Here is a 55242-nt window from a genome sequence, read left to right as displayed (position 1 = left end):
ATCGACGGGCAGAAGGTGTGGACCTCGCTCGCCACCGAGGCCGACTGGTGTTTCGTCCTCGCCCGGACCGAGCCGGAGTCCACGCGACACCGCGGGCTGTCCTACCTCCTGGTGCCGATGGACCAGCCGGGCATCGAGGTCCGGCCGATCATCCAGCTCACCGGCACCTCCGAGTTCAACGAGGTGTTCTTGGACGACGCTCGGGCCGCCGAGGCGGACGTCGTGGGGGAGCCCGGGCAGGGCTGGAAGGTCGCCATGGGCACCCTCGCGCTCGAGCGCGGGGTGTCGACCTTCGGCCAGCAGATGGGCTTCGCCCGGGAGTTCGACGACGTTCTGGCCACGGCCAGGGCCAACGGCGCGGCGGAGGACCCGGTGGTCGCCGACCGCCTGCTGGACTCCTGGATGGAGCTGCAGGTCCTGCGACATTCGGCGGTCATGACGCTCGGCGCCCCGGCGGGAACCACCCCTGGCAGCGAGGCGAACGTGGCCAAGCTGATGTGGGCGCAGTGGCACCGGAACCTCGGCGAGCTCGCGATCGACGTGGCAGGCGCCGCGGGCGCGGTCGCGGCCGGCTTCGGCGACGGCGAGCTCACGGCCGCCCAGCGGCTCTACCTGTTCACCCGGGCCGACACCATCTACGGCGGCTCGAACGAGGTGCAACGCACCGTGATCGCGCAGCGGATGCTGGGCCTTCCCCGCGGGAGTGTGTGACGAGTGGACGTGACCTTCTCCACCGAGCAGCGGGACCTGCAGCAGGTTCTCCGGGACGTGCTGGCCAGGGAGGACGACGCGCAGCTGTGGAAGCGCCTGACGGCCGAGCTGGGCCTCGCGGGCATCTCCGTGCCCGAGGAGGTCGGCGGCGCCGGCGGGTCGACGATCGAGCTGGGCATCGTCGTCGGTGAGCTGGGTCGGGTGCTCGCGCCGGTCCCCTTCCTGCAGACGATGGTGGCGGGGACGGTCCTCGCGCGGTCGGCGGCGGGACGCGACACCGGGCTGCTGCCCGATCTCGCCGACGGCAGGCTGGTCGGCGGCCTCGCGAGCCCGGGCACGACCCCACCGGTCGCGGCCCGGACGGACGAGGGCCTCCGCATCGACGGTGTGCTCGACCATGTCGTCGACGGGCCCCGGCTCGATGTCGTGCTCACTCCGGTGACGGTCGACGGGACAGCGGTCCTGGCGGCGGTCCGCCGGGACGCCGACCGGGCCGAGACGACGACACTGCCCACATTGGACCAGTCCCGCCCGCTGGCGCGGATCGCGCTGCACGGTGCGCAGGCGACCGAGGTGGGTGATGCCGCCGACGTGGCCCGTGCACACGACCTTCTCCTCGCGGCGGTCGCAGTCGAGAGCGCCGCCGCCGCTCGCTCCTGCCTCGACATGACGGTGGAGCATCTGAAGGTCCGGGTGCAGTTCGGCGCCCCGATCGGGTCGTTTCAGGCCCTCCAGCACCGGTGCGCCGACCTCGCGGTCCTCGTCGAGGCCGCCACGTCCACGGCGTGGTACGCCCTGTGGGCGGTGGGGTCGGACGACGAGCCCCGAGGGGGGTCGGTCACCGCACCACTGGCGAAGGTGTACGCGGCCCAGGCCTTCCGCCGGGTCGCTGGGGAGATGATCCAACTGCACGGCGGGATCGGCTTCACCTGGGAGCACCCCGCCCACCGCTACTTCAAGCGGGCCACGTCGACCGGACTGCTCTTCGGAGGTCGGTCCTGGGCGCGTGGGCTGGTCTCGGAACGAGCTGGGCTCGGCTTGTGGGCGACGGGGCCGAGGGACCGTTCCTCGGACCGAGCGTCCTCCCGATGACCGGGAGGACGCTCGGTGGCGGGATGCCGGCGCTCTACGGTCATCAGACGTTCGACCGAGTCCGGAGCTCCACGATGTCCGTCCGCAGCCTCAACCACGCCGTCCTGTTCGTCTCAGAGGTCCAGCGAAGCGTCGACTTCTACGTCGACGTCGTCGGCTTCGACCTCCTGCCCGGGGGCTTTCCCGGCGTGGCCTTCCTCCGAGGCAAGGCGTCGCCCAACGACCACGACCTGGGGCTGTTCACGGCGACGTCGCCGCGTCCAGCAGACGGCGCGGTGGGGTTGTACCACCTGGCCTGGGAGGTCGCGACCCTCGGCGACCTCGCCGCCGCCAGGGATCGACTGCACGCAGCCGGTGCACTGACCGGGGCTGCGAATCACGCCGCGACCAAGGCCCTCTATGCGCGAGACCCCGACGGCAACGAGTTCGAGATGACCTGGCTCGTGCCGGACGAGCTCCTGAGCGCCGAGATGGTGCCGGGCACCCCGCCGACCCGGCCTCTGGACCTCGCGGCCGAGATCGAGCGCTACGGGGCGGCGACCCCGGGCGGACCACGCCGGGACCGCGAGCTGATCGCCCGGGTGGCGGCCGCGATGGCGGGCCGGAACTGACCGACGTGACGTCCGCGGGTTGCGCGGGCGCCACGTCGGTCGACCGGACGCCGTCCGGTGACGCCGGTCAGGCGAGCCACCGGTTGAGCGTCTCGACGACGCACGCGGGCTTGTCGACGCCCTCGACCTCGGCGGTCACTCGAATGGTGGCCTGCACGCCGCCACGCACGTCCTCGCAGCCGAGGATCTCGCCCCTCCCGCGAATCCGGCTGCCGACCCGGACCGGCGAGGGGAAGCGGACCTTGTCGGAGCCGTAGTTCACACCCATGCTCACGCTCTGCACCGTGAGCAGCTGCGGGAGGAAGAAGTTGCACAGCGACAGGGTCAGGTAGCCGTGCGCGATGGTGCCGCCGAAGGCGGAGTCCCGCGCCCTCTCGGGGTCGACGTGGATCCACTGATGGTCGCCGGTGACCTCGGCGAAGGCGTCGACGCGGCCCTGGTCGATGCGGAGCCAGGCGGTCGGTCCCAGCGGGGCGCCGACCGCCTGCCGCAGGCCGTCGAGGCCGTCGACGACGAGGGGTGCGGCGGGCTCCTCCAGCGGGGCGTGGTCGGTGTCGGCCGACGTCATCGGGGGCTCCTTCTCGGGTGGGCGGGTTCGCAGAGGCGTCAGATGACGCCGTCCTCGCGGAACCGGTCGATCTGGGGTGGTGTTTCCGAGGATCTCGCCGAGGACGTACTCGTCGTCCTCCCCGCAGCACGGGGCGCCACGGTCCACGGCTCCGCCGATGTGGGCGGGCGACTCGCTGAGCCTACCCGCCACCTCAGCCACGGGCCAGGTCCCGATCCTGGTCCCGGTGACCTCGGCAGCTCGGCGAGACGGGGGTCGGTCGGGCAGCGGTCCTCGGCGGTCTGACACACCCCGGCGGCCACGCCCGCGGCCTGCAACCGGTGCATGAGGTCGTACCGGTCGTGGCGCGAGGTCCACGCCGAGACCACGCCGTCGAGCTCCTCCTGGTGCTCGATGCGGTCGGCGAGGCGCGGGTCTCGCCGCCACTCCTCGTTGCAGGCGACGGCGGTGAGCGCCCGGCAGTCCGTCTCGGTGAAGCAGGCGATCGCCAGCCACCGGTCGGTGCCTGAGCACCGGTCGATGCCGTGCGGCGCCGCGACCTTGTACGGCGACCGGTTGCCGGTGCGCTCTGAGCTTGGTCTTTAACCTCGGGGTGCCGGTGTCGTCGAGTTGAGGCAGCTCGTGCGGCGTGTCGACCGGGCATGGGCGCGGCCACCGCTTGATCCTCTTCGGGTTCCTCTCACAGAGCTCGAAGACGAAGGCGGTGGCCGCGATGATGAGTGTGACCGATGAGTCGAGCACCGGCGCGGGTGACACCCGGGTCCGCCCGGGTGATCTGGGCCGGTTCCGGTGGGAGTTCTGCCGGTCGGCCACGGCGCGGGAGGATGCACTGTTCGAGCTGTGTGACGCCGTCCTGTGCGCGGACGGCCCGGTCCGGTCCCTGCCCGAGCTGACCTTGGTGGGCGAGCACCGCCGGGGGCACGGCGCGATGTACGACGCTCTCGCGTGCGGTCGGGTCGAGCCGCAGCGGCTGCGCCGGGCCCTGGCCGGGCTGGCGCTGCCGCGGGCCGCCGACGGGCGGATCGTGCTCGCCGTCGACGTCAGCCCGTGGCTGCGTTCGGATGCCCCGACCAGTGCGGATCGGCTGTTCTGTCATGTCTACGGTCGCGGGAAGGGCAACGCCCAGATGATCCCGGGCTGGCCGTACTCGTTCGTCGCCGCCCTCGAACCCGGCCGCACCTCGTGGACGGCGATGCTGGATGTGGTCCGGCTCGGCCCCGCCGACGATGAGACCGCGGTGACCGCCGCCCAGCTGCGTGAGGTCGTCGACCGGCCGACCGCTGCCGGGCAGTGGCGGGCAGGGGATCTGCCGATCCTGATCGTCGCCGACGCCGGCTACGACATCACCCGCCTCGCCCACGTGCTGGCGGATCTGCCGGTGGAACTGCTCGGCCGGCTGCGCTCGGACCGGGTGCTACGCGGCCCCGCACCCTGCGCGTCACCCGAGCGACGGGGCGTCCGCCGCGGCACCGCCCGGACTTCGCCTTGTCCAGGCCCGACACCTGGTGGGCTCCGACGCACACCACCCACACCGACACCACCCGCTACGGCCGGGCCGTGGCCACCGGCTGGGACGGGCTCTACCCCCGCCTGGCCCACCGAGGCGTCTGCGCCGATCACGTCGGCGAGTTGTCGGTCATCTCCGGTACCCTGATCCGGCTGCAGGTCGAACGGCTGCCCGGGGATCACGCCCCGAAACCGGTGTGGCTGTGGTCCTCGGGCGTCGGCGCCACCGCCGCGGATGTGGACCGGTGGTGGCAGGCGTTCCTGCGCCGCTTCGACCTCGAACATACGTTCCGGTTGTTCAAACAGACCCTGGGCTGGACCGTGCCGAAGATCCGCACACCCGACGCGGCGGACCGCTGGACCTGGCTGATCGTCGCCGCGTACACCCAGCTACGGCTGGCCCGGCCCCTCGCCGCCGACCTGCGACGGCCATGGGAGAGACCTGCCGACCCGGGCCGGTTGACCCCGGCCCGGGTCCGCCGCGGGTTTCGCCACCTCCGCGCGAACACTCGTTCAGCAGCTCGGCGGAGTTGCGCAGCTCGTCCTCGTAGCCACGGCGGCTGTAGCGCAGCACGCCGCGGTGCCAGGCCGAGCGCGAGAGCTGGGTGCGCAGGTCGGCGTCCTCCGGCGCCGAGGCGAGCGCGGTGCGGCGCTCGGGAGAGCTCCTCGGACTTCGCGATCTGCTCGTCGACTGCGGCGAGCTCGCCCTTCACCTGCTGGATGTGCTGTTCGAGGGCCTGCAGGACGAGATGGGCGTTGTCCGCTCGCCGTCCGAGCCAGAGCCGGAGGATCACGGTGTTCGTCATGAGCGGTTCCGTCTCCGACCGCTCCGCCCACTCGGCGAGGGCTCGCGAACCGGCCTCGGTGATGGCGTACTTGAGAGTGCAATTGACCCGGCCCTGCTGGAGCTCGACGGCGAAGGCGATGCTCCGGGAGGCACCGCGCGGTCGGAGTGTCGTTCGGCAGCGCCCCCTCGGTCTCGGCGGCACGTTCGGACTGGCGGGCGCCGGGATCATCGCCGAGGTCGGGGGGCTGAAGGCGCTGTTCCTCGTGCCGGCCCCCGTTGCGGTGGTGGCCCCGATGGCCGACCACCCGATGACCGACGTCGAGCGTGTGGGGGCGATCGCCCCGGCGGGACGGCTACACGCCGTACCCGCCGTCCACGTCCAGCTTCTGGCCCGAGATGAAGCCCGCACGGTCGGAGGCGAGGAACACGACCGCCTCGGCGATGTCGGTGGCTCTGCCGAACCGACGTAGCGGAATGTTGCCGCGGGTCACGGCCAGCGCCCGCTCGTCGAGCTCGCCGGTGCTGATGAGGCGGTCCGCCATCCCGTCCGTCAGCATGCCCGGACCGACGCTGTTGAGGCGTACGCCGAAGCGGCCCTCCTCGGCCGCGAATGCCCGCACCAGCGACTCGACCGCCGCCTTGGGACCCGCCGAGAGCCCGTCTCGGACCGGGTAGCGCGAGGTCGCCGCGGTGGTGACCGCGACGACTGAGCCCGCCGTGCGGCGCAGCTCGGGCAGAGCGGCGGTCACCAGGGTGAAGAACGCGGTCACCTCGCCGTCCACCGCCGACCGGAACTGCGCGGGCGGCACCGTCGACAGGTGCACCATGGGGATGTGCGGCCCGGCGGCGTGGACCACCGTATGGACACCGCCGAACGTCTCCGCGACGCCGCCGAGGTACTCGGCCGTGGCCTCGGCGTCGATGAGGTCGACCGCCGCGGCCTCCGCCCTGACCCCGCTCGAGCGGAGCTCCCCGGCCAGCTCGTGCGCCTCCTCGGTGCGGCTGCGGTAGGTGAAGGCGACGTCGACGCCCAGCTCGGCGAACTGGCGGCAGATGGCGGCACCGATTCCGCCGGTGCCGCCGGTGACGACGACGGCACCAGGCTTCCAGGTCGCTTCCGGCATGAAGGCCTCCGTAGGCTGTGAGGAGTAGGGAAGACGACTATATCAAGCGCTTGCTTGATCATCTGGGTGTGAAGCAGGGCAGTTCGGCGAGGGCATGGAGCTGCTCGACGCAGTGAGCCGCGGACTCGTGACGCAGTCGCGGAGCCACCACAGTGGCCCCCGCCTCGGCGAGCTCGGCGACAGCAGACTCGACCTCCTCGGGGTGGCCGCCGGGATCGAAGACGTCCACCGTCGCGACGAAGACCTCGAAGTCCGGGGCGACGGGGGTGGTGAGCGAGACTTCTCCTGAGCACGTCCGGTGTCACCCGACGTGGTCGCTGCAGGTCAGGTACTCGAAGTCGAGTCGGTCGGCGGCCACTGCGAACCCGGCGATCTCGGCGATGCCTGCCGTCTTCTCCCAGTCCCGGGACGCGCTGGGGATGTGGACGACGACGGGCGCGCTCAGGCCGAGTCTCACTCGCAGCTCCTTTTCGTTCAGGGCGGACCGTCGAGACAAGGTGACCAGGCTGCGCCTGCGTCCTCCAGCTCGAATCCACTCACCGGGAACGCGGCATCGTCGGCCTTCAGTCTCGCTCACTGGTACGCACCCCTCGAGGGCGGCGGACCGGTGGTGAGATGGCTCGGCCGCCGCGGACGTGGAGGGGATCGGCGCCGTCCTCGCCCGGCACCCGGACCTTCCCCATCCCTTCGCGGATATGAACGAGCTGCTCGGAAGCCTCGTGGACGCCTTCGGCTCCTCCCGGCTGCTCTGGGCGAGCGACGTCACGCGCTTCCAGGCAACATCGGGTGGGACGTGCATGCGAGACGGCACTACCCCGGGAAGGACACCTACGAGGAGTCCCTGGCGTTCGTCCGCGACAACCCCACCCTCAGGGAGGCGGCGAAGCGAGACCTGTTGGCCGGGACGGTGGCGCGGTCTGGTCGAGGCCAGGACGGACCCGGACCCGGTCGTCCTGAAGCAGGACGCCGACCTCGATCGGCGGATGAGGTCGCACCTGCAGACCGCGGTCCACAGGTCCTCGAGCTGCCGGATGGGCCCGAACGGCGACGAGGCCGCGGTCGTCGACCAGTACTGCCGGGTCCGCGGGGTGGAGGGACTGAGGGTCGTCGACACGTCGGTGATGCCGCACGTGACCAGCCGAGGCCCGGCCGCCACGGCGGTGATGATCGGGGAGCGAGTGGCTGCGTTCTTCCAGGACGCCGGCCGCGGGCAGTGCATCCCGGTCGTCGGGGCGCGTCGTCGAGGACTCCCCCTGGTGGGTGGCGCAGGTCACTGCTAGCGTGCGAACTGTAATTGATTTCAGTCTTCATTCATGGAGGAGTGGGGCATGAGCTCTGTACTGCAGTTCGGTGGTGCGGCCGCGGTATCGGCCGCGGAGCCGCCGTCATCCATGATCGAGCGCGTCACGCTCATCCTGGACCTGTTCGTCGAACGACCGGGCCAGCGGTTCATGCTGGAAGAGGTGTCGAGGCGCACCGGACTCCCGCGGTCCTCGGCACACAGGATCCTCGAACAGATGGTGCAGCTGCGATGGGCCTGCCGATCGGCGGCCGGCTATGGCCTCGGATCCCGGGTGCCGGGGATGGGGGACGTCGCCGGCGCGACCGCACTCCGCGCAGCGGCGGCGCCGCACCTTCACGAGCTGGCATTCGCCACCGGGATGGTCGCGCACCTCGCAGTGCTCGACGGTCCCGATGTCGTCTACCTCGACAGGGTCGGAGGGAGGTCGACCGCGGACGTCCCGTCGAGAGTGGGCGGACGCGCACTGGCGCACTGCACGGCGCTGGGCAAGGCGATGCTGGCCTGGCTGAGTCCTGACCAGGTCGAGGCGACGATCGGGGGGCGGCTCGACACGCCGACCCGGCAGAGCATCGGCGACCCGCAGAACCTGCATCGCGAGCTTCATCGAATCCGCGTGCGCAAGGGCGTGACGTTCGAACGTGGCGAATGCTTCCCGCACATCGGGTGCGTCTCTGTCGGCATCCGCGGATCGAATGGTTCGATGGCTGCCATGTCCCTCGTGGGAGAAGTGGATTCGTCTCTCGAGCGGGTGGCGCCCCCATTGGTCGCGGCCGCTCGGGCGGTGTCCCATGAACTGTTCGGGCCTATGATCGGTCGGTGGGGCGACCTGGCGCACGTGGAGTCTGAGCGGAGGCGGACGTGGCAAGGATGCCGACGGTTCTGAGGGCTCCGGCCGAGCCTGTCGGCCCGGTGCAGTCGAAGCGGCGACAGAGAGTGCTCTCCGTCGCAGCCGAGCTGGGGGAGCGGGACGGCTTCGACCGGGTCCAGATGATGGACATCGCCAAGGGGGCAGGCGTCGCCATCGGCACCCTCTATCGCTACTTTCCTTCGAAGTCGCAGCTGTACTCGATCGTCCTCTACGAAGAGCTTCACCGGTTTGCAGCGAGCTGGGTGTCGCCGCCGGGCCCGGACGCGGTCGGCGAGGTCGGCGAGCACCTCGTCCTCCTCACGCGGCGCCTTGCGACACGTCCGCGTCTGGCCGCCGCCATGATCCAGTGCGCGACGGCGGGCTACGTGACGGCGAGCCTCTCAGAGGTCGCCATGCAGCAGCTGCCGCTGAGACAGAGCATCCTCAGGGCCATCAACGCACACGACCCCACCGAAGAGGAATGCAACCGGGTCAAGCTTCTCCAGTACGCCTGGTGGGGTGTGTTCGTGTCGATCATCGACGGGAAGACCACGCCCGCCGAGGGCGAGGGGGAGATCCGGCTGGCAGCCCGTCTGCTGCTGGCGAACTGTGCCTGAGGCGAGAGCTTCTCGGCGGAGCCACCCTTCGACTGGTGAAGGCGCTGCGCTGTCCCCGGCCGCTGGCCGTCCTGGTCAGTGGGATCGGCGGTGCCACACGGTGGCCCACCGGCCTAGCGTCCGCTCCCACACGCGTGGTGGGGCGCCGGTGGCCTCGGAAACGGAGCGCTCCGGCGGTCCGGCGGGGCGGGACGGTGGCCGAGATCGAAGGAGCGGGATGGTCAGGGGAACGAGACGGGCGCCGAAGACCGCGGCAGCGGCCGGGCGGGCGAGCTGAAGGCGGTGGCCTCGGTCGCGCTGCCACGGGATCCCGGGTGGGCCCTGAACCCACCGGTGCGATCCTGGACCGGGTGCTCGCCGATCTCGACCCCGCGGGCGGCGTGCCGGCGCGGTCGGACGACCTCACACGAGTAGACGGACGGAGCTGACATGACCGACGACAACGGCTGGGCGAATGACCACGTCGCGATCCAGAGCCTTCTCGGCCGGATCGCCCACCTCGCCGACACCGGCGACCTGGCGGACTATCGCGATTGCTTCATCGACGACGCCGAGTGGTGGCCGCCGCGACAGCCGACGGTGGACATCTCCGAGGAGCCCATCAGGGGGTCGGCCGCCCTGGTGGCGGGCGCACAGCAGCGCCGCGACAAGGGCATCCAGGGGCCGGGGACGAACACCCGACACGTGGTCTCGACCTTCGACATCGAACCCGACGGCCCGGACAGGGCCCGCAGCCGGGCCTACTGGCGGTACTACGTCGAGACCGACTCCACGCCCCGGCTGCACTCCATCGGTCGGTACGACGACGAGCTCGTGCGCACTGCGGACGGGTGGCGGATGCGGATCCGCAAGGTGTCACGCGGCTAGGGGTGACCGCGCGGAGCACAGACCAGGCCCCCGAGCGGCCCGACACCGTAGGAGCGTGTGCTCGGGCGGCCGAACCGGCCTGACCGAGCACCCTCATGAACGTCTGGGCCGGTGGCGGATCGATTCCCCTCTCGGTGAGGGCGGTCGTGTGGTAGGTCGGACCCGTGACGTGGATCGCGTGCTGCAGCCCGACATGGACGTCTCGCCAGAAGCGCTGGACCGGGTCGTCGAGCCTGAGCGAGTTCCCACCGGACCGGGCGAAGATCCGGTCGGCCGCCTCGACCACCGATAACGGCGACCGACTCTGTCGACAGCTTGCCGCGGGGCCGAGCGGCCCGCCCCGCTATCCCGTGCGCACCGGCTCGCCCTGCCGCCGGACCAGCTCGAGACGGGGCTCGCCCGCCCGGACGACGTCCGCGACGGCCGTCATGTCGCGCGCGGCCCTACGGGCGGCGTCCACCACCAGTGGCGCGACCCGCTCGAGGGGGGCCTTCACCCCGCCGACGAGCGACAGCGCCCCGATGGGCCCCTCCGGACCCGGGATGCCGACGGCCACGCAGCCGATGTGGGGGAAACACTCGCCGCGCTCGAACGTGAGGCCCTTCCGCAGCCGGATCCGACCGAGTTCATGGTGCAGCGACCCCGGATCGGCCATGGTGTGCCGGGTGGGGGCGTCGAGCCGCCCCGCCAACCGGGCGTCGACCTGCTCCGGAGGCAGCAGGGCGAGCATCGCCTTGCCGAGTGCCGTGCAGTGGGCAGGCGCGCGTCCGCCGACACGCGAGGGGACGTCGGCGGCGTGTCGGCCGCCGACCTTGTCGAGATAGACGATCTCGGCCCAGTCCAGCACCGCGAGGTGGGTGACCATCCCGGTCAGCATGGCCAGTTCGTGGAGGATCGGGGCGGCGGCCGAACGCAGGGCGCCGGTGGTGCCCACCCGGACGTCGAGCCCGCGAACCCGGGTGCCGAGCCCGTAGCCGGACGGATACCGGTTCACCCATTGCAGGTTCGACATCTGCTCGAGGACGCGATGCGTCGACGATCGGGGCAGGCCCGTCCGCCTCGAGACCTCCTCGAGCGAGAAGCGTTGGGCGGGGTTGTCCGCGAAGAGATCCATGATCAGCGTGATACGGCCGATCATGGAGGTCGGCGGGCAGGGAGCCGGCGCCGGACCCGGCCTGGTGGCGCTGTAGTGCTCGACTGATGTCATGCCCTCACTCCTCCATGAATGAAGACTGAAACTGCTTCTAGTTCGCAGCGTAACAGTCGACTGTGACGCATGTCGCTATCTCTGACCGCCCCGAGGTCATCGCCAGCGACCTTACCAAGCGCTTGTTTCAGCAGCAATGGATGCGCCGGTCGTCGGCGGTGATCCCCGACGGGTGCAGTGGTCCCCGCGCGGCGTGTGGCGACCGGGTGTCTCGCTGAGCAGGATCGGGCTGGCCCCGTCGCTGAGGAGGGTTGACCATGGTGGTGCACTCGAACGACCGCAGACCAAACGCTTGCTTGATTGTGTACGGTCGCCTTCCGAGAGAGTGCGGAAGGAGCACGGGCATGGCCAACAAGCTCATGACCGAGGCCGATGTCGTCGCGCGGCTGAGGTCGGGGATGACGATCGGGATCGGCGGCTGGGGTTCGAGACGGAAGCCCATGTCGCTGGTGCGGGAGATCCTGCGCTCGGACCTGCAGGACCTGACCGTCGTGAGCTACGGGGGCCCGGACGTCGGCCTGCTGCTCGCCGCGGGGAAGGTCCGACACCTCGTCTACGGTTTCGTCTCCCTCGACTCGATCCCGCTCGAGCCACACTTCCGGGCGGCTCGCGAACGGGGTCAGACGCGGTTCACCGAGTACGACGAGGGCATGGTGCAGTGGGGGCTGCGTGCAGCGGCGAATCGCCTGCCCTTCCTGCCGACGAGGGCCGGTCTCGCGTCGGACGTCTTCCGCTCGAACCCGGACCTGCGGACCGTCCGTTCGCCCTACGGTGACGAGGAGCTGGTGGCGATGCCCGCTCTGGAGCTCGACGCCGCCCTGGTCCACATGAACCGCGCGGACACCGCGGGCAACGCCCAGTACCTGGGGATCGACCCCTACTTCGACGACCTGTTCTGTCAGGCCGCCGAACGCGCGTACGTCTCGGCCGAGCAGATCGTCCCCACGGCCGAGCTCCTGGCGGGTGGCCCGCCCCAGACCCTGCTCCTCCAGCGCTGGCACACCCATGGCGTGGTCCACGCCCCGAACGGCGCGCACTTCACGTCGTGTGAGCCGGACTACGCGCGGGACGAGGCCTTCCAGACCGCCTACGCGCAGGCCGCGCGTGACCCGGAGACGTGGCGGGCCTTCGTCGACGACTACCTGGCGGGCGACGAGCAGCACTATCAGCGGAGTGTGGAGGCGATGGCATGACCGAGACCGTCACGGCGTCGGCGTCGGCGTCGGCGTCGGCGTCGGCGTCCCTCGGCTCGGCCACATTGGCCGAGGTCTGTGCGGTGGCGTGTGCGCGGGCGTGGGAGGGCGACGGCGAGATCCTCGCGAGCCCGATCACCCTGATCCCCTCGATCGGGGCCCGGCTCGCCCGAGCCACCACCGACCCGGACCTGCTGCTCTCGGACGGCGAGGCGAGCCTGGCCGAGGGGGTGTGGGCCGTCGGGGACGCCCCGCCCGGAATCGAGGGCTGGCTGCCCTATCGGGCCGTGTTCGACATCTGTTGGGCGGGCCGCAGGCACGTGATGATGGGACCCGTGCAGCTGGACCGTTTCGGTAGCGCCAACCTGTCCGCCATCGGCGACTTCGATCGGCCGAAGCGGGCCCTGCTCGGCATGCGCGGGGCGCCGGGCAACACGGTCAACCACGCCACGAGCTACTGGGTCGGGCGGCACAGCCCCCGGGTGCTCGTCGAGCAGGTCGACGTGGTCTGCGGCATCGGCTACGACCGGGCGTCGGCGGCAGGCCGGACGGCCGCGGAGTTCCTCGACCTGCGGCGCGTCGTAAGCAACATGGCGGTGCTGGACTTCAACGGGCCGGACCGGGCGATGCGCCTGGTCACCACGCACCCGGGAGTGAGCATCGAGCAGGTCGTCGAGGCCACGGGCTTCGAGCTCGCCATGGCGGACGAGGTCGGCGTGACGCCGGCGCCCACGGCCGAGGAGCTCCGGCTCATCCGTGAGGTCATCGACCCCGCCGGACTGCGCGAACGCGAGGTCAAGGCGCCGTGATCTCCTCGCTGGGCACTCGTGTCACCGAGCTGACCGGGGTGCGCTACCCGATCGTCCAGACCGGCATGGGCTGGGTCTCGGGTCCCGAGCTCACCGCTGCGACGGCCGAGGCAGGTGGGCTGGGCATCCTCGCCAGCGGCACGCTCAGTCGCGAGGAGATGGTCGCCGGCATCCGCGCGATCCGGGAGCGCACCGACAAGCCGTTCGGGGTGAACCTCGTCGGTACCGCACCGGACGTCGAGGACCGTGCCAGGGAGCTGATCAAGGCTGAGGTCCCTGTGGCCTCCTTCGCTCTCGCGCCCGCGCAGTCGGTGTTCGGCCTGCTCAAGGACGCGGGGATCGTCGTGATCCCGTCCATCGGGGCGCGGCGGCACGCGGAGAAGGTCGCGGCGTGGGGAGCCGACGCGGTGCTCGTGCAGGGCGGCGAGGGCGGTGGGCACACCGGCGCCGTCCCGACGACCCTGTTGCTGCCGCAGATCGTGGACGCCGTGGACATCCCGGTGATCGCGGCGGGCGGGTTCTTCGACGGCCGCGGGCTCGTCGCCGCGCTCGCCTACGGGGCGGATGCCATCGCCATGGGCACCCGCTTCCTGCTCACCTCCGACAGCACGGTCCCGGACCGCGTGAAACAGGCCTACCTCGCCGCGGGGGTGGACGGCACCGTGGTCACGACCCTGATCGACGGCGTCCCGCAGCGGGTGCTGCGGACCCGGCTGGTCGAGCGGCTCACCGCGGAGGGCCGCGGCCCGCGTGCGCTCGCCCGGTCGGTGGGCAGCGCCGTCGCGCTGAAGAAGGAGGTCGGGTCCTCCTGGGCGGAGATCGTCAGGCAGGGTCTGGCGATGCGCCGCCAGCGCGACCTGACCTGGGGGCAGCTGCTGATGGCGGCGAACACCCCGATGATGATCCGGACCGGGATGGTGGACGGGAACGTTGAGCTCGGGAGCCTCGCAACCGGCCAGGTCGTCGGGCTGATCGACGAGCTGCCCTCGTGCGCCGAGCTGGTCGAGAGCATCGTCGCCGACGCGCAGAAGATCCTGTCGAGACTGGGAGAGCTGGCATGAGCATCGTCGTTCCCACCCCGCCCGCCGGGCACGGGCTGCTCACCGGCCGGACCGTTCTGGTCACCGCCGCGGCAGGCACCGGCATCGGGTCCGCCACGGCTCGCCGCTGTCTCGAGGAGGGCGCGCGCGTCGCGATCAGCGACCGGCACGAGCGCAGAGTCGCCGAGACCGCCGAGGCCCTCGCCGACGTCACGGGGGAGAAGCCCGTCACCGTCGTGTGCGACGTGACGGACGAAGACCAGGTCCAGCAGATGGTCGCCGCGACGGTCGAGGCCTTCGGCCGGCTGGACGTGCTGGTCAACAACGCGGGGCTCGGCGGGTCGGTCAACATTCTGGAGATGACGGACGCCCAGTGGTCGTCGGTGCTCGACGTGACGCTCAACGGCACCTTCCGCTGCACGAGGGCCGCGCTGCGCGTGATGGCCGAGCAGGGCTCCGGCGTCATCGTCAACAACGCCTCGGTGATCGGCTGGCGGGCGCAGAAGGAGCAGGCGCACTACGCTGCGGCGAAGGCCGGCGTCATGGCGCTGACCCGGTGCTCCGCGCTCGACGTCGCCCACCTGGGCATCCGGGTCAACGCCGTGTCACCCAGCATCGCCGCCCACCCGTTCCTGGCCAAGGTCACGAGCGACGAGCTGCTGGACGAGCTGGCGGGTCGCGAGGCGTTCGGTCGGGCGGCGGAGCCCTGGGAGATCGCGAACGTGATCGCCTTCCTGGCGAGCGACTACTCGAGCTACATGACCGGCGAGGTCGTCTCGGTCTCCAGCCAGCACGCCTGACCGGCGGCAGGCCCGGCCCGGACCGGTGGGTCCGGGCCGGGCCTGCCGCTCAGGTGACCCGGATCTCGTCGTCCCCGAGGTAGACCCGCAGGGACGTGATCCTGCTCCGCTCGTCGACGACGAACGTGTCGATGGGCTCGACGTCGATGGCCCGCCCGTCGGGCAGCTTCATCGCCACGCGGAAGTTCGCCGCCGCCTCGTTGTCGACCACCCGCAACGCCAGCATCTCGCTGTGGGTGTCACGGGCCGCAACGTCGGAGTAGTGGGCCAGGATCGCCTGGTGGCCGACTTTGGGCTCGGTCCCGATCGGGTCCTCGACGACGGCGTCGTCGGCGAACAGCGAGGCGAGCTCTTCACCGGTCCCCGACTGGAGGAGATCCACGTAGCGGAGGACCAGGGTGCGGATCTCGTCGGTGCTGGGCATGTCGTTCCTTTCGATAGGGGGTCTGCGGTGGACGGGTCAGCTGCGGCTGATCCGCCGTCTGCGCAGGCGCCACCCGTCCGGCGTGCGGACGGACGCCGGCGGCCCCCCGCCTCGGCCGGGTAGGTGCGGTCTCACGTGGAAGCGGGCGCCTGGTACTGGTGTCCCCAGTAGCTGTCCGCGGTGATCTCCTCCGCGGTGTAGGAGTCCTGGTCGACCATGACGCCCTCGCAGCCGACCTCGAGGTCCCAGCCTCCGGGGGTGGTGACGTAGAAGGAGACCATCTTGTCGTTGGTGTGCCGACCGAGGGTGACCGAGAGGTGGAAGCCGGCCCCGGTGACGCGGTCCAGCGCGCGGCCGACCTCGTCGAGGGTCTCGCACTCCACCATGATGTGGACCAACGCAGGCGACTTGAGGGCGTCGGTCGGGATCAGGGCGAGGCTGTGGTGGCGAGGGTTCACGCCCAGGAACCGCAGACGCCTGCCACCCCACTCCGGGGTGGGCGGCAGCCGGAAGGCACCCCGCGAGAAGAACCCCAGCGTGTCCGCGTAGAAGGAGAAGGCCCGGTCGACGTCGTCCACCGGAACGACGACGTGGCCGAGGCCGAGGCCACCGGCGATGAAGCGGTTGCCGTAGGGGGTGGCGAGGGGGGAGTGGTCCAGGGCGGCGCCGTGGAAGATCTCCACGGGGGTGCCGCCGGGAGCCTCGAACGCGAACGCCGCCTCGACCCGCCGGTTGTCCAACGTCTCCTGGTCCAGGGGCTTCGCGGGGATGCCCGCGCCCTCGACGACGGACTGGACGGCGGCGAGCGCCGCGCCGTCTCGGACCTCCCAGCCGATCGCCTCGACCCGGTCGTCGTCTCCCGGCAGCAGCACGATGCGGGCTGGGCGCTCGTCGAGGCGGAGGTGAAGCGCGCCCTCGTCGGCGCCGCTGCCGACGGCGAACCCGATCGCCGAGGCGAACCGCCGCCACGCGTCGAGATCGGTCGCCCGGACCCGGACGTAGCCGAGTGCACGAATGTCAGACATCAGTTCTCCTCGAGAGGGTTCTCGGTGCGGCGTAGAAGGAACTCCGACACGACACGCTCGAACTCGAGCTGTCGCTCCTGCATGGCCCAGTGTCCGCAGTTGGGGAACACGTGGAGCTCGGCGTTGCGGATGTTGCGCAGCGGGTGCAGGGCCCCCTCAAGCGGGGTGACCCGGTCGTCCCTGCCGTAGGTGAGCAGCGTGGGTTGGGTGATCTCGTGCAGCCGGGCCCAGACGGGAACCCCGGTTCCCGGCCCCTTGCTCATGGTGGCCATCGCCGCGCGGAAGAAGTCCCGCACGAAGTCGGTCCCCCCGGGCGCCGAGGCGGTCTGCCAGCGTCGCTCGACCCGCTCCTCGGTGAGGAACGCCTGGTCACCGACCATGGCGCGCATCCAGGTGACGAGCCGCTCGCGCGTCGGGTCCTCGCAGAACTCCACGAGGAGCCTGATGCCCTCGGTGGGCAGGGGGGCGAGCAGCGGCGGCGAGATGCCGCCGGGGCCCATCAGGACGAGCCTGCGCACCCGGTCCGGGTGGTCGAGGGTCAGCTGGGTGGCGACCGCGCCGCCGAGTGAGTTGCCGACGATGTCGACCCGGTCGATCCCCTCGGCGTCGAGCAGGCGGAGGATCGCGGCGATCGACGTGGTGGTGTAGGGAACGGACAGGTCCGGACGGTAGCTCTTGCCGAAGCCGGGCTGATCCGGGATCACCACCTGGAAATGCTCCGAGAACGCCGGAACGTTGGGCCCGAAGTTCGCCCATCCGGACACACCGGGTCCGGAGCCGTGCAGCAGGAGCAGAGCTCGGCCCGACCCGGCGAGGTGGTACTGGATCGGGTCCGGCCCGTCGAGGGTCCGGCTGGTGCCCTGTTCGGTGAGGTCGGGGGAGACCGTGGCGGTCACATGTCCTCCGTGTCAGATGAGGATGCGCTGGGCCGCAGCGGGCTCGATGCCCATCTCCGTGAGCGCAGTCGTGTGGTAGATCGAGCCGGGAACGTGGATCGCGTGCTGCAGACCGGCGTGCGAGTCCCGCCAGAAGCGCTGGAGAGGGTTGTCAGTGCGCAGGGCGTTCCCGCCCGAGCGGGCGAAGATCTGGTCACCCGCCCGCACCGCGCGCCAGGCGCAGCTGACCTGGTTGCGGCGGATGAGCGCCCGCTGCTCGAAGGTGACGGGTCTGCCGGCGTCGGCCAGGTCGTAGGCCCGGGAGATCCCGTCCAGAAGCTGGGTGCGTGCGGCGGCGATGTCGGCCGCCGCCTCGGAGATCGCGTAGAGCGAGTACGGGTCCTCCTTCACCTTCACCCCGGTCGCCATCGTGCGGCCCGCCTGGTACCCGTAATGCGCGGTGAGCAGACCCTCGGTGATGCCGACGACGGCGGCCGTGATGCCGAGGGGGAACATCGACCAGAAGGGCAGCCGGTACAGCGTTTCGGAGCGACCGGCACGCTGGGCGGCGATCTCGCCCTGGGCGACCTCGTTGGCATCGATGGTCCGGTACTCCGGGACGAACGCGCCGTCGATCCGGATGTCCTTCGATCCCGTGCCGCACAGTCCCATCACGTTCCAGGAGTCCTCGACGATCGTGTAGTCCCGCCGGGGCAGGATCACGTGCAGCACGCGAGGGGGCGAGAGGGGGTTGCCCTGCGCATCGCCGACGGCCGCACCGAGGAAGATCCAGTCGCAGTGGTCGGTCCCCGAGGAGAACTGCCAGTGCCCGCTGAGCGTGTAGCCGCCCTCGGTCGGCACAGCCACACCGCCGACCATGTACGGCGAGGCGATCCAGGTGTCCGGATCGTCTCCCCAGACCTCCTCCTGGACCCGCCGGTCACACAGCGCCATCTCCCACGGGTGCACCCCTCCGACGCCGCAGACCCAGCCGGTCGACCCGCAGACGCGTGCCACCGCCATCACGGCCTCGGCGAAGTCCCGGGGGTGCGCAGCGAAGCCGCCGTGGTCCTTGGGCTGCAGCATCCGCATCACGCCTGCCTCGCGGACGACGGCGACCGATTCGCTCGAGAGCTTGCCGAGGCGTTCGGTCTCGTCCGCTGCGGCGGCCAGCCGGGGCGCCAACGCCTCGACCTGCTGCACGATCTCGTGGGTCATCACGGCCTCCTGGCTGCACCTCGTCGACGTCCTGCGACCCGACCCACGGTAGGGAGGGGCGGGGCGGGCGCCCACCGATGTCTCGGTGAGCGGGAGCCTCGTGGAGTACGCGAGTTGTAGGCGGACCCGCCGACCGCGAGGACCACCGACCGCCTGGCCCGCAGGACCAGGCGGTCGCCGAAGACGGTGACGACCCACGCCGCTCATCGCGGCCGCGGCTCCCGCGACCCCGTACCCGAGGACGATCACGTCGGCGCTGTCCGCCCAGGTCGTGACCTCTGCCGCGCGGAGCGGCCGCGCCGTTCGCGGACATCACGCGACCTGGATCTGTGTGGCCGCGGCGAGACGCCCCAGCGACGTGCCGAGCACGCCCGCGCAACCGTGTGTTCGTGTCGGTCAGACGGTGACGGATTCGGTCGCCTTCAAGGACCGACTGATGTAGCGAGGAGCGAAGACCGTGAACAGCAGGAGCAGAGCGAGGGCCGCGAAGCCGGCCATCAGCAGCGCCGTGCTCTGGTAGCCGGTCTCGGCGTAGAGCGGGCCCGCCGCCGTCATGGTCGCGCCGGACGCGAGGAACGCGAACATGATGACCGGGGCGATGCTGGAGAAGGCGGAGGTCGCCACCTGCACACTGCCCGCGATCGACCCCTGGTCGTCCGCCGGTGCGTACTCGACCACGAGGTTGGGCACGGCCGCCATGGTCATGCCCGTCCCGGCCCCGGCGATCAGCGAGCTGATCAGGAGCTGGACGACGGTGTCGTTGAAGACGGTGAGCAGCAGGCCGGACACCAGCAGCAGCACGCAGCCGATGATCATCCACCGGCGACCGCCGAGCCTGCCTACGAGCTTGCCGACGAGGAACCCACCCACGACGACCGCGAGGGACAACGGCGTCGCGATCACGGCATAGGCGGTCGGCGTCAAGCCCAGGCCATAGCCGTTGCCCGGCGGAGCCAGCGAGAGCAGCGGGTACAGGGCCGACGACAGGGTGAACGCGGCATAGGCGAGCGCGCTGGTCACGGCGACCATCAGGATCGGGCGGCGGGTGAAGACCACCAGGTCCACGACCGGGTCGCGGTGTCGCCGCGACCAGAGGTAGAAGGCGCCGAGCACCAGCAGGCCTGCGATCACGAACCCGATCACGCCGACGGATCTCCAACCCCATGCCTGGCCCTGGCTGATCCCGATCAGGATCAGCGCGATCCCACCGCCGAGTAGGAACCCGCCGAGCACGTCGAGGGTGGCCGGCTTGCGCAGCGGCGACTCCGGGGTGCTGAGCAGGATGACGACGAACAGCAGGACGATCACGGCCACGTCGACCCAGAACAACCCGCGGAAACCGAACCTCTCCAGCAGGACCCCGACCAGCAGTGGGATGAACGCGCCGAAGATCCCCGTCCCGGTCACGCACAGACTGATGGCGAGCGGCAGGATCCTCTTCGGGAAGATGTCACGCATCAGGGAGTAGGACAGGAACATGCCTGCGATGGACAGGCCCTCCAGGCACCGGCCCGCGATCAGCACACCCATGGACGGCGCCAGCGCTGCGACGACACCACCGGCGCCCGCGAGGCCGAGGACGAGCAGCAGGATCAGACGCTTGCCGTAGATGTCGGCCATCCGACCGAGCAGTGGGCTCATGACCGCGCCCGTGAGGATGTAGCCGGTCAGCAGCCATCCACCCTGGGTGGAGGCGAAGTGCGCACTGAGTCGGGGAGGGCGATCGAGACGGTGGTGTAGCTGAGGGCCGTGTACTCCTGGACGAGGACCATGGCGATGAACGAGACGACGATCGCCGCCGTCCACCCCCCGCCACGGTCCTGAGGGCTCTCCGTCTCGGGCGTCTTCGGTGACGCTGCGGTCATGACGGTCTCCTGATGTGTCCGACGATGGGAACGGTGGCAGTGCGCTCGCGAACGAGGTCGAGGCGTCGTGAGGTCTCCGCCGGAGCCGGGTCCGTCGTCGCCGCTCCGACTCGGCGGCGGTCACCGCGGTATCCCGCGGCCGGGGCCCGTCCGCAGTGCAGGTGGCGGTGGCTCGTCGAGCGGGCGAACGCTAAACGCTGTGGTCTGGGTCAGGCCACTGGCGTCTCGATGACCGGGATGGTGCATGCGTAACAACGGTATGCCTGCCGACAGGACCCGCACACGGGCGATCCCGCTCAGCAGGGGTGGGGCCGGCTCAGGGGCTGGTCAGCTCGCGGAGTGACGCCTTGGCGACCTTCCCCGTGGCGGCCCGCGGCAGGGCGGGGAGCACGGACACGAACCGCGGGACCTTGAAGTTCGCCAACCGTTCCCGGCACCACGCGAGGATCTCCTCCTCCGACGGCGGTCCGACGTCTCGGCGCAGCGACACGAACGCGTGGCCGACCTCGCCGAGCCGCCTGTCCGGGGCGGCCACGACGGCGGCCTCCGACACGGCGGGGTGCGCGCACAGCACGTCCTCGACCTCGGCCGGGGACACGTTGAAGCCGCCGACGATGAAGATGTCCTTCAGCCGGCCGGTGACGTGCAGGTTGCCGTTCTCGTCCAGACGGCCGAGGTCGCCCGTGTGCAGCCAACCCGCCGTGTCGATCGCGGCGGCGGTGGCGTCGGGGTCGTCGGCGTACCCGGTCATCACGTTGTACCCGCGGACGAGGATCTCGCCGTCGGTGCCGTCGGGGGAGTCGATCCGCACCTGGACGTCGTCGACGGCGCGCCCGCTGGTCCGCACGACGACCTCGTCCGGGTCGTCCAGGCGGGACATGGTGGCGCACCCGGTCGCCTCGGAGAGGCCGTAGGCGGTGATGATGTCGGCGAAACCCAGGTCCGTGCGCATCCGGCGGACGAGCTCGGGCGGGATCGTCGACGCCCCCGTCACGGCGAGCCGGAGCGACGACAGGTCTCGCCCGGCCCGAGACGGTGCGTCCATCAGCTCCGTGTAGATGGTCGGCGGGCCGGGGATGCCGGTGATCCGCTCGCGCTCGACGATGTCGAGGACCCCCGCGGCGTCGAACCGACGGACGGGCACCGACGTCGCGCCGCGGATGATGCAGGAGACCAGTCCGCCCATCAGGCCGAAGCCGTGGAAGAACGGGTTGATCAGCAGGTAGCGGTCACCCGGCCGTAAGCCGATGATGTCGGCGTAGTTCCGGTACATCCGGACCACCTGCTCGTGGGTGTGCGGCACCCGCTTGGGACGACCGGTGGTGCCCGAGGTGAAGAGCAGCTGCAGGCGGGTCCCCGGGGTCACGCGCGCAACGGCGTCGGTCACCGCATCGGCGGGATGGGCCCGGCCCGCGGCGAGCAGGGCGTCCCAGCCGACGGTGCCCTCGGGCGCCACGTCCCCGATCGTGACCACGGTCCGCAGCCCGGGGACCTCCCCGGCCGCGTGCAGCATGCCGAGCTGGTCCTGACCGAGGAACCCCTGGTCGACCACGAGCCCGACCACGTCGGCGCCGACCAGCGCCTGCCGGGCCTCGTCACCGCGGTACCGGGTGTTCAGCGGCGCCAGCACCAGCCCTACGTAGTTGCACGCCAGCGCCGTGATCGTCCACCGGGCCGAGTTCGGAGCCCAGAGACTGACGACCTCGCCCGGCGTGAGGCCCTGCGCGAGCAGCCCGGCCGCCACCACCCCGACCTCCGCGAGCAGGCCGGGGTAGCCGAGCCGGAGCTCGCCGTCCACGATCGCCTCGAACTCGGCATACTCCTGCGCGGCGTACTGCAGCAGTCCGGGGATCGTGAAGGGGTACAGCACGTCCCGGTCCGAGTCCGAGTCGGTCACCCGGCGGTCCCTTCGTCGTCGCTGCCGGCGGCCGCGAGTGGGCCGGGTGGCAGGCTCGGTCATCCATTGACCCGCCGAGACTAGGCAGGCACTCCGCACCGGTCAAGCGCTTGGTTTGCAGCGTGGGGTCGGTCTCGGTCGGCGGACGGCCTGCTGGACGCGCCGTCCCACCGCTGATCGGATCCACCCGACGAAGCCCGGCGCGACCCCACGTGAACCGCGCCCGGACCGGATCTGGCTCGGCGGCTGAGCCCGACCCGGCACGTCGCGCCCCACTCGGCCCGGACGCCCGTTCCACTCAACGGGAACGGTGTCGTCTCGAACCACACGGTTCCCTAGCGTCGCCCGGCAGGTGCTCGGACCACCGTGTCCAGCTCGGTCCGCGGCCGGCGCCGGTCGCCGACGACTCGCCCACAACTTCGGAGGTCCTCCCCATGACGCGGAGTCCGCTACCCCCCGTCCCCGCTCGGGACATGGCCGTCGATCTCCTCGTCATCGGCGCCGGAACGGGCATGGGCGCCGCCCTCGCCGCGCACGAGCGGGGTCTGTCGACGCTGATCGTCGAGAAGACCGAGTTCGTGGGCGGGTCGACCGCCCGGTCCGGCGGGGCCTTCTGGATCCCCGCGAACCCGGTCCTGATGGAGAACGGATCCACCGACTCGCTCGAGCAGGGCGAGCGGTACCTCCGTGCCGCGGTGGGCGACAGCTCGCCCGAGGCACGCTGGCAGGCCTTCCTCGCGAACGGCAAGGCCGCCATCGACCTGCTGCGCCGCACGACGCCCCTGACGTTCCAGTGGACCAAGGGCTACTCCGACTACCACCCCGAGCTGGCGGGAGGCACGGCGGTCGGTCGCACCTGCGAGCCCCGTCCCTTCGACGTCTCCGTGCTGGGCGAGGAGCGGAACCGGCTGCGATCCGCGGGCGTGGAGGCCCCGGTGCCGATGCCCGTCACCAGCGCCGACTACAAATGGATGAACCTGATGTTCCGGATCCCGCACCGGGGCGTGCCGCGCGTGGTCAAGCGGTTCGCGCAGGGCCTGGGTGGTCTGGCCCTGCGCCGCGAGTACTCGTCCGCGGGCCACGCGCTGGCCGCGGGCCTGTTCGCCGGTGTGCTCGAGGCGGGCGTCCCCGTGTGGACCTGCACGGCGGTCGACCGCCTGCTGACCGGTGAGGGCGGGCGGGTCACCGGAGCGGTGCTCACCCAGAACGGGCGGGAGGTCACGGTCACCGCCCGGCGCGGGGTCGTGCTCGCCACCGGTGGCTTCGACCACGACATGGACATGCGCCACAAGTTCCAGCTCGAGGCCACGCAGCCCGGCTGGAGCCTGGGCAGCGAGGGCAACACCGGCGACGGCATCAAGGTCGGCGAGGAGGTGGGCGCCGCGACCGCGCTGATGGACCAGGCCTGGTGGTTCCCGGAGGTGGCGCCGCCGCCCGGAGGGGCCCCGTCGGTGCTGCTCGCCGAGCGGTCGTTGCCGGGACAGTTCATCGTCGACGGCTCCGGACGTCGGTTCGTGAACGAGGCGCTGGACTACATGTCCTTCGGCCAGCTGGTCCAGGAACGGGAACGGGCGGGCGACCCGGTCGGCGACATGTGGATGGTCTTCGACCGCGGCTACCGCAACAGCTACGTCTTCGCGGGCTCCCTGCTCCCGCGCATGCCGTTGCCCAAGGCCTGGTAAGACGCGGGGATCGCGCACCAGGCCACCGGCCCGGCCGAGCTGGCCCGGGCGATCGGTGTGCCCGCCGAGAACCTCGTCGCAACCTTCGCGCGGTTCAACGAGCTCGCCGGGCGCGGGGTGGACGACGACTTCCACCGCGGTGCGAGCGCCTACGACCGCTACTACGGGGACCCGACGGTCACCCCGAACCCGAACCTGCGGCCGCTGTCCGAGGACCTCTTCGCGGTGAAGATCGTCCTGGGTGACCTGGGTACCTGCGGCGGGCTGCGGGCGGACGAGTTCGGCCGGGTCCAGCGCAGTGACGACAGCGTCATCGAGGGGCTGTACGCACTGGGCAACACCGCGGCCAACACCTTCGGGACGACGTACCCCGGCGCCGGGGCGACGATCGGTCAGGGGCTGGTGTTCGGCTACATCGTCGCCCAGCACGCCGCGCGGCTCGCGGTCCAGAACTAGACCCTCGAGGGTCGGCACACCGAACACCGCGCCACGGTTCGGATCGTGGCGTGCGGAGGAGAGGCGAACACATGTCGGATTTCCCCACGCCCGGAACGTCTGCGGAGCTGCCTGCGGAGGTCGACGTCGTCGTCGCAGGCTCAGGTGCCGCGGCGCTCACCGGTGCCTACACGGCAGCCAAGCGAGGGCTGCGCGTCCTGGTTCTGGAGAAGACCGACCGCCTCGGCGGCACCAGCGCGTACTCGGGCGCAGGCCTGTGGCTGCCCGGCAACGACGTCCAGCGTCGTGGGGGAGTGCAGGACTCGGTCGAAGCCGGGCTGGAGTACCTGCGGGCGACCGTCGGCGACCGCACGCCCGCCGACCTGCAGCAGGCCTACGTCCGGTCGGGCCCCGAGCTGGTCGCCTTCCTCGAGCGCGACCCGGCGATCGAGTTCGAGACCATGCCCTTCCCGGACTACTTCGAGGCGCCCGGCCGGGCGAAGCCTGCCGGCCGCGCCATCTGTCCCGCGCCGTTGGCAGGCTCCGAGCTGGGTGACCGGCTCGCGCAGCTGCGGCCGACCATGAACGCCGACAAGTTCGGCGAGCAGGTCCCGCGGGACACCCTCACCCACGGGCAGGCCCTCATCGCCCGGCTCCTGCTCGCGATCGACGCGACCGGGAACGCCGACATCCGCACCGGGTGCCCCCTCGAGTCGCTCGTGAAGGTGGACGGCCGCGTGGTGGGTGTGCGCGCAGGCGGCCGGGAGGTCCGCGCGAGGGCGGGGGTGCTGGTCGCGGCGGGCGGCTACGAGTGTGACGGCGACCGGAGGCAGCGCTTCCATGGCCTGCCCACCGGGGACTGGACCGCGGCCTACCCCGGCTCCAACACCGGGGACGCGCTCGAGGCGTTGGAGGGGGTCGGTGCCGGGGTCGACCTGCTCGACGAGGCCTGGTGGTGTCCCGCGACCCTGTTCCCGAACGGGCGCGCGGTCTTCACCCTCGGCCTGACCGCCGGGATCTTCGTCGGCCCGGACGGCACACGGTTCGGCAACGAGTCGCTGCCCTACGACCGGATGGGCCACATCCTGCTCGACCGGATCCACGAGCTCGGGCCGGACGTCGAGTTCTGGTGGGTCTTCGACTCCCGTACCGAGACCCCGCCCGGGATCGTGTCCCCGGTCCCCGACAAGGAGGAGCTTCGAGCGGCGAAGCTCTGGCGCACCGCGGACACGGTCGAGGGGCTGGCGACGGAGATCGGGGTCCCCGCCGTGGCACTGCGCGAGACGGTGGACCGGTTCAACGGGTTCGCCGCCTCCGGCACGGACGACGACTTCCACCGCGGCGAGGACGACTACGACCGGTTCTTCGCCGTCGGGGACGGCCCGAACCCCGCTCTGGTGCCGCTGGACCGTGGTCCCCTGCATGCCGTCCGCATCGTGCTGAGCGACCTCGGTTCGAAGGGCGGCGCCCGGATCGGTACGTCGGGCGAGGTGCTGGACACCGACGGCAGGCCGATCCCGGGCCTGTTCGCCGCGGGCAACTCGTCGGCGTCGGTCACCGGGCACGTCTACCCGGGACCCGGCACCCCCCTCGGCTCGGGGATGGTCTTCGCCCACCGGGCGGCGAACGCGATGCACGCGGCCACCCAGCAGCCCGTGAGCGACGCGGCCCGGGGATAGCGGGCCCCCGAGGGTGTCTCCCGCAGCCGCGGGCGGCGTGCACACGGTGTATCCCCGACCGCGTAGCCCGCACGACCGAGCACCAGACCGACCGATCCGGCCCCGCGCCCGTGAGCGCGGGGCCGGGTCGTCGTCGCTCAGGGGTGCACGATCTCCCGCCGCCGCAACCGCCATCCGTCCGGGGTGCGGGCGAACTCGTCGTGGTACTCGCCCATCGTCACCAGCCGCGGCTCCGCGTCGAGACCGACGTAGTAGCGGAAGTAGGACCTGCTGGACGCCCGGTCGCCGGTGACGTCCACCATCGTCGTCGTCGGGACGTGGTGCGTGTGGGTGCCGGGGCCCTGGATGCCGGCGTCGCGCCGCTCCTGTGCACCCGAGAGGATGTCCGACAGACCCCTCCGGGCCTGCTGCGGGAGGCCGACGGCGGACGCGGCGGGCAGGTGCCACTCCGCGTCGTCGGTGAAGCACCGGCCGTACTCCGCGAGGTCGCCGGTGTCGGCGAGCTGAGCGATTCGGACGATCAGCTTGGCGATCTCATGCTCGTCCACGATCTGCTGCAGGCGTGGGTCATCCATGATCGACTCCTGGTGTCGTGGGGCACCGCCACTCGGGCGACGTCGGCATCCGTGCCGTGCCCTCGAATCTGGCAGTCCGCGGTGGTCGGCGGAACATGGTCATCCGGTGAGTGGGACCGATCGACGTCTCGCCGAGGTCACGTGCCGTCGACCGGGAGACAGGTCCCGGTCACGTCGGTCGCGCCGAGCAGGAGGCGCTCGATCGTCGCGGCGGTCTCATCCGGGTCCGCGGGGCGGCCCAGGGGAGTGCGGACGGCGACCTCCGACATGGCGTACCCCTCGTCCACCATCCCGCTGCACGAGCGGGGTCAGCGGGTGGCCCGGCCCGCCTCACCCGAGTCGCTCCAGGATCGTGACGTTGGCCTGGCCGCCGCCCTCGCACATGACCTGCATGCCGTACCGCCCGCCGGTCCGCTCGAGCTCGTGCAGCAGCGTGGTCATCAGCCGGGCACCGGTGGCGCCGAGCGGGTGACCCAGGGCGATGGCGCCCCCGTTGACGTTGACCTTGGCCGGGTCGGCCTTCGACTCGACCAGCCAGGCCTGCACCACGGAGGCGAACGCCTCGTTGATCTCGACGAGGTCGATGTCGTCGATCGACATCTCGGCGCGGGCCAGGGCGTGGGCGGTGGCCGGGATGGGGGCCGTGAGCATCCACACCGGGTCCGCGCCGCGGGCGGACAGGTGGTGCACCCGCGCCCGCGGGGTCAGACCGAACCGGCGGACGGCTTCGGCCGAGGCGACCAACAGGGCGGCGGCTCCGTCGGAGATCTGGCTGGACACCGCCGCGGTGACCGTCCCGCCCTCGCGGACGGGCGGGAGGGAGCGGATCTTCGCCCAGTTCGGTTCCCGCGGCCCCTCGTCCTGCCGGAGCCCGGCGACCGGCACGATCTCCCGGTCGAACCGGCCCTCGGCGCGCGCCGTGAGCGCCCGCTCGTGCGAGGTCACCGCGAACTCCTCCATGGCGTCCCGCGAGATGCCCCAGTGCTCGGCGATCATCTCGGCGGAGCGGATCTGGTCGACCTCCTGGTCGCCGTAGCGGGCGGTCCAGCCCGTCGAGCCGGAGAAGGGGTCCGGGAAGCCCATCGGCTGCGCCACGGTCATCGCGGAGCTGATCGGGATGGCGCTCATGTTCTGCACGCCGCCCGCGACCACCAGGTCGGCGGTACCGCTCATGACCGCCTGGGCGGCGAAGTGCACGGCCTGCTGGGAGGAGCCGCACTGGCGGTCGACCGTGACGCCCGGCACCTCCTCCGGCAGGCCCGCGGCCAGCCAGCTGGTCCGGGCGATGTCCCCGGCCTGGGGCCCGATGGTGTCGACGCAGCCCATGATGACGTCCTCGACCAGGGCCGGGTCGACGCCGGACCGTTCGAGCAGCGCGCTGAGGACGGCGGCACCCAGGTCGGCGGGGTGTACGGCGGCCAGGCCGCCGCCCCGCCTGCCCACCGGGGACCTGACCGCCTCGACGAGGTATGCCTCTGCCATGGGACTCCTTCGACTCGTGACCGGCGAGGGGCACCGAACGTCTGCACGCGGTGCGGCCGGAGCTTCCCCGAGAGTAGAACCCAAGCGCTTGGTCGGCCAGCGTCGCACCCGTTCGACGCGCCGGTGCGCCTGCCGGGAGGATCGACGGTGACGGCCGCTCCGTCGCCGCGGGGACCCGCTACCGGGGCGGACCGGCGGCTGCCGCTCGACCTGCCTTCCTGCCGAAGAAGGTGCAGTCGGCGAGGCTCAGACCGGAGCTGTAGGTGTGGCCGGTGCGCGGCAGGCCCGAGGTGACGCGGCCCGCCGCGAACAGGCCCGGGACCGGGGCTCCGTCGCGTCCCAGGACCTCGCCGGAGACGTTCGTCGCCAGGCCGCCGAGAGTGAAGTAGGTGAAGGTGCTCTTGGTGAAGTTCAGCTCCAGGGCGGCGAAGGGCCCGTCGTCGAGCACCTTCAGCCAGGCGGGAGCCTTGTGGTGCAGGGGGTCTCGCCCCTCGGCGGCGTAGCGGTTGAAGGTGTGCACGGTGCGCGCCAGGCTCTCCTCCGGCAGGCCCAGCTCGCGTTCGACCTCCTCCCACGTCTCCCCGACGGCCGCGACGGAGATCCGTGCGGCGTCGAGCGGACGGCCGAAGATCGCGTCGTCGACGAGCAGCCAGACCTTGGAACCGGGCTGGTCGAGCATCGCGCGGCTGACCCGCCCGTGGTAGCAGTCCTCGTTGACGAAGCGCTGCCCCGCCTCGTTGACGAAGATCCCCTTGACCAGGTCGGGCGGCACGATCCAGGGGCACGTCGTGAAGAACTCGTCCATGTGCACGGCGTTGCCCCCGGCGCCGACTCCCATCTGGATGCCGGACCCGTTGTCGTTCTCGCCGATCGGCGTGGAGAGTCGCAGGGTCTTCGGGGCGTGCTGGGCGAGCATGTCGCGGTTCATGCCGAACCCGCCGGTCGCGAGGACGACGCCGCGCCGTGTCCGGACGTGCACGGGTCGGTTGTCGATCCGTACGACGATGCCGATCACCCGCTCGTCGTCGTCGAGCACGAGACACTGTGCCCGGGCGTTGAGGCGCACGTCCACTCCGGCCTCGCGGACACGGGCCTCGAGGATGTCCATCAGTGCGCGGCCGCCACCGACCCCGACGTACTGGATGGTGTGCCCACGGGGGGCAGGCGTGGCCGCCTCGGCGAACGGCCAGGCCTGCTCGCTGCCGGACCAGATGAGCGTGTCGTCGGTTTCCGGCTCGATGATCTTCCCCGGCAGGAACGTCCCCTTGTACGGGACGCCCTGCTCCTTCAGCCAGGTGAAGTGGTCGGGGCTCTCGTTCGCGTACACCTCGCACTTCTCGAGGTCCGGGTCGTCACCCCCGACCATGGTCAGGTAGGAGCGGAGGGCCTCGGTCGTGTCCTCGAAACCGGCGTTCCGCTGGACCTCGGTGCCGCCGAGGTAGATCTCGCCGCCCGACAGGGCGGAGGCGCCGCCGCTGCCTGCGCCGGACTCGAAGAGCGCGACCTCGGCGCCGGCGTGCGCGGCCTCCAGGGCGGCGCACGCCCCGGCCGCGCCGAACCCGACGACGGCGACGTCCGTCGTGAGGTCCCACGAGGTGACGTCCGTGGCGTGCAGGGGTCGGTACGGGGTTCCACGCATCGGGGCCCTCCGGGGTCGTGGTGGCTGTCGGGCGGGAATGTAGGGCGGGCCGCTCCTGTCGGGGTCCGGTGTCCCGACCACCGGGAGCGACCTGGACGGGTGGGTGGGACCGGGCTGAGGTGTGCCTGTCGGGGACGTCGCCGTCGGTGTACGGTGCAAAGCAAGCGATTGGTTGGTCTAGGGAGGCGAGATGGCGACTGCGGTGGACGGGCCGGACGCGGTGATCGTGGCGGCAGCGCGGTCGCCGATCGGCCGGGCCGGCAAGGGCTCGCTCCGCGAGCTGCGGCCGGACGACCTCGCCGCGCAGATCGTCCGCGCGGCGCTGGACCAGGTGCCCTCGCTCGACCCGAGCGGCATCGACGACCTGCTGATGGGCTGCGGGCAGCCTGCGGGCGAGCAGGGCTATGGGATCGGTCGCGCCGTGGGTGTCCTGCTCGGGCTCGACACCGTCCCCGGCGCGACGGTCCAGCGCTACTGCGCCTCGAGCGTGCAGACCACGCGGATGGCGATGCACGCGATCCGGTCCGGCGAGGCGGACGTGATCGTCTCGGCGGGTGTCGAGTGTGTCTCGCGGTACGGCGCCGGGAAGTCCGACGGGATGCCGGACACCCGCAACCCGCTCTTCGCCGAGGCCGCACGGCGTGCCGAGCAGCGTGGGGCGGGCGGGGAGCCCTGGACGGACCCGCGGGCGGACGGTGCGCTGCCGGACCTCTACATCGCGATGGGGCAGACCGCGGAGAACGTCGCGGACATGTACGCCGTCTCCCGCCAGGCACAGGACGAGTACGCGGCGCTGAGCCAGAACCGCGCGGAGACGTCGATCAAGTCGGGCTTCTTCGAGCGCGACATCACCCCGGTGACCCTGCCGGACGGGTCGCTGGTGACCGCGGACGACGGGCCCCGCCCCGGCGTCACCGCCGACAAGCTCGCCGCCCTCTCGCCCGTGTTCCGGGAGAACGGCACGGTCACGGCGGGCAACTGCTGCCCGCTGAACGACGGGGCCGCGGCCCTGGTCGTGATGTCGGACCGGCGGGCCGCCGATCTCGGGATCACCCCGTTGGCCCGGGTCGTCGCCTCGGGGGTCTCCGCGCTGAGCCCGGAGATCATGGGTCTCGGCCCGGTCGAGGCGGTCCGCCGGGCGCTCGGCCATGCGGGGATGTCCGTCGGCGACGTGGATCTGATCGAGCTCAACGAGGCCTTCGCCGCGCAGGTGCTGCCCTGCGTCGACGAGCTCGGCATCCCCGTCGACCGGGTGAACGTCCACGGTGGCGCCATCGCGCTGGGCCACCCCTTCGGTCAGACCGGTGCGAGGATGACCACGACCCTGATCCACGCCCTGCAGGATGCGGACCGGTCGGTCGGGGTCGTCACCATGTGCGCCGCGGGCGGGCAGGGTATGGCCCTCGTCCTCGAGCGGACGAGCTGACCACGACCATGCGGATCCCCGCGGCAGCCCCAGGAGGCACCAGATGAGCACGGCAGTCCCGGCCACCCACGGTGTCTCCGTCGTTGACGACGGCGGGGGTGTCGTCGAGATCGTGATGGACGCCCCGCCGGTCAACGCACTGAGCGCGGCGGGCTGGTTCGCGCTCGCCGACGCGCTGCGCACCGCGGGGGCGGACCCGGCCACGCGCGTCGTCGTCCTGCGCGCCGAGGGTCGCGGTTTCAACGCGGGCGTCGACATCAAGGTCATGCAGGCCTGCCCGGACAACTCCGAGCTCATCGGGGTCAACCGCGGCTGCTACGCGGCCTTCGAGGCCGTCTACGACTGCCCGGTGCCGGTGATCTCCGCCGTGCACGGGTTCTGCCTCGGCGGCGGGATCGGCCTGGTGGGCAACTCCGACATCATCGTGGCGAGCACCGACGCGACCTTCGGGCTGCCCGAGGTCGACCGCGGCGCGCTCGGCGCGGCCACCCACCTCTCCCGCCTCGTGCCGCAGCACCTGGCCAGGGCCATGGTGTACACCGCGAAGCCCGCCACTGCGCAGCAGCTGCACGCCTTCGGCTCCGTGCACAGCGTGGTCGCCCGCGAGGAGCTGCGGGACACCGCGCTCGAGCTGGCGGGCGACATCGCGGCGAAGTCCCCGACGATCATCCGAGCGGCCAAGGAGTCGCTCAACGGGATCGACCTGTGGGACGTCAAGCGCAGCTACCGCTACGAGCAGAGCTTCACCTTCGAGCTCAACCTCTCCGGCGTGGCGGACGAGGTCCGCAACACGTTCGGACGCTGAGGCGCGGACATGGACCTGAGCTGGACCGACGACCAACAGGCCTTCCGCGCGGAGGCCCGCGAGTGGCTCACCGCGAACGTCCCCGCACGCCCCCTCCCGTCCGGGGACACCCGAGGGGGCTTCACCGCACACCTCGAGTGGGAGCGCACGCTGTTCGAGGGCCGGTGGGCGGTGGTCTCCTGGCCCGCGGCCTACGGCGGCCGGGACGCGTCGCTCTGGGAGTGGCTGATCTTCGAGGAGGAGTACTACCGGGCGGGGGCCCCGCAGCGGGTGACCCAGAACGGGATCTTCCTGCTCGCGCCCACACTCTTCGAGTTCGGCTCGCAGGAACAGCAGGACACGCTGCTGCCACGGATGGCGGCCGCCCAGGACCTGTGGTGCCAGGGCTGGTCCGAGCCGGGCGCCGGGAGCGACCTGGCCGCCCTGACCTCGCGTGCGACCGAGGTGGACGGGGGTTGGCGGCTCTCCGGGCAGAAGACCTGGACGACCCGGGGGGCGTTCTGCACCCACCTGTTCGGGCTGTTCCGCTCGGACCCGGAGTCGGAACGGCACAAGGGGCTCACCTACTTCCTCGTGCCGCTCGACGCCGAGGGCGTCACCGTCCGCGGGTTCGGCAGGCTGGACGGCGACGAGGGCTTCGCCGAGGTCTTCCTGGACGACGTCTTCGTGCCGGACACCGCGGTGCTGGGTGGGGTCGGGAACGGCTGGCGGGTGGCGATGGCGACGACGGGGTCCGAGCGCGGGCTCACACTCCGCTCGCCCGGGCGGTTCCTGGAGTCGACCCGCAGGCTCCGCGAGCTGGCGGCGGAGCACCCGGAGCGGCTGTCCGGCCGGGTGCGCGAGGACGTGGTCGACGCCTCGATGCGCGCGCAGGCCTACCAGCTGTTCACCCTGGCCCAGGTCAGCGACCTGGTCACTGGGACCCCCGCGGGGGCGGAGTCCAGCCTGAACAAGATCTTCTGGTCGGAGCTCGACATCCTCACCCACCGCACCGCCCTGGCCCTGCGCGGCGCCGAGGCCGCGGTCGACGAGTCCTGGAGCCGCGGGTTCCAGTTCTCCCTCGCCGGCCCGATCTACGCGGGCACGAACGAGATCCAGCGCACGATCGTCGCCGAGCGGGTCCTCGGCCTGCCGAGGGTGGGGAGGTAGCGGTGGACTTCCGCCTCTCCGAGCTGCAGCGCGAGCTGGCCTCCGCGACCCGGGACCTGCTCGACGCCCGCTGCCCGGCGTCGGTCGTCAGGGCGTCGCGGGAGAAGCCGGACGGCGTGGCCGACCTCTGGTCCGCCCTCGCCGAGCTGGGTCTGCCCGGCGCCCTCGTCCCCGAGGACGCGGGCGGGCTGGGGCTCTCGACCACCGATCTCCTCCCCGCCCTGCAGGAGACCGGACGGGCCGCCGTGCCCGCACCGATCGTGGAGACCGCGCTCGTCGCCGTGCCGCTGCTGGCTGCGGCCGGGAACGCCGAGCTGGTCGCCGCGGTCGCGGCGGGCGACGCCGTCGTCACGGTCGCCCCGGCGGGGGAGCCGGTGCCCTGGGCGGCCGCCGCCACGCACGTCGTGCTGTTGGGCGAGCACGTCTCCCTGCTGACCCGCGCGGAGCTGCGGGGGGAACCCGTGCCCGCGGTGGACGGCTCACGGCCGCTCACCGTGCTCGGCGGGGAGGCCGGCCACGGCGAGACCCACGGCGAGGCCCTCGGCACCGAGCCCGCCCTGGGGCGGTCCGCCCGAGCGCGGGCGGCGGTGGGCCTGGCGGCACAGCTCGTCGGGCTCGCCGAGCGTCAGCTGTCGATCACCGTCGAGTACGTGGCCGATCGCCGTCAGTTCGGTGTGCCGGTCGGCAGCTTCCAGGCTGTCAAGCACCACCTGGCCGACGCCCTGCTCGCCGTCCGGTTCGCCCGGCCCGCGGTCCTCGCCGCCGGGCTGGCGCTCGACGCCGACCCGGTCGCCGCGGACGCGGCGACCGCGCGGGCGGTGGCGTTGGCGAAGGCGACAGCGTCGGACGCCGCGGACCTGGTGTCGACGACCGCCGTCCAGTGCCACGGCGCGATGGGCTACACGGACGAGTACGACCTCCAGCTGTACGCGAAGCGGGGCTGGGCGTTGGCTGCCGCATGGGGCACCGCGACCGAGCACCGCGCCGCCTACGGCGACGCTCTCGGCCTCCCACGTTCGCACTAGAGACGCCATCGAGTACGGAAGAGGACCACGATGACCGCAACCCAGCCGGTCCCCGCGGAGTCGGACGAGGCCACCGAGCCGGTCGTCCGCTACGAGACCGAGGGCGGCGTCGCGTACGTCACCATGAACCGGCCGCAGTACCGCAACGCCCAGAACTCGGCCATGACCTACGCCCTCGACGACGCGTTCTACCGCGCCGCGGAGGACGACGGGGTCACCGTGATCGTGCTGCGCGGCGAGGGGACGCACTTCAGTGCGGGGCACGACATCGGCACCCCCGGACGGGACGTCGACACGTCGTTCCCGCGGCGTGCCGGTCTGTGGTGGGACCACGTCGGGAAGTCGGGCGGCGAGTCCCGCTTCGCCCGTGAGTCCGAGGTCTACCTCGGGATGTGCAGGCGGTGGCGGGAGCTGCCCAAGCCGGTCATCGCGCAGGTGCAGGGGGCGTGCATCGCAGGCGGTCTGATGCTGGCGTGGGTGTGCGACTTCATCGTCGCCTCGGACGACGCCTTCTTCGCCGATCCCGTGGTCCGCATGGGCATACCGGGCGTGGAGTACTTCGCCCACCCGTGGGTGATGGGTCCCCGGCAGGCCAAGGAGTTCCTGTACCTCGGGGAGCGGGTCGACGCCGCGCGGGCGCGGGAGTGGGGCATGGTCAATCACGTGGTCCCGCGCGCCGAGCTGCCCGAGTTCACCCGGTCCATCGCCGAGCGGATCGCGGCGATGCCGCGCTTCGGGTTGGCGCTGACCAAGAAGGCGATCAACCAGGCGGAGGATCTGATGGGGCAGTCGTCGGGCGTGGACTCCGTCTTCGGGCTGCACCATCTCGCGCACGCCCACAACGCGGAGATCGGCGTCGACTCGCTGGCCGGGCAGGACGCGCGCAGCATGCGGGACTCCCGGCGCGGGGCCGAGGGTGGCCCCGCAGGCACGACGGGGGAGGGGGCCTGATGGCGCGCGTCGCGATCGTCACCGGGGCGGGTCAGGGTCTGGGACGGGCGCACGCCCACGCCTTCGCCGCCGAGGGCTACGCCGTCGTGGTCAACGACGTCGGGGCGGCCGCGGAGACCGTGGCCGCGGAGATCGCCGCCACGGGCGGCACCGCCGTGGCCTCCACGGGGGACGTCTCGAGCTGGGAGTACGCCGAGCAGCTGGTCGGCACGGCGGTGGAGCGGTTCGGGCGGCTGGACGTGCTGGTCAACAACGCGGGTCTGGTGCGCGACCGGATGCTGGTCGGGATGAGCGAGGCCGAGTGGGACCTGGTCCTGCAGGTCGACCTGAAGGGTCACTTCTGTCCGCTGCGCCATGCCGCCGCGTACTGGCGGGCACAGGCGAAGGCGGGGGCAGGCTCCGGCGGGCGGATCGTGAACACCAGCTCGGGCGCCGGGCTCATGGGCAGCGTCGGGCAGGGCAACTACTCCGCCGCGAAGGCCGGGGTGCTGGGGCTGACGTTCGTCGCCGCCGCCGAGCTCGCCCGCTACGGCGTCACCGTCAACGCCCTGGCGCCCGCCGCACGCACACCGATGACCGAGTCGGTCTTCGCCGAGATGATGTCCACCACGGACGCGGAGTTCGACGCGATGGCCCCGGAGAACGTCTCCCCGCTGGTCGTGTGGTTGGGATCCGAGGAGGCCGGAGGGGTCACGGGTCGGGTCTTCGAGGTCGAGGGCGGCCGGATCGGGCTGGCGGACGGCTGGCGTTACGGGCTGCGACGTGAACAGCAGCGGCGCTGGGAGGTCCCCGAGGTGGGCAAGGCCGTATTGGACCTGATCGCCGAGGCGGAGCCGCCGACTCCTGTCTACGGGGCGTAGGCGTGAACGTGGCGCTCCTGGGCGGGGGTGGGGCCGGGCGACCCGCCGCCGCCGTCTCGGTTCGGTACCTGCGTCACGTGGCCCGGCCCCGGGGAGTCGGGACGTCAGCCGCGCCGGATCGTCCGCCTGCGCGCCGGTCGACGCCCACCCATTCCTCCATGAGGAGACCGCGGCTCACCTCGAACCAGGGGTCCTGCAGCGGGCCCCACAAGCCGTCGGCCGCCAGAAGCGTCGCGCCTTCGTCCTCGTCGAGCCGAACACGCAGGTAGCCGACCATCGTGGTGGGCGGGAGGTCGGCCGCGGTGGGGAACTGGCCCTCCTCGGTCATGGCTTCGGCGATGCCCTCCGCCGTCACCTCGTCCCGGACCGCCATCCCCACACCCGGCCTCTCCGCCGCGGCGGCGGCGAAGCCCTGCATCAGCTGGTGGAAGCGGCCGGTGGACCTCGGTGTAGTGGCGCTCCGACTCCGGCACGGGCCTCCCGGCCAGGGGCTCGAAGCAGCTGAGTGATCGCACGATGCTCACCGGGGTCGGTCCGGGTACTTGGTGGCGATCTCGTCGAGCACCGGGTTCAGGGCCTCCATGAACACCTCGGGGTTCTCAGACGGCTGGAATTGACCCAGGCCCTCGCCGATCTCGAAGTGCGCGGCGTTGATGGCGTCGGCGAACTCCTGGCTGCCTCCCGTGAGAGCCAGCCTGTCGTACCGCCCGGTCAGGAGGTAGACGCCCGTCCGTGCGGTGTCGATGGCAGTCGCCTGCTCCGCGGTGAGGGCGTGGCTGTGCATGTAGTACCTGGAGCTGACCGGGTCGGCCCCGGCCCGTGGGCGCCGGACCCGGACTCGCGGACGCTCAGCCGTCGGAACCGTCGTCCTCGCCCACCACCGACCGCCGGACGAGCGCGTAGACGGTCTCGGTCAGGTCCTCGATGGTGCGGTCACCGAGTCCGGCGATGCCCTGGACGAACGGGCCGAAGAGCCTCCAGCCGAGCGCCATCGCCGTGAGCGCGGCGACCTGGACCTGCGGGTCGGTGCCCGGCTTCGGCTCGATCTCGTCCGTCAATCGCCTGCTCAGCTCGCCCAGCGCGGGGGGGCCAACAGCTCCGCCGAGGTGTGCGAGCCCGCGGTCGACATCCCTCCGTCGTCAGGGCCCGGCGCGGGCGTGCCGTCAGGTGCTCAGCGTGGGCCGCAGCGGTGACAGTGCGGCCATGTCGACGTGGATGACGGTGGGACCGGCGTACCGGAGGGCCTCGACGAAGGCGTCCTCGAACCGCTCGGCGCTCGCGACGCGTGCCGCCCGGGCGCCGAACGCCACCGCGACGTCGTGGAAGTCCGGCGTGGCCAGGTCGAACCCTGCGCGGGTCGAGGGCCCGACCCCCTAGTCCCCCTGGTCCACCTGGCGCAGCATCCCGTAGCTGCCGTCGTCGAAGAGGCAGACCACGGTGTGCGCGCGTTTGGACCTCGGTGGCAGCCGGCAGGCGGAGGTCGGCGAGACCACGTCGCGGCAGACGGAGCGGAGCATGGCCGCCTGGTTCTCCGCCTCGTGGACGTAGCCGCGGCCCCGCCCCAGATGGGTGGCGGCGACCTGGCTCGTGATCAGCAGCACCGGGGAGACGCGTGGTGCGCCTCGTACAGCCCGCCCATCGCGTTCGTGGTCCCGGGTCCGCCGCTCACGACGCCACCTCGAGCTCTCCGCGCGTCCGTGTCCGCGGCGCGCCCGACCCCCTGCTCGTGCCACCAGCCGACGACCCGGTGAACCCGTGTTGTGGGCACTGGCGAGCGCGAAGGCGTTCCGCACCCCGAGCGCCTCCAGCGCCATTGCGATCGCGTCGCTCGCAGGCATCGTGGCCTCGGCGGCCCGCCCGTCGGATGGGACAGCCGGAGCCGTCGGCACGACCCGGACCGAGCGGTCATCATCGGAACTCCCCTTCCGAGCGGGTCTAGCAAGCGCTTGGGACACTATTCGGCCGGCCACGGACTCCGGGCGGTGTCGTTCGGGTCGCGGAGAGCCTGTTCGGAGCTGCTTGACGAGTGACCTCGCTCTCATTACGGTGGCTAAACCAAGCGCTTGATCGGCAGTGTCGCCGGTGTGGAGAGGGATTGACATGACTCGAAGGCTGGCCGCCGCTGCGGTGGCCGCAGGAGCCGCGCTCGTCCTGGCCGCCTGCGGTGGCGGCACCGAGGCGGCGGGTGGGGATTCCCAGAAGCCGTACCGCGTGCTGGTGACCGGCGGGGTGAGCGCCCAGGGGGTCCTGGCGGCCAACTCCGGGACCTCGATCCTCTCCACCAAGGCGGGGGCGGACGTCGTGAACGCGGCGGGCGGGGTCGGAGGTCGGCCGGTGGAGGTCACGGTGGTCGACGACGCGGGCGACCCGACGCAGGCCCTGACCAGGATCCGCGAGGCCATCAACTCGGACGCGAAGCCGGACCTGGTGTTGATGTCCGGACCGTCCACGATCTCGGCGGCGATCCTGCCGGTGCTGAACCAGCACGACATCCTCTCGTTCTGTGGGGCCCCGACCGCCGACTCGGGGGACCCCGGGAAGTTCCCGCTCAACTTCGACCTGTCCTCGCCCGCCGACAGCGTCGCGGCCTACGTGGCCGAGGTGAAGAGGCGCGACTACACCTCGGTCGGCATCATCCACGGCAGCTCGGCGTACGGGGTCGGCATCGGAAACGGGTGGGAGAAGGCCCTCACCGAGGCGGGCGTCACGGTCGTCGGCAACGAGGAGTACGACGTCGCCGCGCTGGACATGACGCCGCAGCTGCAGTCGCTGCAGAGCAGGCAGCCGCAGGCGTTGCTGGTCGACGGCTACGGCGCGCCCGTCGGGTACCTGTTGCAGAGCAAGGACCGGCTCGGGTGGTCGGTGCCCATGATGGGCGACCTGTCGGTCTCGGCCACGAGCCTGGTCACCAACCCGCCGCCCAACGGTGTGCTGGGCACGCCGCAGGTCGCGGACCTGACGATGCAGGTCCCCAAGGGTGCGGTGAAGAACCAGGGTGCCCCGCCTGCCGATGAGATGGTGGCGGCGATGACGCGGATCGGCCCCATCCCGACCAGCCTCCTCAACGCCGTCAACTACGACGCGGTGAAGCTCGCCGCCGCGGCCGCCGCGGACGCGGGCTCGACGGACCCCCAGGCCATGGCGGAGTCCGTGACCAAGGAGTCGGTCCAGGAGGCGGCGAAGACGGCCGTCTACTCGCGGTACGCCTTCACCCCGACCTCGCACGCGTCGAACGCGCTGCCGACGGACTACACCTTCATCCCGCCGTCGACGCTGAAGGACGGTCGGTTCGGCAGCGGTGCCGGGAGCTGAGGCGTGACACTCGTCTGGTCCGGGCTCGCGCTCGGTGCCGTGTACGCGTTGGTCGCGATCGGCTACAACCTGGTCTACCTGTCCTCGCACACCTTCAACTTCGCGCAGGCGCAGCTGATGATGGTGGGCACGTTCGTGGCCTACACCGGGCTCGTCGTGCTCCGGCTGCCCGTGGTGGTCGTGGCGATCCTGGCGATCGTGGTCGTGGCCCTGGCGGCGGCCATCGAGGAGCGGGTCGCCGTGCGCCCGGTCCCGGACCACCAGACCCAGCTCGTCACCACCCTCGGCGTCGCGACCGTCCTCAACGGCCTCACCCAGCTGATCTGGGGCGGCCAGCCGCTGACGGTGCCGTTCTTCGGGTCCGAGGACCTCGTGTCGCTGCTCGGCGGCCGCGTGTACCCCGTCGAGCTGGTGCTGATCGGCCTCGCCGTCCTCCTCGTCGTGGTGCTCGCGTGGCTGGCCAACCGGTCGATGCTAGGGATCGCCCTGATCGGCATGGCGGAGGACCGCGACGCCACGCAGCTGCTCGGCATCGACGTCCGGAAGATCGCCTTCTGGGTGTTCGCGGCGTCCGGTGCGCTGGCCGGTGCGCTGGGACTGTTCGTCGGTCCGAAGACCTACGCGGTGGCCACCCTGGGGGCGGCACTGGCCCTCAAGGGCTTCGTCGCCCTGGCGATCGGAGGCTTCGGGTCCCTGCCCGGGGCGCTCGTCGGCGGCCTCGCCGTGGGGCTCGTGGAGAGCCTGGCGGCCCGCTACCTCGGTGCCGAGTTCAGCAACCTGGCCGTGTTCGTGCTCCTGCTGGTGGTGCTGATGACACGTCCGACCGGCCTCTTCGGCCGGCTTCGAGAGCGGGTGGTGTGACCGATGGGTGCCCCCTTGGTGGGTCTGTGGCGCGGGGTTCGGGCGCTGCCCTCGTGGGCCCTGCCACTGGCGCTCGCGGTGGTCGTGCTCCTGCTGCCGTTCGCGGGCCTGGGTTTCTCGGCCACCCGGCAGATCCAGCTCGCGCTCATCCTCGCCCTGCTGGTCTCGGGCCTCAACCTGTCCCTCGGGTACGCGGGCGAGCTCGCGCTCGGCCAGCCCGCCATGTACGCGGCGGGCGCCTACACGGCCGGGATCATGTCCGTCGCCGGGACGACCGACGTCCTCGTGCAGCTGGTGGCGGGCGGTGTCGTCGCCCTGGTGGTCGGCCTGGTGACCGGGGTGCCCGGCCTGCGGCTGGGCAGCTGGTCGCTGGCGATGACGTCGTTCTTCCTGGTCCTCGTGCTGCCGGACGTCATCGCGATCCTCGAGCCGATCACCGGTGGCCGCAACGGGCTGTCCGGGATCCCCGGCCCCACGCTGCTCGGTCAGGTGCTCGACGACACGGGCCTGTACATCCTGCTCGTCGTCGTCGCGGCGCTGTGGTTCGCCTTCATGCGCAACATCGTCGTCTCCCGGCACGGCGTCGCGTTCCGGGTGCTCAAGCAGAGTCCGGTCCTGGCGTCGTCGGTGGGCATCTCGGTCTTCAGGATGAAGCTGGTCGGCTACGCGCTCGGGGCGATCCCCGCGGGTCTGGCGGGCGTGTTGTTCGCCAACCTGGACCTGTACATCGCGCCGGAGGCGTTCGGGTTCACGATCGCCACCACGGTGCTGGCCGCCTCGATCCTCGGCGGGACTGCGAGCGTGTACGGCGCTCTCGTCGGGGCCGCCGTCATGCAGTTCGGGCCCAACCAGTCATCGGCCTTCCAGGAGTACGCCCTCGTCTTCTACGGGGTGTTCCTCGTCGTCGGCGGTGTGCTGCTCAGCGGCGGCCTCTCCGGCCTGGCCCGCAGGGCGGCTGCGCGCCTGGACCGGTCCGCGGACATCCGCCCCGCTCCGGTGCCACGCGGGGACGGCCCTTCGCCGGACGGCGAGCTCAGCGGCTTGGCGGGCGCGTCGCTGGAAGTCGTCGGGCTCGAGAAGAGCTTCGGCGGCAACCGGGCTCTGCACGGCGTCGACTTCGCGGCGACACCCGGGCGGGTCACCGCGCTGATCGGGCCGAACGGTTCCGGCAAGACGACCATGCTGAACATGATCTGTGGCTTCTACAGCACGGACGCGGGCACGATCACCTTGGACGGCGAGGCCGTCCAGCACCTGCCGTCGTACCGGGTCGCCCGGGCAGGCGTCGCGCGCACGTTCCAGACCCCGAACATCCCCGGGGGGCTCACGGTGGAGCAGGCCGTGGCGGCCGGTCGGTACAGCACGGAGCACGTGTCCATGGTCGGCAGCGTCGTGCACAGCAGGAGGTTCCGCCACGTCCGTCGGGCGGACGCGACGGAGGTGGCCCGCGCGCTGGCCGTCGTCGGCATGGAGCACCTGGCCGACGCCGAGGCGGCCGCACTGCCGCTGGGCATGCGCCGACAGCTCGAGGTGGCCCGGGCGCTCGTGGCGCGGCCGCGGGTGCTGCTGCTGGACGAGGCGGCGTCGGGCCTGGACGAGGCGGAGGTGGCGCGCCTCGCCCTGGCGATCCGCCGCATCCGGGACGCCGGCGGCACCGTCGTGCTGGTCGAGCACAACTTCCGGCTGGTGCTCGAGCTGGCGGACCAGATCGTGGTGCTGGCCCAGGGTGCGGTCATCGGGGCGGGACCGCCCGAGGTGATCGAGCACGAGCCCCGGGTCCTCGCCGAGTACCTCGGGGTCACCCCCGAGGACGTCGCGGGCAGCGCGCTGGGAGCGGCCGCGGTTGTCGTCGAGGAGCCGGTGAACTCCGACAACCGCACGGGAGGCACGTCATGACGGAGCCTGGACGGGCGGCGCTGGCGGTGCGCGACCTCGCCACCGGCTACGGGGACCTGCGCGTGGTGCGTAACGTCTCCTTCGAGGTGCACCCCGGCCGGGTGACCGCCCTCCTGGGACGCAACGGCGCGGGCAAGACGAGCACCCTGCGTGCCGTGGCCGGGCTCAACCCGGTGTCGGCGGGGACGGTGCAGCTCGACGGGGCGGACATCTCGAAGCTGGCCACCCATCGGCGCATCCGGCTGGGCATCGCCTTCGTGCAGGAGGGGAAGCGGGTCCTGCACCGGCAGACCGTCGAGCAGAACCTGCTCCTGGGCGGGTTCGGGCACAGCAGGCGGCGCAGCGCGCTCGCGAGCTCGGTCGACGAGATCTACGAGCTGTTCCCCATGCTGGCCGACCGCCGGGGTCTGCTCGCCGGAGCGTTGTCCGGCGGGCAGCAGCAGATGCTGGCGATCGGGACCGCGTTGATGACCCGCCCGCGGGTCCTGCTGCTCGACGAGCCCTCCGGCGGGCTGGCGCCGGTCGTCGTCGCCGAGGTGCTCGACCGGATCACCGAGCTCAAGACGACGGGGCTGGCGATCCTGCTCGTCGAGCAGGCCGTGGAGGCGGCCCTGAGGGTGGCCGACGACGTCGCGGTCCTCGAGAGCGGCCGGGTCGCCCTCGCGGGGAGCGCACCGGACCTCGACGACCTCGAGCTGCTCCGAGGGGCGTACTTCGGGACGACTCCCTCGACCGGACCGTAGCCCGCCGGCTCCAGCGGGCCGCCGGTCGAGGCTGACGCGGCCGATGCCCGGCGACAGCTCTGGTCACCGCGTGCGCCGGCGCGGTAGCGGACGGGTACCGTCCTGAGTAACGTATCAAGCGATTGCTTGGCTACGGGGTTCGTCGTTCGGGATCGAGATGACGTGGAGGTGGCAGTGGCGGGTAACCGTGCGCAGTGTGAGGTCCTGGTGATCGGCGCCGGTTTCGGCGGGCTGTACGCGGTCCACCGGCTCCGGACCGCGGGGTTCGACGTCCAGGCCGTCGAGGCCGCGGGCGGGGTCGGGGGCACCTGGTACTGGAACCGGTACCCGGGGGCTCGGTGCGACGTCGAGAGCCTGGACTACTGCTACACCTTCTCCACCGAACTCGACGAGGAGTGGGACTGGTCCGAGCGGTTCGCGACCCAGGACGAGGTCCGCCGCTACCTCGAGTTCGTGGCGGACCGACTCGACCTCGGTCCCGCTTTCACCTTCGACGCCCGCATCGCGACCCTCCGGTTCGACGAGCGCAGCCGGACGTGGGCCGCCGCCACGGCGGACGGCCGTGAGTGGGAGGCGCGCTTCGTCGTGACGGCCGTCGGCGCGCTGTCCGCGCCGCTGTCGCCGCGGATTCCCGGGCTCGACACCTTCGAGGGCCGCGTGCTGCAGACGGCGACCTGGCCGAAGGATGTCGGCCCGGACGATCTGGCGGGTCTGCGCGTGGCGGTGGTCGGCTCCGGTTCGTCGGGGGTGCAGGTGGTCCCGGCGATCGCCGACCGGGTCGCGGCACTGCACGTGTTCCAACGCAGCCCGAACTTCTCGGTGCGCGTGGCCCACCGCGGGCTGGACGAGGAGGAGCGGGCCGCGGCGCGGGCGGGGCGGGACGAGCGCCGTCGGGCGCGGTTCACCACGCGCACCGGTACCGCCCTGGCGGGTTCGGGCCGGTCCGCCATCGGTCTGTCCGACGCCGAGTGGGCGGACGAGTGCGAGCGGGCGTGGGACGCCGGCTACGGGTACGCCTTCCTGAGCCACTTCACCGACACCGGCCGGGACCTCACCGCCAACGCCCGGCTCGCGGACTTCGTGCGCGGCAAGATCCGCACCACGGTCACCGACCCGGAGACCGCGGAGCGGCTGGTCCCCACCGACCACCCGATCGGCGCCAAGCGGATCTGCCTGGACGACGGCTACTACGAGTGCTTCAACCGCGACCACGTGGCGCTCGTCGACCTGCGCACGGCGGGCGGGCTGCGCGCCACCCCCCGGGGGCTGCAGACGGACGACGCGGACTACGAGGTGGACGTCGTCGTCCTGGCCACCGGCTTCGACGCCGTGACCGGCGCGCTCTCCCGGATCGACCTCCGGGGACCGACCGGTGAGGCGCTCGCCGACCGCTGGCGGGACGGGGCCTCGAGCTACCTCGGGGTCGCGGTGACGGGTTTCCCGAACCTCTTCACGGTGACCGGTCCCGGCAGCCCCTCGATCCTGGTCAACGTGGTCGCGGCCATCGAGCAGCACGTCGACTGGATCGTCGACCACCTGGAGCACCTGCGGCGGCGAGGGCTGAGCCGGTCCGAGGCCACGCCCCAGGCTCAGCTCTGGTGGGACGAGCAGGTGGCGGCGGCCACCGAGCTGACCGTGCACCGCTTCGCCGCGAGCTCCTGGTACCTGGGGACCAACGTCGAAGGCAAGCCGCGGCGGATGCTCGCCTACGCGGGCGGCCTGGACCGGTACCGGCGCCTCGCCGCCGACATCGCCCGGGACGACTACCGCGGTTTCACGACCTGCTGACCGCAGACGGACCCGCCCCGAAGCCGACCGAGGAGATCCCAGTGAAGTTCGTCGCATCCATCACCATGGTGGACCCTGAGTTCTACCTGCCGTTGGCCCGCGCCGCAGAGGAGGCCGGCTTCGACGGCGTCTCGGTCTCCGACAGCGTCGGGTATCCGCGGGAGTCCGACTCCCGCTACCCGTACACCGCCGACGGTTCCCGGGAGTTCCTCGAGCGCAAGCCCTTCCTCGAGCCGATGGTCGCCCTCGCCGCGATGGCCGCGGTGACGAGCACGGTCGAGCTGATCCCGTTCGTCCTCAAGCTCCCGATCCGGAACCCGGTCCTGTTCGCCAAGACCGCCACGTCCGTCGCCGTGCTGTCGGACAACCGGCTCCGGCTCGGTGTGGGCACCAGTCCCTGGCCGGACGACTACGCGCTCGTCGGCCTGGAGTGGAAGGGCCGGGGTCGCCGGTTCGAGGAGTGCATCGCGGTGCTGCGGGCCCTGCAGACGGGGGACTACGCCGAGCACGACGGCGAGTTCTACAGCTTCCCGGCGGTGCGGCTGAACCCCGTGCCGGACAAGCCGATCCCGCTGCTGCTGGCGGGCGAGTCGGAGCGGCTGCTCGACCGAGCGGCACGCATCGGGGACGGGTGGGTCAGCACCCATCGCGGCCTGGCGGAGCTCGAGGAGCTGCTCACGCGCCTCCACACGGCCCTCGGGGCCCACGGCCGCCAGGGCGAGCCTTTCGACGTGCACGTCACAGCCGGTCCGGACGTCGACACGATCCGCAGGCTGGAGGAGATCGGGGTCACCCACGTGCACGCCGGCTACCCCGGTCCCCACTCGCCCCTGGACCGGGAGCCGGACTCCGAGCCCCTGGGACCGAAGATCGACCGGCTGCGCCGATTCGGGGACGAGGTCATCGCGGGTTTCCGCGGGTGACGGGACGGCCCGGTGTCAGGCCCCGCCCCTCGGCAGCGACTCGAGGTGGCGGGCGGGGTACTCCCCGCCGCCGGTCACGGCGAGGTCGGCGCCGTTGATGTAGCAGGCGAGCGGCGAGGACAGGTAGAGGCAGGCCGACGCGACGTCCGAAGGGGTGGCCATCCGGCCCGCGGGGATCGTGCCGGTCAGCCGCGCGAGTACCGTCTCGCCGCTCTCCTCGGCGGACCCGTACCACTCCGCCATCCCCTGCGTCTCCACCTGGCCCACGGTCACGTGGTTCACCCGCACCGCCGGGGCCCACTCGAGGGCCAGCGCCTTCGTCAGCATCAGCAGTCCCGCCTTCGCCGCGGAGTACGCGGCTGTGCCCGGGCTGGGGTCATGGGCGCTGATGCTGCCGATGTTGATGATGCAGCCGCCCTCGGGCCTGCCCTGCATCACGGTGTTGGCGGCCTGGGCGACCGAGAACGCGGCGAGCAGGTTCAGGGAGACGATCTTCTCGAAGAAGCGCGGCGACATCGTCGCGGCGTCGGCGGCGGGCGACCCGCCCGCGTTGTTGACGACGACGTCGAGACGGCCGTGTCGCTCCGTGGTGGACCGCACGGCGTGGGCGGCCTGATCGGCGTCCCGCAGGTCGGCCGGCACGAACGTCGCCGTCCGGCCGCCTCCCTCTGGCAGGCGGTCCGGCTCGGTGCGCCCGCACACGACGACATCGGCCCCGGAGGCGAGGAACCGGGCCGCGACGACCCTGCCGATCCCGCGGGCACCCCCCGTGACCAGCACGGATCGACCCGACAGATCCCACGGGCACTCCTCGTTCAGCACGTGCACTCCCTCCGCGCTCCGAACAAGCGCTCGGTCGTTGACAGTGTGACCCGGGCGCGAACACGACGATGTCGCAGGAGGATCACAGGAGGGTCTCCGCGCGGCCGTCGAGCAGCCTGCCGCTCCTCGGCATCCGGCGCCTCCTCGTCCCGTCCGTCGACCCTAGGACCGGTTCAGGGGCCGTGGGTCCTCCGTCCCGATCACCGGAAATCCTGCCACCGACCGTGAACGAGCGCTTGATTCGGACCCGGTCGGCGTGGTGGTATCGGGCCGGGCGACGCGCCGGCGAGTGGCGCATCGTGGTGCGGGACAGGACCCGCAGCGACGTCGCCCGGGTCGAGCCGCTACCCGGCCCGAGGGTCGACCCGGGCCCGACGACCCCTGTACCGAGTGCCGGCTGCGGCCGGACGAACGGAGCGGACCTGTGGAGTTCGACGTCGTCGTGCCCGGCGCCAACCACACGCCGGGACGCTACGACTGGGCGCACTCGCTCGACGCGGACGGCTTTCGGCAGATCTTCGCCACCGCGGACGAGCTCGGCTACCGCAGCGTCTCGGTCTCCGAGCACCTGGCCATGCCGCGCGGTGAGGTCCCGCGGCTCGGGGGCTACTGGCAGGACGCCCTCGCCGTGATGGCCTTCGCGGCGGCTGCGACCCGTCGGGTGCGGCTCGACTTCTGCGTGCTGGTCCTGCCCTACCACCATCCGCTGCGGCTGGCCAAGACGCTCGCCACCATCGACGTGTTGTCCGGGGGGCGGGTGGACGTCTCGGTGGGAGTGGGGCACGCCGAGCAGGAGTTCGCGGCGCTCGGGGTGCCGTTCGCGGAGCGCGGCGCCCTCACCGACGAGATCCTCCAGGCCCTCGACACCCTGTGGACGCACGAGTGGCCCGAGCATCGCGGGAGGTACTTCGAGATAGCCGGTCTCGCCGTCGAGCCCAGGCCGCTGCAGAAGCCCCGGCCGCCGATCTACGTCGGGGGAAACTCGAAGCCTGCGCTCCGACGCGCGGCGCGGCACGAGGGGTGGCAGCCGAACCCGGTCGGCTTCACGGTCGCCGAGCTGCCTCCGCTGTTGGACTATCTCCGCGCGCAGCCCGAGTTCGCGGGGAAGGCGGAGACCTTCGACCTGAACTGGCTCTTCGCGCCGTCCGGGGTGCACTTGGACGAGGGGTTCGCGCACGCGGGTGCCGCGCGGCTGCGTGCCTATCGTGACCGGCTCGTGGACGCCTACGCCGGGTCGTACCGACCGGTGGGCATCACCCGGACGGTGGCCGAGCCGCCGCGAGCGCTCCGGTCCCTGGAGGAGTATCTCGACTTCCTGCGGTGGTTCGACGCCGAGGTCGCCACCGCCCTGCGGTGAGTACGGCGCGGCGAGCTCAGTCGTCGTCGAAGGCGGCGTATCCGTCGAGGAACAGGGAGGCGCAGTCCTCGGCCAGCTGGTCCACGGTGTAGCTGCCCTCGGGGCGGTACCAACGCACGGACAGCCACACCGCGTCACGGAGGAAACGGTAGAAAACCCGCGGTTCGATGTCCGTGCGGAACGAGCCGTCGGCGCGGCCGGCTTCGATCGCTCCCAGCCACGTCTGCTGTACCTCCGCGGTCGCCGCCTTGACCTCCTCGAACTCGGGGAGCCCGCGGATGTAGCTCATCTCGTTCTGGTAGACCACCGTCGCGTCCGGCGCGGCCTCGGCCGCGAGGAGCGAGGCGTGGATGAGCTGTTCCAGGCGGGCCCTCGGTGCGAGGTTCATGGCGAGCACACGGCTGTAGCGTTCCCGCAGGTCTGCCAGGTAGCTCGTGACGATCTCCCTGACGATGGCGTCCTTCGACGGGAAGTGGTGGTAGAGGCTTCCCGAGAGCATCCCGACACGGTCCGCTATCTGCCTCACCGTGCTCGAGCGGACGCCCTGCTGGGCGAAGAGTTCGGCGGCGCTGCTCAGGATCGCCGAGCGCCGGTCGGCCGTCTGCGTCACCACCGCGTCATCCTCCACAGTCAAGCGCTTGGTAGATGGAGCTTATCCGAACCTTCGTCTCCTCGTCCTTGTGTATCGCACAGCCCGCCTCGGCCCTCACCGCGTCACAGGTGCGCAACACTCATCGAATGGTGGCCCCGGCGTCCACCCGGATCTCGGCGCCGGTCACGTACCGGGACTCGTCGGACGCGAGGTAGAGCAGGGCGTTGCTGAGGTCCACAGGGTCGATGCGGCTCACCGGGAGGGTGTTGGCGAAGATCCCCCGCAGGTCCGGGCGCTTGTCCAGCAGCTGCGGCAACACCGGTGAATGGCCCTGTGCCGTGTCGACGCCGGTCGGATGGATCAGGTTCACGCGGATGTTCCGGTCCGCGAGCTCGTGCGCCAGGGTCCTGGCGACGCCGACGACCGCGTGCTTCGCCGCGACGTAGGGCAGGTAGAAGGGCAGACCCACCACCGACCCCGTCGACCCCATGATCACGATGCTGCCGCCCCCCGACTCCTCCAGCGAGCCGAGCGAGGCCTGCACGGTGTTCCAGACCCCGGTCAGGTTGATGTCGAGCGTCGTCTGCCAGACCTCGGCGGTGAGATCCTCCACCGGCTGCACCGTGCAGATCGACGCGTTCGCCACCACGACCCGGAGGGGACCCAGCTCGGCCGTCCCCGCCTCGACGACGGCGCTGAGCTCGTCCGGGTTGCGGACGTCGGCGACGGCGGGATGGGCCCGGCGACCCAGCGCGCGCACGGCCTGCGCCGTCTCCGCCAGGCCTTCTTCGGTGCCCATCGGGTAGCCCACGATGTCGAGCCGGCGGCAGAGGTCGACCAGGACGACGTCGGCCCCCTCCTCCGCCAGCTTCACCGCGTGGCTGCGCCCGATGCCCTGCGCCGCGCCCGTCACGAGCGCCGTCTTGCCGCTGAGCCGCATGTCTTCTCCTCGGGGTCGTGTTCTCGGGTGGGGATGTCAGCCGACGGCGGGCTGTGCGGGTCCAATTTCCACACCGGGCCCTGCCCGCATCTCGAATCCGTCGTAGCCCTTCTCGACCACGGTGGACACGACCTCGCGGTAGCGCCCGAAACCGCCGACATAGGGCATGAACACCCTCGGCTTGCCCGGCACGTTCGCCCCGACGTACCAGGAGTTCGCGCGCACCATCAGGGTCCCCTCCGCCAGCTCGGCACAGTGCTGGACCCACGACTCCTGGGCCTCGGCGCTCGGCTCGATCCCCCACAGGCCCTGTGCGTCCAGGTGGTCGATGGTCTCCGCGACCCAGTCGACGTGGTGCTCACCGGCCAGGACCATGTTGCTGAGCACGCCGGGGCTGCCCGGGCCGGTGATGACGAACATGTTCGGGAAGCCGGCGACGCCGAGACCCAGGTAGGTCTTCGGCCCGTCGGCCCACTCGGCACGCAGCTCCCGCCCGTCCCGGCCGCGGATGTCGATCGCCGCGAGAGCCCCGGTGAGAGCGTCGAACCCGGTGGCGAACACGAGGTCGTCGAGCTCGTGCAGCACCTCGCCCGTCCTGATCCCGGCGGGGAGGATCTCGTCGATCGGCGTCTCGCGCAGGTCGACGAGCGAGACGTTCTCGCGGTTGAACGTCGCGTAGTAGCCGCTGTCGGTGCAGATCCGCTTCGAGCCGATCGGGTGGTCCCGCGGGATCAGCCGATCGGCGACCGCGGGGTCGTCGATGACCGCGCGGACCTTCTCCTCGAAGAAGGCCCGAGCAGGCGCGTTGGCCTCCTCGCTGTGCAGCTGGTCGGGGAAGGCCTTGCTGAACAGCACGCCCCCGAGCGCCCACTGCTTCTCGTAGGTCCGGCGCCGTTCCGCCTCGTCCACGTCCAGGGTGTTTCGGGGGTGCGGGAAGTGTGGCGACCCGCCGCCGCTCTCCCGCGAAAGCTTGCGCCGCTCGGGGTAGGCCGCCCGGTACTCCGCGCGGCTCTCGTCGGTGTGCGGCCGGTTGGGCGCGGGGATCGAGTAGTTGGCCGACCGCTGGAAGACGGTCAGGTGCGCGGCCTGCTCCGCGACGATGGGGATGAGCTGGATCCCCGAGGAGCCCGTGCCGATCACGCCCACCCGGCGCCCGGCGAGGTCGACCGGCTCGTGCGGCCAGCGGGCGGTGTGCAGGACCCGGCCTGCGAAGTCGGCGAGCCCGGGAATCGCCGGGGTGCGGACCGCGGACAGGCTGCCCGTCGCGAACACGACGAACCGGCAGTCGATCTCGTCACCGGTGTCGAGGACGACCGTCCAACGGCCGCTGCTCTCGTCCAGGACGGCGCGGGCGACTCGCCCCTCGAAGCGGATCGACCGGCGCAGGTCGTACCGGTCGGCGACGTGGTTCAGGTAGCGCAGGATCTCGGGCTGGGTGGCGTAGCGCTCCGACCACTCCCACTCCTGCTCCAGCTCCGGGTCGAAGGAGTAGGAGTAGTCGATGCTCTCGACGTCGCACCGGGCACCGGGGTACCGGTTCCAGAACCAGGTCCCGCCGACCCCCGAACCCGCCTCGACACACAGGACCGAGAGTCCCTGCTCGCGCAGTCGGTGGATCGCGTAGAGGCCCGCTATTCCGGCCCCGACGACGACGACGTCGACGGACCCTGCGGTGGTGTCGTCAGGCATTGCACTCCTCGTTACTCGTCGGGTGTCTCATCGGGCCGTCTGTCCGAGTGCGGCCTTGGCGACCTTGCCGGTGGCCGCCCGCCGCAGCTCCGGCAGGACGACGACCGCCGCCTCCGAGACAGCCGGATGGCGGCAGAGCAGCTGCTCGACCTCGGCGGGGGAGACGTTGAACCCCCCGACGACGAACATGTCGTCGAGCCTGCCGGTCACGGTCACGTTGCCCGCGTCGTCCATGCGGCCCGCATCCCCGGTGTGCAGCCAGCCGTCCGGGTCGACCGCGGCGGCGGTCGCGGCCGGGTCTGCACGGTAACCGGACATGACGTTGAACCCACGGACGAGGATCTCCCCCGTGTCGGTGGTGGTGGGCGCGATCCGCACCTCCACCCCGTCGACGGCGCGTCCGCTGGTGGCGGAGACCACCTCGCCCGGGTCGCCGAGCCTGCACATCGTCACGACGCCGCCCGCCTCGGTGAGTCCGTACGCCGTCACGACCTCGCGCAGGCCGAGCTCGTCGCGCATCCGGCGGATCAGCTCCCTGGGCACCACGGAGGCGCCGGTGACGGCGAGCCGCAGGGCGAACAGGTCGCGCCCGGCCAGGGACGGGGCGTTGAGCAGCGAGGCGTAGAGGGTCGGCGGGGCTACCTGCTGGTGAACCCGTTCTTCCACAGCTTCGGGCTGCTCGCCGGGCTGTTCTCCTGTCTTCTGCGCCGAGCCACGGCGCTCCCGGTCCGGGAGCTGGACACCCTCGCCGTCCTGGACCTCGTCGAGCAGGAGCGGGTCACCGGGATCCCCGCGGCCGAGCGCCACGAGCGCCCAGCGGACCGAGTTGGGTGCCCGGACCCCGACAGCGTCGCCCGGGGCCACACCGAGCGCCTGCAGCGCGGCGGCGACCCGCTCGACGGCCGCCTGCAGGTCCCGGTGGGTCACCCGCTGTGCGCGGGAGCAGATCCCGGATCCGTCGGATGAGCCGTCCACGACGGCCTCGACACCGCCGTGGAGCCGGGCCCTGCGGCGGAGGACCTCGGGGAGTGTCGCCGGCGCCGCGGCGACGTCCCGGGTGTCCGTCGCGGGGCTCAGGCTCACCAGTCCTGCCACGGGATGATCGTGCGCAGCGGGGAGCAGAACAGTACTCGTTCGGCGGCTGGGGCAGGCGCGCCACGACCGTCGGCGTCCCAGGCCACGGTCCGCTCGGCCACCTCGCGGGTGACCGTCTCGGGCTCGTCGTCCAGGTAGAGCAGCGTCACGCGCAGCGAGCCGCGCGGGTACTCGGGGACGGCGTCGAGTGGCAGGCTGGCGTGCCGCTGCGGCTCGAGCAGGGAGAAGGTCCATGCCCCCGCCACACCGGGGACGTCGAGCAGGTCCGGCATCCGGACGGTGTCCAGCCAGTGGAACTGTTCGTGCGCCGAGGCCCCGTGGGGCTCGTCGAGCTGGGTCAGCGTGACGTGCAGCCCCCGGTTCGGCCGGAAGGGGAGGGTCTCGGCCGAGACGGGGACCCGCGGCGACACGTAGCCGAGGACCGGGGTGAAGAACGCGAGCAGCGGCCTGGCGACCCCGGGCAGGATGGGCCCCCGGCCCCACTGGAACGAATTCTCGCCCAGCTTGGACCACGCGGCGACGCTCTCGTCCGAGGGCTGCCGGAACCAGTACATGGCCATGTAGTCCACGTCCGCGAAGCGCGCGTCGGGCTCACCCGCGACGTCGCGACCCGTGGCGGCGCATTCCGAGGTCCGCGACCACCGGTCGCCCCACGCGACCCCGGGCAGGCGGAGGTTCTCGGGTCGGTGGTCGAGCTGGTGCCACTCGTTGTAGGTGCGGTGGGCCGCAGGCGACTTGTCGCTCAGGGCCACGAACGAAAAGAACGCTCGCTGCGAGAACACTGCTGACCTCCACGTCGCCGGACCTGCCGGGGGCTTCACCGGGACGGTCGCGCGAAGGCGCGCCGGCCGCGGAAACCCTGGGACTGTCCGACGCGCGGCAGGTCGACCACGATCATGGGGCGGACCGGGTCTCGGTGGGCCGACGGTCCCGGTCAGTGAGACACCGCGCCGCGGGCTCGGGGATGGCGCGTAACCAAGCAACCATTTGCTACGGTGGTGTCAAGCCGGGCATGGAGGTCGTGTGATGTACCGCTACGACGACGAGATCGCCCCCCACGTGGAGGGGCTGCCGCGGCGCGACCTCCGTGAGCTGAAGGCGACGCGTGCCGCGTTGGACGCGGCCGCGGCCGCGGCGGCCGCGCAGGTCGACCCCGCAGGCGTCGCGGTCGAGGAACAGGAGATCCGCGACGGGCCCCGGGTGCGGGTGTACCGGCCCGACCGGCCGGTCGACGGCGGCGGCGTGATCCTGCACGCACACGGCGGCGGGTTCGTGATGTGCAGTGTGGAGACCAGCCACGCGCGCAGCGTCGAGCTGGTCCGGGAGACCGGCCTGCCGCTGGTCTCGGTCGAGTACCGGCTCGCCCCCGAGCACCCTTATCCCGCGGCCGTCGACGACGTCTACGCCGCGCTGGAGTGGCTCGCGGGCAAGGGTGTCGACGAGCTGGGTGCGGACCCGGGTCGGATCGCGCTGCACGGTGTCAGCGCGGGGGCCGGCCTGGTCGCGGGGGTGGCGCTGCTGGCCCGCGACCGTGGTGGTCCTCGGCCGCGCTTCCAGTTCCTGAACATTCCGGTGCTCGACGACCGGCAGCGGTCGGCCAGCATCCGGGCCTTCACCGACACGCCGGGATGGGACACCACCAAGAGCGCGCTCAGCTGGGACGCCTATCTCGAGCGGGGAGTGCCGGGGGGTGCGGACGTCGAGCCGTACGCGGCCCCGGCGAGGGCGACCGACCTCCGTGACCTCCCCCCGGCCTACGTCAGCGTGATGGAGTTCGACCCACTCCGAGACGAGGGCATCGCCTACGCGTCCGCGCTTCTCGCGGCCGGGGTCCCCACCGAACTGCACGTGTTCCCGGGCACGTTCCACGGGTCCACCGCGATGCTCAGCAGCCGGATCGGCGACCGCGAGCGTGCCGAGGAGGTCGAGGTCCTCCGCGCGGCGGTCGGATCCGGGGGATGAGGGGTGGGTGGGTGCAGGCCCAGCCTCCGGCGGGCGGACCCTTCGTCGCTCCCGGGGGTGCGTCGTTGACTGGTCTGAGCCGAGCAGCTGAATGTCCCGTTCTCCCCCCGGGCCGCCACATCGGTGGTCCCGGGTCGACCGCCTCGATGACGGAGGAGTTCGCATGAGTACACGACACGAGGTCTTCGACGGCGGGGTCGCCGTCGTCACCGGTGCCGGGGCCGGTATCGGCGCGGGCCTGGCCCGCCACCTCGCGGCGTCGGGGATGACCGTCGTCGTGGCCGACATCGACCGGGACGCCGCCGAGCGGGTCGCGGGCAGCCTCGCCTCGCCCGGACGCGGCGTGCCCTACCAGGTCGACGTGCGAGACGCCGACGCCGTCGCCGTCCTGGCCCGGTGGACCGGCGCGGAGCTGGGCCCGGTGCGGCTCCTGGTGAACAACGCGGGTCTCGAGCAGTTCGGCTACGTCTGGGACGTCCCCGTGTCCCAGTGGCAGCGGCTCGTCGACGTCAACATCAACGGTGTCTTCCATGGGCTGCGTGCTTTCCTGCCGGACATGATCGCTGCGAGTCACCGCAGCCATGTCCTCAACCTGGCGTCGATCGGCGCAGTCACCACCGTGCCTCTGCAGGCTCCCTACATCATGAGCAAGCACGCCGTGCTCGCCCTGACCGAGTGCCTGCACCAGGAGATCGCTCAGACCGGCGCCGACGTCGTGGTCTCCGCGGTCCTGCCCGGCCCGGTCGTGTCGGACATCTTCGCCAGTGCCGGCGGCGTCGACCACGGTGACGTGGCGGCCGCAGAGGGGCACCGCCGGGACATGCTCGCCGTGCGGGAGAGGGGCATGAGCGCAGACGAAGCCGCCGAGACCATCATCGCGCAGGCGGCGCGGGGGGAGTTCTACATCTTCACGCACGAGGAGGCCGGGCGTTCGGCCATGGTCGACCGGGCGGAACAGCTCGTGGCACGGCGGGCGCCGAGGTCCTTCCGCAGCCGGTTCGCATAGCCGGAGGATCGCTTCCGGTGCCCACGCCGCCGCCTGCCGCCTGGCCGGGCGACGCCGTGGATCGCCGGGCCCGGCGCCGCCGGAATGGCGGCCGCCTAGACGAGTAAGTCCGAACTCCCCTTCAGTGGTCGTAGGCGGTCAGGGAACGTGTGACTGCCTGGC

The 55242-nt window shown here is 71.8% G+C and carries 54 protein-coding genes and 3 pseudogenes (1 of these 57 only partly in view); 30 read left to right on the top strand and 27 right to left on the bottom strand.

Annotated features, from left to right (window positions below; genetic code table 11):
* From ABD993_RS12475 to ABD993_RS12465, 3 genes are all read left to right on the top strand, one after another.
* Window positions 1–711, top strand: partial view of an acyl-CoA dehydrogenase family protein gene (locus ABD993_RS12475; RefSeq protein WP_345416306.1) — the 3' portion only. 471 nt of this gene lie to the left of the window's left edge; only the last 711 of its 1182 coding nucleotides appear in the window; the start codon falls outside the window, past its left edge; its stop codon occupies window positions 709–711.
* Window positions 712–720: 9 nt separating this feature from the next.
* Window positions 721–1803 carry an acyl-CoA dehydrogenase family protein gene (locus ABD993_RS12470; RefSeq protein WP_345416303.1) on the top strand — a complete coding sequence of 361 codons (1083 nt, stop codon included), beginning with the start codon at window positions 721–723 and terminating at the stop codon, window positions 1801–1803.
* Between the two features lie 74 nt (window positions 1804–1877).
* The gene (locus tag ABD993_RS12465; protein WP_345416300.1) at window positions 1878–2414 is read left to right on the top strand and encodes a VOC family protein; all 537 of its coding nucleotides are present in this window, start codon (window positions 1878–1880) and stop codon (window positions 2412–2414) included.
* A gap of 67 nt (window positions 2415–2481) precedes the next feature.
* Here the strand turns inward: ABD993_RS12465 and ABD993_RS12460 are convergent, their stop codons facing one another.
* Both ABD993_RS12460 and ABD993_RS36700 read right to left on the bottom strand, forming a co-directional pair.
* Complete coding sequence (locus ABD993_RS12460) at window positions 2482–2982, bottom strand: MaoC family dehydratase (RefSeq protein ID WP_345416298.1); 501 nt, start codon at window positions 2980–2982, stop codon at window positions 2482–2484.
* A 38-nt stretch (window positions 2983–3020) separates the two neighbouring features.
* Window positions 3021–3542, bottom strand: a pseudogene (locus ABD993_RS36700) (CoA transferase); the annotation flags it as partial.
* Window positions 3543–3697: 155 nt separating this feature from the next.
* On the opposite strand from ABD993_RS36700, the gene ABD993_RS12455 reads away from it, so the two are divergent.
* Window positions 3698–4636 (top strand): transposase, encoded by a 939-nt coding sequence (locus tag ABD993_RS12455; protein ID WP_345416297.1) that lies wholly within the window; start codon window positions 3698–3700, stop codon window positions 4634–4636.
* Between the two features lie 992 nt (window positions 4637–5628).
* Here ABD993_RS12455 and ABD993_RS12450 read toward each other — a convergent pair.
* Window positions 5629–6399 carry an SDR family NAD(P)-dependent oxidoreductase gene (locus ABD993_RS12450; protein ID WP_345416294.1) on the bottom strand — a complete coding sequence of 257 codons (771 nt, stop codon included), beginning with the start codon at window positions 6397–6399 and terminating at the stop codon, window positions 5629–5631.
* Window positions 6400–6493: 94 nt separating this feature from the next.
* Between ABD993_RS12450 and ABD993_RS12445 the strand changes: the two genes are divergently transcribed.
* The gene (locus ABD993_RS12445) at window positions 6494–6688 is read left to right on the top strand and encodes a hypothetical protein (protein ID WP_345416291.1); all 195 of its coding nucleotides are present in this window, start codon (window positions 6494–6496) and stop codon (window positions 6686–6688) included.
* Between the two features lie 12 nt (window positions 6689–6700).
* Here the strand turns inward: ABD993_RS12445 and ABD993_RS12440 are convergent, their stop codons facing one another.
* Window positions 6701–6856 (bottom strand): hypothetical protein, encoded by a 156-nt coding sequence (locus ABD993_RS12440; protein WP_345416288.1) that lies wholly within the window; start codon window positions 6854–6856, stop codon window positions 6701–6703.
* A gap of 238 nt (window positions 6857–7094) precedes the next feature.
* On the opposite strand from ABD993_RS12440, the gene ABD993_RS12435 reads away from it, so the two are divergent.
* From ABD993_RS12435 to ABD993_RS12420, 4 genes are all read left to right on the top strand, one after another.
* Window positions 7095–7679, top strand: a complete 585-nt coding sequence (locus ABD993_RS12435; protein ID WP_345416285.1) for a GMC oxidoreductase — start codon at window positions 7095–7097, stop codon at window positions 7677–7679.
* Between the two features lie 48 nt (window positions 7680–7727).
* Complete coding sequence (locus tag ABD993_RS12430; RefSeq protein WP_345416282.1) at window positions 7728–8585, top strand: IclR family transcriptional regulator; 858 nt, start codon at window positions 7728–7730, stop codon at window positions 8583–8585.
* Complete coding sequence (locus tag ABD993_RS12425) at window positions 8570–9166, top strand: TetR/AcrR family transcriptional regulator (RefSeq protein WP_345416279.1); 597 nt, start codon at window positions 8570–8572, stop codon at window positions 9164–9166. The genes ABD993_RS12430 and ABD993_RS12425 overlap by 16 nt, the downstream gene beginning before the upstream one ends.
* 429 nt (window positions 9167–9595) lie before the next feature.
* Window positions 9596–10033 (top strand): nuclear transport factor 2 family protein, encoded by a 438-nt coding sequence (locus tag ABD993_RS12420; RefSeq protein ID WP_345416276.1) that lies wholly within the window; start codon window positions 9596–9598, stop codon window positions 10031–10033.
* A gap of 181 nt (window positions 10034–10214) precedes the next feature.
* Here the strand turns inward: ABD993_RS12420 and ABD993_RS12415 are convergent.
* Both ABD993_RS12415 and ABD993_RS12410 read right to left on the bottom strand, forming a co-directional pair.
* Window positions 10215–10319, bottom strand: a pseudogene (locus ABD993_RS12415) (hypothetical protein); the annotation flags it as partial.
* A gap of 57 nt (window positions 10320–10376) precedes the next feature.
* Window positions 10377–11240, bottom strand: a complete 864-nt coding sequence (locus ABD993_RS12410) for an IclR family transcriptional regulator (RefSeq protein WP_345416273.1) — start codon at window positions 11238–11240, stop codon at window positions 10377–10379.
* 344 nt (window positions 11241–11584) lie between these two features.
* Here ABD993_RS12410 and ABD993_RS12405 point away from each other — a divergent pair, with 344 nt between their 5' ends.
* From ABD993_RS12405 to ABD993_RS12390, 4 genes are read left to right on the top strand one after another with little or no spacing between them, the layout of a single operon-like run.
* Window positions 11585–12433 carry a CoA transferase subunit A gene (locus tag ABD993_RS12405; RefSeq protein ID WP_345416270.1) on the top strand — a complete coding sequence of 283 codons (849 nt, stop codon included), beginning with the start codon at window positions 11585–11587 and terminating at the stop codon, window positions 12431–12433.
* Window positions 12430–13242 (top strand): CoA-transferase subunit beta, encoded by an 813-nt coding sequence (locus ABD993_RS12400; RefSeq protein WP_345416267.1) that lies wholly within the window; start codon window positions 12430–12432, stop codon window positions 13240–13242. Before ABD993_RS12405 ends, ABD993_RS12400 begins: the two co-directional genes overlap by 4 nt.
* An 8-nt stretch (window positions 13243–13250) precedes the next feature.
* The gene (locus tag ABD993_RS12395; protein WP_345416329.1) at window positions 13251–14303 is read left to right on the top strand and encodes an NAD(P)H-dependent flavin oxidoreductase; all 1053 of its coding nucleotides are present in this window, start codon (window positions 13251–13253) and stop codon (window positions 14301–14303) included.
* Window positions 14300–15082: an SDR family oxidoreductase gene (locus ABD993_RS12390; RefSeq protein ID WP_345416264.1), complete on the top strand. Its 783-nt coding sequence runs from the start codon at window positions 14300–14302 to the stop codon at window positions 15080–15082. Before ABD993_RS12395 ends, ABD993_RS12390 begins: the two co-directional genes overlap by 4 nt.
* Window positions 15083–15131: 49 nt before the next feature.
* Here ABD993_RS12390 and ABD993_RS12385 read toward each other — a convergent pair whose 3' ends face one another.
* The 6 genes from ABD993_RS12385 to ABD993_RS12360 form a co-directional block, all read right to left on the bottom strand.
* Complete coding sequence (locus tag ABD993_RS12385) at window positions 15132–15506, bottom strand: nuclear transport factor 2 family protein (protein WP_345416261.1); 375 nt, start codon at window positions 15504–15506, stop codon at window positions 15132–15134.
* Window positions 15507–15637: 131 nt separating this feature from the next.
* Complete coding sequence (locus ABD993_RS12380; protein WP_345416258.1) at window positions 15638–16531, bottom strand: VOC family protein; 894 nt, start codon at window positions 16529–16531, stop codon at window positions 15638–15640.
* Window positions 16531–17427 (bottom strand): alpha/beta fold hydrolase, encoded by an 897-nt coding sequence (locus tag ABD993_RS12375; RefSeq protein ID WP_345416256.1) that lies wholly within the window; start codon window positions 17425–17427, stop codon window positions 16531–16533. Before ABD993_RS12375 ends, ABD993_RS12380 begins: the two co-directional genes overlap by 1 nt.
* A gap of 12 nt (window positions 17428–17439) precedes the next feature.
* Complete coding sequence (locus ABD993_RS12370) at window positions 17440–18624, bottom strand: acyl-CoA dehydrogenase family protein (protein ID WP_345416253.1); 1185 nt, start codon at window positions 18622–18624, stop codon at window positions 17440–17442.
* A gap of 396 nt (window positions 18625–19020) precedes the next feature.
* Window positions 19021–20430 (bottom strand): MFS transporter, encoded by a 1410-nt coding sequence (locus ABD993_RS12365; protein ID WP_345416250.1) that lies wholly within the window; start codon window positions 20428–20430, stop codon window positions 19021–19023.
* Between the two features lie 375 nt (window positions 20431–20805).
* Window positions 20806–22386 (bottom strand): AMP-binding protein, encoded by a 1581-nt coding sequence (locus ABD993_RS12360; protein WP_345416247.1) that lies wholly within the window; start codon window positions 22384–22386, stop codon window positions 20806–20808.
* Window positions 22387–22820: 434 nt separating this feature from the next.
* Between ABD993_RS12360 and ABD993_RS12355 the strand changes: the two are divergent.
* Window positions 22821–24524: pseudogene (locus ABD993_RS12355) on the top strand (3-ketosteroid-delta-1-dehydrogenase).
* A 71-nt stretch (window positions 24525–24595) separates the two neighbouring features.
* Window positions 24596–26182 (top strand): FAD-dependent oxidoreductase, encoded by a 1587-nt coding sequence (locus tag ABD993_RS12345; protein ID WP_345416238.1) that lies wholly within the window; start codon window positions 24596–24598, stop codon window positions 26180–26182.
* Window positions 26183–26319: 137 nt separating this feature from the next.
* Here the strand turns inward: ABD993_RS12345 and ABD993_RS12340 are convergent, their stop codons facing one another.
* The 4 genes from ABD993_RS12340 to ABD993_RS12325 all read right to left on the bottom strand — a co-directional run bounded on the left by ABD993_RS12340 (window position 26320) and on the right by ABD993_RS12325 (window position 29878).
* Complete coding sequence (locus ABD993_RS12340) at window positions 26320–26757, bottom strand: nuclear transport factor 2 family protein (protein WP_345416235.1); 438 nt, start codon at window positions 26755–26757, stop codon at window positions 26320–26322.
* Window positions 26758–26894: 137 nt separating this feature from the next.
* The gene (locus ABD993_RS12335) at window positions 26895–27026 is read right to left on the bottom strand and encodes a hypothetical protein (RefSeq protein WP_345416232.1); all 132 of its coding nucleotides are present in this window, start codon (window positions 27024–27026) and stop codon (window positions 26895–26897) included.
* Between the two features lie 61 nt (window positions 27027–27087).
* Window positions 27088–28239: an acetyl-CoA C-acetyltransferase gene (locus tag ABD993_RS12330; protein WP_345416229.1), complete on the bottom strand. Its 1152-nt coding sequence runs from the start codon at window positions 28237–28239 to the stop codon at window positions 27088–27090.
* A gap of 178 nt (window positions 28240–28417) precedes the next feature.
* Window positions 28418–29878: an FAD-dependent oxidoreductase gene (locus ABD993_RS12325; RefSeq protein WP_345416226.1), complete on the bottom strand. Its 1461-nt coding sequence runs from the start codon at window positions 29876–29878 to the stop codon at window positions 28418–28420.
* Window positions 29879–30068: 190 nt separating this feature from the next.
* On the opposite strand from ABD993_RS12325, the gene ABD993_RS12320 reads away from it, so the two are divergent.
* From ABD993_RS12320 to ABD993_RS12295, 6 genes are read left to right on the top strand one after another with little or no spacing between them, the layout of a single operon-like run.
* Window positions 30069–31304, top strand: coding sequence for an acetyl-CoA C-acetyltransferase (locus tag ABD993_RS12320; protein ID WP_345416223.1), 1236 nt, complete (start codon window positions 30069–30071; stop codon window positions 31302–31304).
* Between the two features lie 43 nt (window positions 31305–31347).
* Complete coding sequence (locus tag ABD993_RS12315; RefSeq protein ID WP_345416220.1) at window positions 31348–32109, top strand: enoyl-CoA hydratase family protein; 762 nt, start codon at window positions 31348–31350, stop codon at window positions 32107–32109.
* 9 nt (window positions 32110–32118) lie between these two features.
* Window positions 32119–33258: an acyl-CoA dehydrogenase family protein gene (locus tag ABD993_RS12310; protein WP_345416217.1), complete on the top strand. Its 1140-nt coding sequence runs from the start codon at window positions 32119–32121 to the stop codon at window positions 33256–33258.
* A gap of 2 nt (window positions 33259–33260) precedes the next feature.
* Entirely contained in the window at window positions 33261–34283 is a 1023-nt protein-coding gene (locus ABD993_RS12305; RefSeq protein ID WP_345416214.1) for an acyl-CoA dehydrogenase family protein, read from the top strand.
* Between the two features lie 30 nt (window positions 34284–34313).
* Window positions 34314–35234 carry an enoyl-CoA hydratase gene (locus ABD993_RS12300; RefSeq protein WP_345416211.1) on the top strand — a complete coding sequence of 307 codons (921 nt, stop codon included), beginning with the start codon at window positions 34314–34316 and terminating at the stop codon, window positions 35232–35234.
* On the top strand, window positions 35234–36094 hold the full coding sequence (locus tag ABD993_RS12295) for an SDR family oxidoreductase (protein ID WP_345416209.1): 861 nt from the start codon (window positions 35234–35236) through the stop codon (window positions 36092–36094). Before ABD993_RS12300 ends, ABD993_RS12295 begins: the two co-directional genes overlap by 1 nt.
* Window positions 36095–36167: 73 nt before the next feature.
* On the opposite strand, the gene ABD993_RS12290 is transcribed toward ABD993_RS12295, so the two are convergent.
* The 5 genes from ABD993_RS12290 to ABD993_RS12270 all read right to left on the bottom strand — a co-directional run bounded on the left by ABD993_RS12290 (window position 36168) and on the right by ABD993_RS12270 (window position 37695).
* Entirely contained in the window at window positions 36168–36512 is a 345-nt protein-coding gene (locus tag ABD993_RS12290) for a hypothetical protein (protein WP_345416207.1), read from the bottom strand.
* A 102-nt stretch (window positions 36513–36614) separates the two neighbouring features.
* Window positions 36615–36878 carry an alpha/beta fold hydrolase family protein gene (locus tag ABD993_RS12285; protein ID WP_345416204.1) on the bottom strand — a complete coding sequence of 88 codons (264 nt, stop codon included), beginning with the start codon at window positions 36876–36878 and terminating at the stop codon, window positions 36615–36617.
* Between the two features lie 64 nt (window positions 36879–36942).
* Window positions 36943–37152, bottom strand: a complete 210-nt coding sequence (locus ABD993_RS12280; RefSeq protein WP_345416201.1) for a hypothetical protein — start codon at window positions 37150–37152, stop codon at window positions 36943–36945.
* A gap of 105 nt (window positions 37153–37257) precedes the next feature.
* Complete coding sequence (locus ABD993_RS12275; RefSeq protein WP_345416327.1) at window positions 37258–37434, bottom strand: thiamine pyrophosphate-dependent enzyme; 177 nt, start codon at window positions 37432–37434, stop codon at window positions 37258–37260.
* A gap of 33 nt (window positions 37435–37467) precedes the next feature.
* On the bottom strand, window positions 37468–37695 hold the full coding sequence (locus ABD993_RS12270; protein ID WP_345416198.1) for a hypothetical protein: 228 nt from the start codon (window positions 37693–37695) through the stop codon (window positions 37468–37470).
* 499 nt (window positions 37696–38194) lie between these two features.
* On the opposite strand from ABD993_RS12270, the gene ABD993_RS12265 reads away from it, so the two are divergent.
* The 6 genes from ABD993_RS12265 (at window position 38195) to ABD993_RS12240 (ending at window position 45617) form a co-directional block, all read left to right on the top strand.
* Entirely contained in the window at window positions 38195–39406 is a 1212-nt protein-coding gene (locus ABD993_RS12265) for an ABC transporter substrate-binding protein (protein ID WP_345416195.1), read from the top strand.
* Between the two features lie 3 nt (window positions 39407–39409).
* Complete coding sequence (locus ABD993_RS12260) at window positions 39410–40267, top strand: branched-chain amino acid ABC transporter permease (protein ID WP_345416192.1); 858 nt, start codon at window positions 39410–39412, stop codon at window positions 40265–40267.
* A 3-nt stretch (window positions 40268–40270) separates the two neighbouring features.
* Window positions 40271–42163 carry a branched-chain amino acid ABC transporter ATP-binding protein/permease gene (locus ABD993_RS12255; RefSeq protein ID WP_345416189.1) on the top strand — a complete coding sequence of 631 codons (1893 nt, stop codon included), beginning with the start codon at window positions 40271–40273 and terminating at the stop codon, window positions 42161–42163.
* Complete coding sequence (locus ABD993_RS12250; protein ID WP_345416186.1) at window positions 42160–42906, top strand: ABC transporter ATP-binding protein; 747 nt, start codon at window positions 42160–42162, stop codon at window positions 42904–42906. The genes ABD993_RS12255 and ABD993_RS12250 overlap by 4 nt, the downstream gene beginning before the upstream one ends.
* A 174-nt stretch (window positions 42907–43080) precedes the next feature.
* Complete coding sequence (locus tag ABD993_RS12245; protein ID WP_345416183.1) at window positions 43081–44694, top strand: flavin-containing monooxygenase; 1614 nt, start codon at window positions 43081–43083, stop codon at window positions 44692–44694.
* Window positions 44695–44735: 41 nt separating this feature from the next.
* Window positions 44736–45617 (top strand): TIGR03619 family F420-dependent LLM class oxidoreductase, encoded by an 882-nt coding sequence (locus ABD993_RS12240; RefSeq protein ID WP_345416180.1) that lies wholly within the window; start codon window positions 44736–44738, stop codon window positions 45615–45617.
* A 15-nt stretch (window positions 45618–45632) separates the two neighbouring features.
* Here the strand turns inward: ABD993_RS12240 and ABD993_RS12235 are convergent, their stop codons facing one another.
* The gene (locus ABD993_RS12235) at window positions 45633–46439 is read right to left on the bottom strand and encodes an SDR family oxidoreductase (RefSeq protein ID WP_345416177.1); all 807 of its coding nucleotides are present in this window, start codon (window positions 46437–46439) and stop codon (window positions 45633–45635) included.
* A 424-nt stretch (window positions 46440–46863) separates the two neighbouring features.
* Between ABD993_RS12235 and ABD993_RS12230 the strand changes: the two genes are divergently transcribed.
* Complete coding sequence (locus ABD993_RS12230; RefSeq protein WP_345416174.1) at window positions 46864–47796, top strand: TIGR03619 family F420-dependent LLM class oxidoreductase; 933 nt, start codon at window positions 46864–46866, stop codon at window positions 47794–47796.
* Between the two features lie 16 nt (window positions 47797–47812).
* On the opposite strand, the gene ABD993_RS12225 is transcribed toward ABD993_RS12230, so the two are convergent.
* The 5 genes from ABD993_RS12225 to ABD993_RS12205 form a co-directional block, all read right to left on the bottom strand.
* Window positions 47813–48409 carry a TetR/AcrR family transcriptional regulator gene (locus tag ABD993_RS12225; protein WP_345416172.1) on the bottom strand — a complete coding sequence of 199 codons (597 nt, stop codon included), beginning with the start codon at window positions 48407–48409 and terminating at the stop codon, window positions 47813–47815.
* A gap of 118 nt (window positions 48410–48527) precedes the next feature.
* Entirely contained in the window at window positions 48528–49328 is an 801-nt protein-coding gene (locus ABD993_RS12220) for a mycofactocin-coupled SDR family oxidoreductase (protein WP_345416169.1), read from the bottom strand.
* A 36-nt stretch (window positions 49329–49364) separates the two neighbouring features.
* Window positions 49365–51017 carry a flavin-containing monooxygenase gene (locus ABD993_RS12215; protein ID WP_345416166.1) on the bottom strand — a complete coding sequence of 551 codons (1653 nt, stop codon included), beginning with the start codon at window positions 51015–51017 and terminating at the stop codon, window positions 49365–49367.
* A 27-nt stretch (window positions 51018–51044) separates the two neighbouring features.
* Window positions 51045–52112, bottom strand: a complete 1068-nt coding sequence (locus ABD993_RS12210) for an AMP-binding protein (protein WP_345416163.1) — start codon at window positions 52110–52112, stop codon at window positions 51045–51047.
* Window positions 52097–52864, bottom strand: a complete 768-nt coding sequence (locus ABD993_RS12205) for a hypothetical protein (RefSeq protein WP_345416156.1) — start codon at window positions 52862–52864, stop codon at window positions 52097–52099. Before ABD993_RS12205 ends, ABD993_RS12210 begins: the two co-directional genes overlap by 16 nt.
* Before the next feature lie 274 nt (window positions 52865–53138).
* On the opposite strand from ABD993_RS12205, the gene ABD993_RS12200 reads away from it, so the two are divergent.
* Window positions 53139–54074 (top strand): alpha/beta hydrolase, encoded by a 936-nt coding sequence (locus ABD993_RS12200; RefSeq protein WP_345416153.1) that lies wholly within the window; start codon window positions 53139–53141, stop codon window positions 54072–54074.
* Between the two features lie 163 nt (window positions 54075–54237).
* On the top strand, window positions 54238–55080 hold the full coding sequence (locus ABD993_RS12195; protein WP_345416151.1) for an SDR family oxidoreductase: 843 nt from the start codon (window positions 54238–54240) through the stop codon (window positions 55078–55080).
* Window positions 55081–55242: the final 162 nt, after the last annotated feature.

This window comes from Pseudonocardia xishanensis, from assembly GCF_039541715.1.
Lineage (GTDB): Bacteria > Actinomycetota > Actinomycetes > Mycobacteriales > Pseudonocardiaceae > Pseudonocardia > Pseudonocardia xishanensis.
Note: the sequence above shows the minus strand (reverse complement) of the source record. Positions and strands in the feature narration are given on the sequence as shown.

What these genes read in the sequence shown, in the direction of transcription:
- ABD993_RS12435 (WP_345416285.1), top strand. Translation starts at nt 7,095, where the DNA reads ATGAACGAGCTGCTCGGAAGCCTCGTGGACGCCTTCGGCTCCTCCCGG.
- ABD993_RS12295 (WP_345416209.1), top strand. Translation starts at nt 35,234, where the DNA reads ATGGCGCGCGTCGCGATCGTCACCGGGGCGGGTCAGGGTCTGGGACGG.
- ABD993_RS12335 (WP_345416232.1), bottom strand. Translation starts at nt 27,026, where the DNA reads ATGTCGGAGGTCGCCGTCCGCACTCCCCTGGGCCGCCCCGCGGACCCG.
- ABD993_RS12215 (WP_345416166.1), bottom strand. Translation starts at nt 51,017, where the DNA reads ATGCCTGACGACACCACCGCAGGGTCCGTCGACGTCGTCGTCGTCGGG.
- ABD993_RS12450 (WP_345416294.1), bottom strand. Translation starts at nt 6,399, where the DNA reads ATGCCGGAAGCGACCTGGAAGCCTGGTGCCGTCGTCGTCACCGGCGGC.
- ABD993_RS12315 (WP_345416220.1), top strand. Translation starts at nt 31,348, where the DNA reads ATGAGCACGGCAGTCCCGGCCACCCACGGTGTCTCCGTCGTTGACGAC.
- ABD993_RS12400 (WP_345416267.1), top strand. Translation starts at nt 12,430, where the DNA reads ATGACCGAGACCGTCACGGCGTCGGCGTCGGCGTCGGCGTCGGCGTCG.
- ABD993_RS12340 (WP_345416235.1), bottom strand. Translation starts at nt 26,757, where the DNA reads ATGGATGACCCACGCCTGCAGCAGATCGTGGACGAGCATGAGATCGCC.
- ABD993_RS12265 (WP_345416195.1), top strand. Translation starts at nt 38,195, where the DNA reads ATGACTCGAAGGCTGGCCGCCGCTGCGGTGGCCGCAGGAGCCGCGCTC.
- ABD993_RS12200 (WP_345416153.1), top strand. Translation starts at nt 53,139, where the DNA reads ATGTACCGCTACGACGACGAGATCGCCCCCCACGTGGAGGGGCTGCCG.
- ABD993_RS12385 (WP_345416261.1), bottom strand. Translation starts at nt 15,506, where the DNA reads ATGCCCAGCACCGACGAGATCCGCACCCTGGTCCTCCGCTACGTGGAT.
- ABD993_RS12430 (WP_345416282.1), top strand. Translation starts at nt 7,728, where the DNA reads ATGAGCTCTGTACTGCAGTTCGGTGGTGCGGCCGCGGTATCGGCCGCG.
- ABD993_RS12370 (WP_345416253.1), bottom strand. Translation starts at nt 18,624, where the DNA reads ATGACCCACGAGATCGTGCAGCAGGTCGAGGCGTTGGCGCCCCGGCTG.
- ABD993_RS12405 (WP_345416270.1), top strand. Translation starts at nt 11,585, where the DNA reads ATGGCCAACAAGCTCATGACCGAGGCCGATGTCGTCGCGCGGCTGAGG.
- ABD993_RS12420 (WP_345416276.1), top strand. Translation starts at nt 9,596, where the DNA reads ATGACCGACGACAACGGCTGGGCGAATGACCACGTCGCGATCCAGAGC.
- ABD993_RS12220 (WP_345416169.1), bottom strand. Translation starts at nt 49,328, where the DNA reads ATGCGGCTCAGCGGCAAGACGGCGCTCGTGACGGGCGCGGCGCAGGGC.
- ABD993_RS12345 (WP_345416238.1), top strand. Translation starts at nt 24,596, where the DNA reads ATGTCGGATTTCCCCACGCCCGGAACGTCTGCGGAGCTGCCTGCGGAG.
- ABD993_RS12325 (WP_345416226.1), bottom strand. Translation starts at nt 29,878, where the DNA reads ATGCGTGGAACCCCGTACCGACCCCTGCACGCCACGGACGTCACCTCG.
- ABD993_RS12285 (WP_345416204.1), bottom strand. Translation starts at nt 36,878, where the DNA reads ATGCACAGCCACGCCCTCACCGCGGAGCAGGCGACTGCCATCGACACC.
- ABD993_RS12320 (WP_345416223.1), top strand. Translation starts at nt 30,069, where the DNA reads ATGGCGACTGCGGTGGACGGGCCGGACGCGGTGATCGTGGCGGCAGCG.
- ABD993_RS12445 (WP_345416291.1), top strand. Translation starts at nt 6,494, where the DNA reads ATGGAGCTGCTCGACGCAGTGAGCCGCGGACTCGTGACGCAGTCGCGG.
- ABD993_RS12460 (WP_345416298.1), bottom strand. Translation starts at nt 2,982, where the DNA reads ATGACGTCGGCCGACACCGACCACGCCCCGCTGGAGGAGCCCGCCGCA.
- ABD993_RS12380 (WP_345416258.1), bottom strand. Translation starts at nt 16,531, where the DNA reads ATGTCTGACATTCGTGCACTCGGCTACGTCCGGGTCCGGGCGACCGAT.
- ABD993_RS12465 (WP_345416300.1), top strand. Translation starts at nt 1,878, where the DNA reads ATGTCCGTCCGCAGCCTCAACCACGCCGTCCTGTTCGTCTCAGAGGTC.
- ABD993_RS12410 (WP_345416273.1), bottom strand. Translation starts at nt 11,240, where the DNA reads ATGACATCAGTCGAGCACTACAGCGCCACCAGGCCGGGTCCGGCGCCG.
- ABD993_RS12250 (WP_345416186.1), top strand. Translation starts at nt 42,160, where the DNA reads ATGACGGAGCCTGGACGGGCGGCGCTGGCGGTGCGCGACCTCGCCACC.
- ABD993_RS12290 (WP_345416207.1), bottom strand. Translation starts at nt 36,512, where the DNA reads ATGCAGGGCTTCGCCGCCGCCGCGGCGGAGAGGCCGGGTGTGGGGATG.
- ABD993_RS12455 (WP_345416297.1), top strand. Translation starts at nt 3,698, where the DNA reads ATGAGTGTGACCGATGAGTCGAGCACCGGCGCGGGTGACACCCGGGTC.
- ABD993_RS12255 (WP_345416189.1), top strand. Translation starts at nt 40,271, where the DNA reads ATGGGTGCCCCCTTGGTGGGTCTGTGGCGCGGGGTTCGGGCGCTGCCC.
- ABD993_RS12425 (WP_345416279.1), top strand. Translation starts at nt 8,570, where the DNA reads ATGCCGACGGTTCTGAGGGCTCCGGCCGAGCCTGTCGGCCCGGTGCAG.
- ABD993_RS12300 (WP_345416211.1), top strand. Translation starts at nt 34,314, where the DNA reads ATGACCGCAACCCAGCCGGTCCCCGCGGAGTCGGACGAGGCCACCGAG.
- ABD993_RS12330 (WP_345416229.1), bottom strand. Translation starts at nt 28,239, where the DNA reads ATGGCAGAGGCATACCTCGTCGAGGCGGTCAGGTCCCCGGTGGGCAGG.
- ABD993_RS12195 (WP_345416151.1), top strand. Translation starts at nt 54,238, where the DNA reads ATGAGTACACGACACGAGGTCTTCGACGGCGGGGTCGCCGTCGTCACC.
- ABD993_RS12310 (WP_345416217.1), top strand. Translation starts at nt 32,119, where the DNA reads ATGGACCTGAGCTGGACCGACGACCAACAGGCCTTCCGCGCGGAGGCC.
- ABD993_RS12390 (WP_345416264.1), top strand. Translation starts at nt 14,300, where the DNA reads ATGAGCATCGTCGTTCCCACCCCGCCCGCCGGGCACGGGCTGCTCACC.